This is a genomic window from Chromobacterium piscinae, assembly GCF_021129175.1.
Taxonomy (GTDB): domain Bacteria; phylum Pseudomonadota; class Gammaproteobacteria; order Burkholderiales; family Chromobacteriaceae; genus Chromobacterium; species Chromobacterium piscinae.
Genome location: NZ_JAJOHV010000002.1, coordinates 1 through 56809 on the forward strand (window position 1 = coordinate 1; position 56809 = coordinate 56809).

Annotated in this window: 51 protein-coding genes (1 of these 51 cut by a window edge); 25 read left to right on the top strand and 26 right to left on the bottom strand. The window is 64.7% G+C overall.

Annotation, left to right across the window (positions count from 1 at the left end; all coding sequences use genetic code 11):
• Positions 1-243 precede the first annotated feature (243 nt).
• From vioE to LQR33_RS00170, 9 genes are all read right to left on the bottom strand, one after another.
• Positions 244-819, bottom strand: coding sequence for a violacein biosynthesis enzyme VioE (gene vioE, locus LQR33_RS00130; RefSeq protein ID WP_231466944.1), 576 nt, complete (start codon positions 817-819; stop codon positions 244-246).
• 9 nt (positions 820-828) lie between these two features.
• On the bottom strand, positions 829-1950 hold the full coding sequence (locus LQR33_RS00135; protein WP_166438061.1) for a flavin-dependent violacein biosynthesis monooxygenase VioD: 1122 nt from the start codon (positions 1948-1950) through the stop codon (positions 829-831).
• The gene (locus tag LQR33_RS00140; protein WP_166438060.1) at positions 1950-3239 is read right to left on the bottom strand and encodes an NADP-dependent violacein biosynthesis oxygenase VioC; all 1290 of its coding nucleotides are present in this window, start codon (positions 3237-3239) and stop codon (positions 1950-1952) included. The genes LQR33_RS00135 and LQR33_RS00140 overlap by 1 nt, the downstream gene beginning before the upstream one ends.
• A 1-nt stretch (position 3240) precedes the next feature.
• Positions 3241-6237, bottom strand: a complete 2997-nt coding sequence (vioB, locus tag LQR33_RS00145) for an iminophenyl-pyruvate dimer synthase VioB (protein ID WP_231466946.1) — start codon at positions 6235-6237, stop codon at positions 3241-3243.
• Positions 6238-6320: 83 nt separating this feature from the next.
• A complete protein-coding gene (locus tag LQR33_RS00150) occupies positions 6321-7577 on the bottom strand; it encodes a flavin-dependent violacein biosynthesis tryptophan-2 monooxygenase VioA (RefSeq protein ID WP_166438058.1) in 1257 nt (418 codons plus the stop codon).
• A gap of 308 nt (positions 7578-7885) precedes the next feature.
• Positions 7886-9415, bottom strand: a complete 1530-nt coding sequence (sph, locus tag LQR33_RS00155; protein ID WP_221663574.1) for a sphingomyelin phosphodiesterase — start codon at positions 9413-9415, stop codon at positions 7886-7888.
• A 233-nt stretch (positions 9416-9648) separates the two neighbouring features.
• Positions 9649-10227, bottom strand: coding sequence for a YceI family protein (locus LQR33_RS00160; protein ID WP_231466948.1), 579 nt, complete (start codon positions 10225-10227; stop codon positions 9649-9651).
• A gap of 31 nt (positions 10228-10258) precedes the next feature.
• Positions 10259-10828, bottom strand: a complete 570-nt coding sequence (locus tag LQR33_RS00165) for a YceI family protein (protein WP_221663572.1) — start codon at positions 10826-10828, stop codon at positions 10259-10261.
• A 19-nt stretch (positions 10829-10847) separates the two neighbouring features.
• Complete coding sequence (locus LQR33_RS00170; RefSeq protein WP_166438054.1) at positions 10848-11390, bottom strand: cytochrome b; 543 nt, start codon at positions 11388-11390, stop codon at positions 10848-10850.
• A 331-nt stretch (positions 11391-11721) separates the two neighbouring features.
• On the opposite strand from LQR33_RS00170, the gene LQR33_RS00175 reads away from it, so the two are divergent.
• Positions 11722-11913, top strand: a complete 192-nt coding sequence (locus LQR33_RS00175) for a hypothetical protein (protein WP_081665819.1) — start codon at positions 11722-11724, stop codon at positions 11911-11913.
• Here the strand turns inward: LQR33_RS00175 and LQR33_RS00180 are convergent.
• A complete protein-coding gene (locus tag LQR33_RS00180; RefSeq protein ID WP_231466950.1) occupies positions 11895-12659 on the bottom strand; it encodes a class I SAM-dependent methyltransferase in 765 nt (254 codons plus the stop codon). The genes LQR33_RS00175 and LQR33_RS00180 overlap by 19 nt on opposite strands.
• 262 nt (positions 12660-12921) lie before the next feature.
• Between LQR33_RS00180 and LQR33_RS00185 the strand changes: the two genes are divergently transcribed.
• The 5 genes from LQR33_RS00185 to LQR33_RS00205 all read left to right on the top strand — a co-directional run bounded on the left by LQR33_RS00185 (position 12922) and on the right by LQR33_RS00205 (position 18969).
• Positions 12922-13230, top strand: a complete 309-nt coding sequence (locus tag LQR33_RS00185; RefSeq protein ID WP_021475461.1) for a DUF485 domain-containing protein — start codon at positions 12922-12924, stop codon at positions 13228-13230.
• Positions 13230-14909 (top strand): cation acetate symporter, encoded by a 1680-nt coding sequence (locus LQR33_RS00190; RefSeq protein WP_166438052.1) that lies wholly within the window; start codon positions 13230-13232, stop codon positions 14907-14909. The genes LQR33_RS00185 and LQR33_RS00190 overlap by 1 nt, the downstream gene beginning before the upstream one ends.
• A 74-nt stretch (positions 14910-14983) precedes the next feature.
• Complete coding sequence (gene acs / locus LQR33_RS00195) at positions 14984-16948, top strand: acetate--CoA ligase (RefSeq protein ID WP_021475459.1); 1965 nt, start codon at positions 14984-14986, stop codon at positions 16946-16948.
• A 154-nt stretch (positions 16949-17102) separates the two neighbouring features.
• The gene (locus LQR33_RS00200; protein ID WP_166438051.1) at positions 17103-18050 is read left to right on the top strand and encodes a SphA family protein; all 948 of its coding nucleotides are present in this window, start codon (positions 17103-17105) and stop codon (positions 18048-18050) included.
• A gap of 208 nt (positions 18051-18258) precedes the next feature.
• On the top strand, positions 18259-18969 hold the full coding sequence (locus LQR33_RS00205; RefSeq protein WP_231466952.1) for a class I SAM-dependent methyltransferase: 711 nt from the start codon (positions 18259-18261) through the stop codon (positions 18967-18969).
• A gap of 54 nt (positions 18970-19023) precedes the next feature.
• On the opposite strand, the gene LQR33_RS00210 is transcribed toward LQR33_RS00205, so the two are convergent.
• The 4 genes from LQR33_RS00210 to LQR33_RS00225 form a co-directional block, all read right to left on the bottom strand.
• The gene (locus LQR33_RS00210; RefSeq protein WP_221663569.1) at positions 19024-20913 is read right to left on the bottom strand and encodes a methyl-accepting chemotaxis protein; all 1890 of its coding nucleotides are present in this window, start codon (positions 20911-20913) and stop codon (positions 19024-19026) included.
• A 103-nt stretch (positions 20914-21016) separates the two neighbouring features.
• Complete coding sequence (locus LQR33_RS00215; protein ID WP_166438048.1) at positions 21017-21562, bottom strand: DUF4865 family protein; 546 nt, start codon at positions 21560-21562, stop codon at positions 21017-21019.
• Positions 21559-21963, bottom strand: a complete 405-nt coding sequence (locus LQR33_RS00220; protein ID WP_166438047.1) for a tautomerase family protein — start codon at positions 21961-21963, stop codon at positions 21559-21561. Before LQR33_RS00220 ends, LQR33_RS00215 begins: the two co-directional genes overlap by 4 nt.
• A 10-nt stretch (positions 21964-21973) precedes the next feature.
• Entirely contained in the window at positions 21974-22288 is a 315-nt protein-coding gene (locus LQR33_RS00225) for a carboxymuconolactone decarboxylase family protein (RefSeq protein WP_166438046.1), read from the bottom strand.
• Between the two features lie 105 nt (positions 22289-22393).
• On the opposite strand from LQR33_RS00225, the gene LQR33_RS00230 reads away from it, so the two are divergent.
• The 5 genes from LQR33_RS00230 to LQR33_RS00250 all read left to right on the top strand — a co-directional run bounded on the left by LQR33_RS00230 (position 22394) and on the right by LQR33_RS00250 (position 27091).
• On the top strand, positions 22394-23290 hold the full coding sequence (locus LQR33_RS00230) for a LysR substrate-binding domain-containing protein (RefSeq protein ID WP_166438045.1): 897 nt from the start codon (positions 22394-22396) through the stop codon (positions 23288-23290).
• Between the two features lie 25 nt (positions 23291-23315).
• Positions 23316-24089, top strand: a complete 774-nt coding sequence (gene rsxB, locus LQR33_RS00235; protein WP_221669046.1) for an electron transport complex subunit RsxB — start codon at positions 23316-23318, stop codon at positions 24087-24089.
• On the top strand, positions 24086-24718 hold the full coding sequence (gene nth, locus LQR33_RS00240; RefSeq protein WP_166438043.1) for an endonuclease III: 633 nt from the start codon (positions 24086-24088) through the stop codon (positions 24716-24718). Before rsxB ends, nth begins: the two co-directional genes overlap by 4 nt.
• A gap of 128 nt (positions 24719-24846) precedes the next feature.
• Complete coding sequence (locus tag LQR33_RS00245) at positions 24847-26313, top strand: DegQ family serine endoprotease (protein WP_166438164.1); 1467 nt, start codon at positions 24847-24849, stop codon at positions 26311-26313.
• Positions 26314-26431: 118 nt separating this feature from the next.
• Entirely contained in the window at positions 26432-27091 is a 660-nt protein-coding gene (locus LQR33_RS00250; protein WP_231466954.1) for a dihydrofolate reductase family protein, read from the top strand.
• Between the two features lie 55 nt (positions 27092-27146).
• Here the strand turns inward: LQR33_RS00250 and LQR33_RS00255 are convergent, their stop codons facing one another.
• The 5 genes from LQR33_RS00255 to treP all read right to left on the bottom strand — a co-directional run bounded on the left by LQR33_RS00255 (position 27147) and on the right by treP (position 33847).
• The gene (locus LQR33_RS00255; protein WP_021476537.1) at positions 27147-28544 is read right to left on the bottom strand and encodes an amino acid permease; all 1398 of its coding nucleotides are present in this window, start codon (positions 28542-28544) and stop codon (positions 27147-27149) included.
• A gap of 274 nt (positions 28545-28818) precedes the next feature.
• Positions 28819-29265, bottom strand: a complete 447-nt coding sequence (locus tag LQR33_RS00260) for a hypothetical protein (RefSeq protein ID WP_166438041.1) — start codon at positions 29263-29265, stop codon at positions 28819-28821.
• Positions 29266-29377: 112 nt separating this feature from the next.
• The gene (locus LQR33_RS00265) at positions 29378-30646 is read right to left on the bottom strand and encodes a carbohydrate porin (RefSeq protein ID WP_231466956.1); all 1269 of its coding nucleotides are present in this window, start codon (positions 30644-30646) and stop codon (positions 29378-29380) included.
• 104 nt (positions 30647-30750) lie between these two features.
• Entirely contained in the window at positions 30751-32400 is a 1650-nt protein-coding gene (gene treC, locus LQR33_RS00270; protein ID WP_231466958.1) for an alpha,alpha-phosphotrehalase, read from the bottom strand.
• Entirely contained in the window at positions 32393-33847 is a 1455-nt protein-coding gene (gene treP, locus LQR33_RS00275; RefSeq protein ID WP_231466960.1) for a PTS system trehalose-specific EIIBC component, read from the bottom strand. The genes treC and treP overlap by 8 nt, the downstream gene beginning before the upstream one ends.
• An 895-nt stretch (positions 33848-34742) precedes the next feature.
• On the opposite strand from treP, the gene LQR33_RS00280 reads away from it, so the two are divergent.
• Positions 34743-35369, top strand: a complete 627-nt coding sequence (locus LQR33_RS00280; protein WP_221663561.1) for a hypothetical protein — start codon at positions 34743-34745, stop codon at positions 35367-35369.
• Between the two features lie 221 nt (positions 35370-35590).
• Here the strand turns inward: LQR33_RS00280 and treR are convergent, their stop codons facing one another.
• Positions 35591-36295 (bottom strand): trehalose operon repressor, encoded by a 705-nt coding sequence (gene treR / locus LQR33_RS00285; RefSeq protein WP_076227860.1) that lies wholly within the window; start codon positions 36293-36295, stop codon positions 35591-35593.
• A gap of 87 nt (positions 36296-36382) precedes the next feature.
• Complete coding sequence (locus tag LQR33_RS00290) at positions 36383-37279, bottom strand: LysR family transcriptional regulator (protein WP_231466962.1); 897 nt, start codon at positions 37277-37279, stop codon at positions 36383-36385.
• Between the two features lie 125 nt (positions 37280-37404).
• On the opposite strand from LQR33_RS00290, the gene aceB reads away from it, so the two are divergent.
• The 3 genes from aceB to LQR33_RS00305 all read left to right on the top strand — a co-directional run bounded on the left by aceB (position 37405) and on the right by LQR33_RS00305 (position 40554).
• Positions 37405-39000 carry a malate synthase A gene (gene aceB, locus LQR33_RS00295; RefSeq protein WP_231466964.1) on the top strand — a complete coding sequence of 532 codons (1596 nt, stop codon included), beginning with the start codon at positions 37405-37407 and terminating at the stop codon, positions 38998-39000.
• Positions 39001-39145: 145 nt separating this feature from the next.
• Positions 39146-39841, top strand: a complete 696-nt coding sequence (locus LQR33_RS00300) for an SIMPL domain-containing protein (RefSeq protein WP_221663558.1) — start codon at positions 39146-39148, stop codon at positions 39839-39841.
• A gap of 101 nt (positions 39842-39942) precedes the next feature.
• A complete protein-coding gene (locus LQR33_RS00305; RefSeq protein ID WP_166438032.1) occupies positions 39943-40554 on the top strand; it encodes a glutathione S-transferase in 612 nt (203 codons plus the stop codon).
• Between the two features lie 61 nt (positions 40555-40615).
• Here the strand turns inward: LQR33_RS00305 and LQR33_RS00310 are convergent, their stop codons facing one another.
• On the bottom strand, positions 40616-41293 hold the full coding sequence (locus LQR33_RS00310; RefSeq protein ID WP_231466966.1) for a DUF1345 domain-containing protein: 678 nt from the start codon (positions 41291-41293) through the stop codon (positions 40616-40618).
• Positions 41294-41452: 159 nt separating this feature from the next.
• On the opposite strand from LQR33_RS00310, the gene LQR33_RS00315 reads away from it, so the two are divergent.
• Both LQR33_RS00315 and LQR33_RS00320 read left to right on the top strand, forming a co-directional pair.
• The gene (locus LQR33_RS00315; RefSeq protein WP_166438030.1) at positions 41453-42220 is read left to right on the top strand and encodes a 2OG-Fe dioxygenase family protein; all 768 of its coding nucleotides are present in this window, start codon (positions 41453-41455) and stop codon (positions 42218-42220) included.
• A gap of 143 nt (positions 42221-42363) precedes the next feature.
• Entirely contained in the window at positions 42364-43098 is a 735-nt protein-coding gene (locus LQR33_RS00320; protein WP_231180030.1) for a substrate-binding periplasmic protein, read from the top strand.
• Positions 43099-43160: 62 nt separating this feature from the next.
• On the opposite strand, the gene LQR33_RS00325 is transcribed toward LQR33_RS00320, so the two are convergent.
• Both LQR33_RS00325 and LQR33_RS00330 read right to left on the bottom strand, forming a co-directional pair.
• Entirely contained in the window at positions 43161-43442 is a 282-nt protein-coding gene (locus LQR33_RS00325; RefSeq protein ID WP_021476552.1) for a hypothetical protein, read from the bottom strand.
• A 123-nt stretch (positions 43443-43565) separates the two neighbouring features.
• Positions 43566-43781 (bottom strand): YdcH family protein, encoded by a 216-nt coding sequence (locus LQR33_RS00330; RefSeq protein WP_021476553.1) that lies wholly within the window; start codon positions 43779-43781, stop codon positions 43566-43568.
• Between the two features lie 190 nt (positions 43782-43971).
• On the opposite strand from LQR33_RS00330, the gene hflK reads away from it, so the two are divergent.
• The 5 genes from hflK (at position 43972) to LQR33_RS00355 (ending at position 50983) form a co-directional block, all read left to right on the top strand.
• A complete protein-coding gene (hflK, locus tag LQR33_RS00335; protein WP_221663555.1) occupies positions 43972-44997 on the top strand; it encodes an FtsH protease activity modulator HflK in 1026 nt (341 codons plus the stop codon).
• Complete coding sequence (gene hflC / locus LQR33_RS00340; RefSeq protein WP_166438028.1) at positions 44997-45875, top strand: protease modulator HflC; 879 nt, start codon at positions 44997-44999, stop codon at positions 45873-45875. Before hflK ends, hflC begins: the two co-directional genes overlap by 1 nt.
• Entirely contained in the window at positions 45872-47125 is a 1254-nt protein-coding gene (locus tag LQR33_RS00345; RefSeq protein ID WP_231466968.1) for an NRAMP family divalent metal transporter, read from the top strand. The genes hflC and LQR33_RS00345 overlap by 4 nt, the downstream gene beginning before the upstream one ends.
• 20 nt (positions 47126-47145) lie before the next feature.
• Complete coding sequence (locus LQR33_RS00350) at positions 47146-48219, top strand: YjbE family putative metal transport protein (RefSeq protein WP_231466970.1); 1074 nt, start codon at positions 47146-47148, stop codon at positions 48217-48219.
• Between the two features lie 382 nt (positions 48220-48601).
• On the top strand, positions 48602-50983 hold the full coding sequence (locus LQR33_RS00355) for a chitinase C-terminal domain-containing protein (RefSeq protein ID WP_231466972.1): 2382 nt from the start codon (positions 48602-48604) through the stop codon (positions 50981-50983).
• On the opposite strand, the gene LQR33_RS00360 is transcribed toward LQR33_RS00355, so the two are convergent.
• On the bottom strand, positions 50980-51189 hold the full coding sequence (locus LQR33_RS00360) for a hypothetical protein (protein ID WP_166438026.1): 210 nt from the start codon (positions 51187-51189) through the stop codon (positions 50980-50982). The genes LQR33_RS00355 and LQR33_RS00360 overlap by 4 nt on opposite strands.
• Positions 51190-51275: 86 nt before the next feature.
• On the opposite strand from LQR33_RS00360, the gene sgrR reads away from it, so the two are divergent.
• Complete coding sequence (gene sgrR, locus LQR33_RS00365) at positions 51276-52961, top strand: HTH-type transcriptional regulator SgrR (protein WP_231466975.1); 1686 nt, start codon at positions 51276-51278, stop codon at positions 52959-52961.
• Between the two features lie 21 nt (positions 52962-52982).
• On the opposite strand, the gene LQR33_RS00370 is transcribed toward sgrR, so the two are convergent.
• Complete coding sequence (locus LQR33_RS00370) at positions 52983-53555, bottom strand: hypothetical protein (RefSeq protein ID WP_166438024.1); 573 nt, start codon at positions 53553-53555, stop codon at positions 52983-52985.
• Between the two features lie 544 nt (positions 53556-54099).
• Between LQR33_RS00370 and LQR33_RS00375 the strand changes: the two genes are divergently transcribed.
• Both LQR33_RS00375 and LQR33_RS00380 read left to right on the top strand, forming a co-directional pair.
• Positions 54100-56085 (top strand): methyl-accepting chemotaxis protein, encoded by a 1986-nt coding sequence (locus LQR33_RS00375; RefSeq protein WP_231466977.1) that lies wholly within the window; start codon positions 54100-54102, stop codon positions 56083-56085.
• 7 nt (positions 56086-56092) lie between these two features.
• Positions 56093-56809 carry the 5' end (the start) of a methyl-accepting chemotaxis protein gene (locus LQR33_RS00380; protein ID WP_231466979.1) on the top strand. It continues 1131 nt past the right edge of the window, so 717 of the gene's 1848 nt are visible here — the first part of the coding sequence; the start codon lies at positions 56093-56095; its stop codon lies off the right edge, out of view.

A 56809-nucleotide genomic window follows, 5' to 3' on the forward strand; every position in this document is an offset into this window, starting at 1 on the left:
CGCGATGCTGGACGGCGACCTGGCGCCCGCTCGGGCCTACGCCAAGCGCGCCGACGACTGTTTCCGCCGCTACCTGTCGGAGCGGCGGCGGCATTACCGGCAGGAAAACCGCTGGCCGGAGCGGCCGTTCTGGCAGCGCCGCGCCTTCGCGCCCGCGGCGCTGGCCGTTCCCGCCTGACTCCCATCCAGCAACGACAACGGGGCTGCCCGAAAGCAGCCCCGCTTTTCTGCCCGATCCGAACGTTAGCGGTTAGCGGCGAAGATCGCGTCGGGAATTTCGGCCTGGCTGACATTGGGGAAATCGCGCAGCGACGCGCGCGACGCCTCGTCCCCGGTCACCATCCTCAGCGGCTCGCCGCTGGCGGCGTCCAGATACAGCGTGGACGGCCCCTTGCCCGGACGCTCGTAGCGCCAGCCGTCGGCCTCGCGGCCCAGCACCTCGCGGCGGCCGATGAAGCGAGCGCCCAGCCGGCGCAGCACGTCGCGCGGCAGGAACAGCTCGGCGAACGGGCCGGTCTCGTCGTCCAGCGGATGCTCGCACAGCTGCTCGCCGGCGGCAGTCCGCTCGCGGCCATAGGCCACCTTCTGCTTCCAGGTGCGGCCGCTGGCGGCGTTGCCGACCTCGGACATCCACAGCCGGTAGCCGGTGTCGCGCTCCGACCAAGGATTGAACAGGCCGTCGATGCGGCAAACATCGCGCTCGTAGTCGAACCAGCAGTAGCCGGACGTCAGCTGGTCATCCGGCAGCATCGGACTCCAGTACGACACGTAGGCGCTGCTCCAGCGCGCCGGCAGCAGCGGCGGTTCCCGGTTTTCCATGCGGCCCCCTCAGCGTTGCAGCGCGTAGCGCAGATTCTGCGCCAGCGCTTCCGGCATCGGCGGCAGCGACTTGCGGCGCGCGTCGAAGCTCTGCACGAACTCGGCGCTGGACAGGTGCATGCGCTCGTCCACCGTCTCGAACCAGACCCGGCTGTTGTCGGCGTGGCCGCGGAACAGCTGGACCAGCGGCAGCGCGCGCTCTTCGAAGCTCCTCAGCGCGGCCGGCACGTCGGCTTCGGTGCACAGCGCCTTCACCAGCAGCTGCGCCACCACCACCGCCATCGTGGTGCCATGGCCGATGGAGAAGTGGCCGGACTGCAGCGCGTCGCCCAGCAGCACCAGCTTGCCGTCGTGGCAGCGGTCGTGGCTCAGCGTCATGAAATTGCGCCAGCCGAGTCCGGGCTGGTTCACTAGGCCGTGGCCCCCCAGCTCGGCCTGGAACACCTTGGCCACGAATTCGGCCGACGCTTCGTCGGACATCTCGCCCAAGCGGGCGCGGACGTAGGTTTCCTCGCTGCACTCGACGACGAAGGTGCTCATCGTGTCGGAATACTTGTAGGCATGGGCGATGAAGATGTCCTTGCCGTGGGTGCGGAACACCAGGTTCATCTGGTCGAACAACTGGCTGGTGCCGTACCAGATGTACTTGTTGCGACCATAGTCCACTTGCGGGGCCAGCGCCTCGGTGAAGTGGGAAGTTTTGTGATTGACGCCGTTGGCCAACACCACCAGATCATAGTCGGCCAGCGGCAGCTCGCCGTGCTCCAGCAGCGGCGATTCGAAGCGGATGGAGATGCCCTGCGAGCGGCACTTGTCGCGCAAGGCATGCACCAGGCCGCGGCGCTCCACGCCGCACAGCAGCACGCCGGTGCTCATCAGGCTGGGCTCGTTGTGGTGAACCAGCTTGAAGTCTTCCAGGAACTGCGGATTCAGCTTTTCCGGCGCGTCCAGATAGGACAGCGGATTGGCCGGATGCTGGCCAGGCCGTCCGGGCAGCACCACGCCCCAGCCCAGCACGTCCTGCCCGTCGCTCTTCTCGACGATGTCTATCGCCCACTGCGGACGCGCCTGTTTCAGTTGGCTGGCGAACACCAAGCCGGCCGGACCCGCGCCGATAACCAGAACTTTCATCAGTTGACCCTTCCTATCTTGTACCAAACGTTCTGCTTTCTCTGGATCTGCTGCAGCCTGTCGTACGGTTCCGACGTGAAATACAGCTTCTCCGCCATATCCGGCGGGTAAAGGCCGGGAAACTTGCTATGCATGTAGCGGGTGTAGCGGGCCCGCATGAAAAAGACCGGATTGGAGCAGCTGAGCACGTCGTAGTTAGCGCGCGCCATGTCCTGCATCGCGTCGGCCTGCACCTTGCGCAACTGGGTGAACTCGGGAAAGGCCTTGTCCTGGTCGCCCTGATGCCGGTCCAGCAGCTCGATGAAGGTGCGCGCGTCTTCCAGCGCCATATTCATGCCCTGGCCGAGGAAAGGCGCGGTGGCGTGGGCGGCGTCGCCCAGCAGCAGCACATTGCCTTTGTAGTGGAAGGTGCTGGAGCGGACGTTGATCAGGTCGTTGCTGGGCTTGGCCAGGAACTGGCGCAGCATCTCGTCGCGCGCGTCCTGCGGCAGCCCGCCGAAGTAACGGTCGAAGAAAGCGCGCATCGTCGGCTCGTCGGTGGTGGTCAGGCTGGGGCTGCCGCTGTAGGGCAGGCAGACCGCGATGCTGACGCTGCCGTCCGGGATGGTGGCGGCGCGGCCGGCGAACAGGCCGCCGGAGTCCATGCCGAAGAAGTACAGCGTGTCCTTGCGGTAGCCCAGCGCCTGGGCGTCCGGCAGCACCAGCGTCTTGTAGCCGTGGCGGAAGAAGGTCTGCTGGAATTCGAAACGGCGCAGGCCGCTCTGCATCGCCTGCCGCACCGCCGAATGCGCGCCGTCGGCGCCGACGATCATGTCGCCCTGCAGCCGCTGCGGCTGGCCGTCCCGGCCCTGGATCAGCACCGACTTGCCGTCCAGATCCACATCCAGGCATTTGTGCTCGAAGTAGTAGCGGACGCCGGCCAGATTGGCGTATTTGTTCAGCAGCTTCTGGAACGCCGCGCGGTTGAGCGACAGCGGACGGAAATCCTCCAGCGGCTTCAACGGCCGCATCCGGTGCTGGCCGCCGACCGAGAACGCCATCGCCACGATGGGTTCGCCGCAAGCCTCCAGCTCCGCGCGCGGAATGCCGGCGGCCAGCACCGACTTGATGCCGCGCACCGTCATGCTGACGCCTATCGCCCGCGAGCTGACCACGTCGACATAAGACGACAGGTCCTGCAGCGGATCGCCGCGCTTTTCCACCACATGGACCTCGTAGCCGCGCTTCGCCAGGTAGATGGCGGTCAAACCGCCGGCGAGCCCGCCTCCGACTATGATTGCTTTTTTCATTTCAGGCCTCTCTAGAAAGCTTTCCACAAGCCAAGTCCAGCATCTGCCGGCGGTAGAAATCCAGCAGCTCCAATTGCGCGTCGGGCAGCCAGCCCGGCGCCAGCGCCGACGCGCGCTCCTGCAGCCGCTCGCAGCGCCGCGCCAGCATCCGGCAGCCCAGCGCGTAGTCGTCGTAGCTGCGGGTGTCCACCGGGCCGGGCAACGGCGGGCCGGCGGTGCGCCCGGCGATGCCCGACGGCAGATTCATCAGCGCGCAGGACAGCGGCCGGAGCAGGCCGGTCATCAGGTCGATCGCCGCGTTCATCAGCCGCGAACGCCTGAGGCTGCCCAACGGCTTCACCGCGAAATGCTGCGCCATCATCGCGAACATCAGTTCGTACACGCCTTGGTACAAGCCCATCAGCGCCCGCGCCCGCTCGTCTTCGACGCGCTGGCAGCCCGGCTCCTCGTCCAGCACCGGATTGCGCAGCGCCGGCAGCGCCGGTTCGAACGGCGCGGGCTGCGCCATGATCCGGCCGGCAAGCTCGCGCAGCCGCTGGAAATGGGAATGCTCGTAGTGCGGCGAGTCCAGCGCCCCGCCCTCGCCCTGGTCGGTGACGAAGGCGATGCCGAACAGCGCGCTGTCGCGGTCGAACACCTCCAACTGGTAGCCGGGATTCGCGCGGTTGGTCAGTTCGTTGAGGAAAAGATGGTGTTCGCCGCCGCGCTTGCCCGCCTCGCCGTCGAACAGGTCGGGCAGATCGAGGAAGGCCTGGCGGATCGCGGCGTAGAAATCGGCGATGGACTTGCCCGGCGCCGGGATGAAATGCGGCCATTCCAGCCGGACGAAACGCGCCAGCGCCGACTCGGAGAACGGCTCCAGCGCGAACTCGGTGTCCAGGCCGAACGCCTGCCGCGCCGCCTCGCCCATCAGCGGCGCGCCGGCGTAAAACGGCTCGCCCAGCGCCATCAACAGATTGTTCACCACCAGATAGTGGATCATCTCCTCGTGGGCGATCTCCAGCAGCGCGGCGCGGATGCCGCCGTCGCGGCGCCGGTCTCCGCTTCCGCAGGCCAACAACAGCTGCTCCGGCGTCCATGCGCCGTCAGCCACGCGCTGCTGGCCCTGAGCGTAATTGGGAATGGAATAGGCGGCGTACAGATACTGCAGCATCACCGACAGCTCCAGATCCACTGCCTTGCGCAGCTCGGCCGCCAGCTCCGCCTTGCTCTCGATGCGCGCCGGGCCGGCCGGCGGCGGCGCCTGCAGCCTGGCCTCGCCCTCGACATGGGCCAGATACTTGAGGAACAGCCTGGCCTTGGGCGCCGACAACTCGCGGGTGCTGGGCATGTAGTAGCTCTTGTTCCGGTTCTGCGGATCGCACATCTGCCACATCAGTCTGGCGTAGGTCTCGCACTTGCAGCGGTCGGCCAGGCTGAACACCTTGTCGGACATGAACGGGTAGATCAGCTCGTAGTAGGCCATCACGTGCCGGTACAGGAAGGCGTAATCGACCTCGTCCACCGTCGCGTCATCCAGTTCCCAGTCGTCCGGCAGCACCCGCAGCTGGATCGCCTCCTCGCCGTCGCCGAGCACGATCCGCGCCGGGCCGGGCCGCAGGCCGGTCAGCCGCCACTCGGCGGCGATACCGTCCTGGCGCGCCTCCACGCAGGCCAGACCCATGCCCTCGATCCGGTAGGGAATGGTCGCCCGCTCGCGGGCCTCGCCGCGGAAATAGCTGAGCAGCGCGATGTTTTCCGGAAAGAAACAGCCATGGCGGCGGTCCGGCGCCTCCAGATAAAGATTGGCGGCGTCTGACTGCGTGACCCAGTCCTGCTCGCGCCACTCGGCCAGCTCGCTGAACAGCGTCAGCGAGCCCCTGGGCTCGCGCAGCAGCGGCACGTCGACGATGCCGTGGTTCGTCCAGTAATCCTGGTACAGCGCCTGCGGCACCCGCGCCAACAGCGCGCCGTCCTCGTCGCGCAGCAGCAGGTCGCCCAGCGGCAGCTTGGCGCCCAGCTCGGGCGTGAGCCTGTCCGGCGCGGACGGTTGCGCCGTGCGGGTGGAAAACGGGATCGCGCAGGCCAGATTCAGTGCCGCGCAGCCGCCGCCCACGCGCAGCGTCAGATCGCCCAACCCTGGTTGGCGCGGCCTCAGCAACCGGCCGGCCGGATAGCTGGCCAGCTCGCCGCGCCGCCACAGGCCAACCACGCCGACCATGTCGTGGAATACCGGCGAATTGGGTTGCGGCGGCGTCGACATATTGAACAGCGCGTACTGTACCGTCAGGCCGAGCGCGTCGTCGTCCTCCAGCGCCAGCTGCAGCCTGCGCCAGGCCTCGGAATCGAACTGCCTGGGATGGAACAGGAAATGCGGATGGCTCTTGGGCACGGAAAACTGGAACAGCCGCGCCGTGCCGAACTCCTCGTCCAGGAAATGGCCGCCGCGCTCGGCCACATGGCCGCCGCGCGTCCAGCGCGCGCCGTGGCTATCGTCGATGTCGGCGGTGAACATCCAGGGCGTGCCCGGCCCGGCCCCGGCCGGGCTGATGGTGAATTGGCCGGCGTAGATCTGCACCGCGTCGCGGCGGGTGGGATCGTTGTCCACCCAGCGCGCGCGGTTGAAGGTGGTGCGCAGGTAGTCGTTGTAATGCCCCCACAGCGCCAGCCTGGCGCCGACCAGGCCGTCGCCGCGGTCCGGCTCGCCGCCGTCCAACTGCACATGGCTGACGGTGACGCTTTCCCAGGAAAAATGATTGTTGCCGGCCGCGTTGTAACCTTCCGCCAAGCCGAACGGCCCTTCTGGATCAGGCCGGCCGTCCAGGCCGAAGCGCGGCTGCAGCGACTGCAGGTGATGGTGGAATTCGGTCGGATGGCGCGCCAGGTCGAACGGCTCGCCATTGATCGACACCGCGTTGCGGGCCATGTCGATCTGGCCGTGCGGATCGCGGTTGGCGGTGGGCGCGTTGACTCGCGCCCAGCCGCGGAAATGGATGCGTGGAAAATCCAGAATGCTCATGTGTCTCCCGAGCGGTCATGGCTGACGGCCGCCGCCCGGACATCGGGCAGCGACGCGGGACGGCGGCCTAGCCGCCGCCACGTTCAAGCGGAGAGGCGTTGCAACAGCAGCCTGCTGGCCTCGCGGGCGCTGAGCAGGCCGCCCTCCATCCAGCCGCAGTGCGTGGTGTAGGCATCCGAGCAGGCGATGATGCCGCTGTCGCGATGGCTCAGCGCGGACGGGTGATCGATGCCGCTGTCCCGGCAGAATTCGACGCCGTGCGCCCAGTACTTGTGCACGTGGACGCGAGGCTGGGGAATGCGCTCGCGGGCGATGCCCAGCGCGCTGGCCAGATGGGTGCGGATCTGCTCCAGATAGCCGTCCTCGCCTTCCGCCACGCAGCCGCGCCAGTAATCGGCCATTTCGCTGTCGGTGTAGAAGAACAGGTATTTGTCGCCCTTGAAGTAGATCTTGCGCAGCGGGTTGTCGACGATCAGCACCTGGTCGTCCAGCTTGTAATCCAGCCACCAGGGCTCGCTATAGGTCAGGAAACCCTTGAATAGGGGCAGCGAGCCGTAGCGCGCGCCGCTCCACGCCTCGGGAAAATTGACGTTGAGCCCGGCCATCGCCGACGGCGGGACCGCCAGGATCAAGTGGCGGGCGCGGTGCTCCAGCTTCCAGCCGTCGTCGCCGGCCAGTTGCAGCCGGTAACCATCGCCGTCGGCCTCGACCGAAACCAGGCGATAGCCCAGGCTGAAGCGGGCGCCGGCGGCCTTGACCTTGGTCTTGATCTGCTGGATCAGGCCATCGAAGCCCTGCTCCGCCGAAAACCACTGATTGGCGTCGTTGTCGGTCACGCTCTGGATTTCCGGATGCTTGCCGACGATGTCGTAAGCCATCTCGGCTGAGATGTCGGGCAGGAACAAGGCGTCATAACCCATCGAGCGTATCATGCCGACCGCGCTCTCCTTGCCCTGGTAGCGGCTGACGAACTGGAGAAAGGATTCCTTGCCGTGCTCTTCCAGCCTGGAGGACAACTCGCTCATCGCCCGCTTCAGCTTCTGCTGGGTATGATTTTTGAATTTCAGCTGGGTGAACGGATAGACTTCGCTCTTCTGGCTGTAATGCTGCATCGCGCTCTGGAAGTGCGGGTGCAGCTGCGGCGAGTAGCGCCCGGCGCCCAATTCTATCGCGGCCTTGCCGTCCAGCGTTTTCGAGCGGATGCGGCCTCCCGCCTCCTGCTGCATGTCGAAGACGCGCAGCGACAGGCCGCGACAGGCAGGCGAGTCGAGCAGATGGCTGGCGCAGGTCAGGCCGCTGATGCCGGCGCCGACAATGCAGATATCGGAAGAATGCTTCATCGCGAATGTCCCTTTGACTGTTCGGTTCACGCCCGCCGAGCGGCAACGGCGGACTGGCATGGACGGCGTAATGCTTGGCACTCTCGCCTCGGAATCGGGATGCAGCCTCTTGTATCCTCGTCATGACCGGCTTTCCGGCATGAAATTTATAAAGCATTTACATTTTTAAAATTAAATGCCTTTGTAATTTTAAGCCACGGTAGTTCAATCGAACTAATTCATCAACCGTATTGTCTGACAATACGGTCGATCCTGTTCAAAGGGTCAGGGCATGACGTTGAGAAACGGAGACAAAAGGCCGCCTGGGATCAGCGGCGTTTGGCGTACGACAATTGTCCGCGCCAGTCCAGATACTGGAGCGCCGCGCCTATCCTCACCCGAAAGCGTTCGCCATCCCCAGAGGTCGGCTGCCACAGGTAGAGCTGGTCGGCATGGCTGCCGCCGGCCCAGGCGGTCAGGTAGTAGTCGGCCGCGCGCGCCCAATCCTTGAACGACACCACGTCGCCATCCTGCAGGCAGCCTTCCAGCCGGCTGTGATTGACCAGCCGCAGCTCGGAGGAACGGTTCAGCGGCCCCTGAGCGGTGTAGTAGGCGTACTGGTTGCCACCCGCCGTCCCCCACCAAGTCCAGAACCAGCCGGGACGATCAGCTCGCTCCAGCCTCACGTATTCGCCTGAGCGCACGCAGCCGTTATCGCGCATGGAGAAATTATTGGACAGATTGAAGCGCGCCCGCGCGCCCGCCGCTGCGGCGTCGGTCTTCAGCCAGCCGTCGTTGGCGTCTCCAGCCTGCACATAGCGGCCGCTGGCCAGGTTCTGCAGGGAGACCTGGCGGTAGGCGCCCGGCTGCGCGGTCAGCGAGCGGGTCGGCGTGGCGGCGTCGGCCCAGGCGAAAGCCTGCACCGGGTAGTGATCGCTGAAATCGGTATAGGCGTAGGTCTGCTTCGCCACCGCCGATTGCGCCGTCCACTGCGGCGACGGCGCGTCCAGCGCCTGGTTGTGCCAGACCGAGGGCTGGCGATGGCCTTTCAGCGTCAGGATGTAATCCAGGTATTCCGGCGCGTCGCCGCCGCGCGCGCCGTAGCGCTCCAGCGCGATGCCGTTGCCGGCGGTGTCGAAGCTGTGCGGCATGCCGGCGTAACGCGGCTCGCCGGCCTGCAGGATGTCCAGCATCGCCCGGTATTCGGCGCTCTTGTAGCGGTCGATGTTCATGTCGCCGGCGACGATCACCGTCTCCTCTACCGGCAGATGGCGCGACTGCACCCAGGCGGCGATCTCGCGCAGCTGCGCCTGGCGCACGCCGATGTCGGCGTGATTGGCGCAGCCGCTGTCTTCCGACTGCAGATGGGTGCCGATCACATGATAAAACTGGCCGTTCACGGCTATCCTGGCGTAAGCGAAGCCCTTCAGCGCCTGCCCGTCCCAGCTGCAGCCGGGCGTCTGGAACAGGTACTGCCGCTTCTCGACGATGGGCCAGCGGCTGGCGATGGCGACGCCGCCGTCTTCCGGCTTCATGCCGTTCCAGCCTTCGGTGCCGTCCCACCCCTGCTGCGAACGGCCTATCACCGGCGTCTGATAGGGAAAGCGCGGCTTGAGCAAGGCCTGCAGCCGCTCGGACGCGGCGTTGTCCTGCAATTCCTGGAACACCAGCACGTCCTGCGACTGGAGAATGGGCGAAGCCGCCATCAGCTCGACCCGCCTCATCTGGCCGTAGTTGGGATACAAGGCCTGCGGCAGCAGCATCGCGTTCCAGGTGGCGAGCTTCAAATCGTCGGGATAAGCGGCATGGGAAGCGGCAGGCAACAGCGCCGCGCACAGCAGAAAACGCCAGGCTTTCATCGGACATCCTTTAGTGGGTGAAGGAAGCGGCAAAGGCTGGATCAGTTTTCTTTCACTATGGTTAATTACTCTAAAATTAATATTCCATTTACATTTTCAATGCATGCTCGCCTCGCCAGGACTGTTCATGAAAACGCTGGGCCGCGGCTGCCGTTTTGCCCCCCATCCTGAGAAATGAAAAAAGCCGCCATCCCTGGGGACGGCGGCTTCGCTGCTAATGCGAGCGGCGCGGCTTATTCGTGGATGGCTTCCACGGCGATGTCGATGGTGACCTCGTCGCCCACGTACGGGGCGTATTTGCCGGCGTTGAATTCGGTGCGCTTGATCTTGACGCTGGCGTTGGCGCCGATGGCGTCTTTCTTCAGCATCGGGTGCTCTTTGTTGGTGAAGCTGGACAACGCCAGGGTCACCGGCTTGGTCACGCCCTTGATGGTCAGATTGCCTTCCACCGCGGTCGGCTTGTCGCCGTCGAACAGCACCTTGGTGGACTTGAAGGTGGCGGTCGGGAACTTGGCGGTATCGAAGAAATCGGCGCCCTGGATGTGGCCGTTGAATACCGGGTAGCCGGTATCCACCGACTTCATGTCGATGGTGACGTCGACGGAGCCGGTCTTGGCTTCCTTGTCCAGCACGATCTTGCCGCTGGTCTTGTCGAAGCGGCTCAGCTGGGTGGAGAAGCCCAGGTGGCTGTACGAGAAGCGCGGGAAGGTATGGGTGCCGTCGATCACATAAGTTTCCGGCTTGGCCAGCGCGGCGCTGCTGAAGCCGGCGACGGCCACGGCAGCCAGGGTCAGGCGGGTCAGTTTGTTCATGGCTTCTTCCTCGGTTTGGTTTGGGCGGCGCTTACTTGGCGCGCGCCAGCAGATGGAACTTGATCTGGATTTCATTGGCCACGGTGCCGAAATCCTTCCAGTCGCCTTCGCCGATGGCGAAGTCGGCGCGCTTGATGGCGAACGCGCCGTCGAAAGTCGCGGCATTGCCCTGCGGCGTCATCGTGGCGACCGCGCTGACCGGCTGGGTGCGGCCCTTGATGGTCAGCTTGCCGTCCACCTGGAAGCGGTTGCCGCCCAGCGGCTTGATGGCGCTGGAAACGAAGCGGGCATTCGGATACTGCTTGGTATTGAACCAATCCTTGTCCGCCACCTGCTCGTTGGCCTCGGCCGAGCCGGTATCGATGCTGGCCAGGCTGACGTCCAGCTGCGCCTTGGCGGCGGCCGGCTTGGCCGGGTCGAAACTCAGCTGGGCGGAAAACTTCTTGAAGTGGCCCTGCATGCCCACGCCCATCTGCTTGTAGCCGAAGGCGATATTGCTCTTGTCCTGCTGGATCGCGGTGTATTCCACGGCCTGAGCCGCCAGCGGCGCGGCCAACAGGCCGCCCAGCAGCAGCGGCATGGCGATGCGTTTGATATCCATGGTGAGGTCTCCGGAGGGGTCAGGATTTGATGCGCCAGGGCAGCATGCGCGTCAGCACATCGTCCCTATCGATCAGGTGGTGCTTGAGCGCGGCGGCGACGTGTCCCGCCACCACCGCGGCCAACAGATAGTTGAGCAGGCCATGCAGGCGCTGCAGGCTTTCGCCCAGCGCCTGGTCCGGCGCGATCAGGTCCGGCAGCGGCAACATGCCGAAGTAGACAGTCTGCACGCCCTTGGCCGAGCTCATCAGCCAGCCGGACAGCGGAATGGCGACCATCAGCAGATACAGCATCAGGTGGCCCGCGTGGGCCATCGCCCGCATCGGCTTGCCCATGCCCGACGGCAGCGCCGGCGGCCGATGGCCGAAGCGCCAGACCAGCCTCAGCCACACCAGCAGGAACACGGTGACGCCAGCCCATTTGTGCCAGGAGTAGATCTTCAGCTTCAACGGCGAAAACGGCAGGCCGTGCATGTAGAAGCCCACCCCGAACAGACAGACGAGCATGACCGCCATCAGCCAGTGCAGCAGGATGGCGGTAGAGGTGTAACGCGTTTGCGACATGGACAGCCTCTTGGTGAATTCAACGAAAAGCCGGCTTCCCCCATTCAGCCATGGCCTTGCCGTGACGCGGGGGATGCCGCTTGCTTAAAACTCTAAGCGCTTTTCATTGCGCGAAATAGACGGCGCAGGCAAATTCATCATTTCCTGTCAGGAAACAATCAAAGGGAACCATTTTCCTTCCGTTCGCTCGGCCCTTGCCTGCCCCTGGCTGGGAAATACCGACAGCATCGCAGATCATGCCCCCTCGCGGCAAACATCCCGCAGGCCAGGCAGCTACCGCGTCCCTGGCCCCGCTGCTAAGCTGGACGGTATCGACGCTTTCTTCTCCGCCATGCACCCGAACCCCGCCGAGCGACGCGGCGCCCCGCTTTGCCGACGCTGCCGCCATTACTTCGTCACCCACGACCCGCGCTTCCCTTACGGTTGCCGGGCGATGGGCTTCTCCAGCAAGCGCGCGCCCTGCCTGGACGTGCGGGAGGCCTCAGGCCAGCCGTGCATGCGTTTTCAGCCCAAGACCGGCTGATCGCCGTCCCGGATCAGCGTCAGGATGATCTCCTCGCTGTCCTCGCTGTCCTCGCGCCACTCGCCGCCCCTCCAGTCGCCATGCAGCGCCAGCACGCGCAGCCCTTCCGACTCCAGCTCGGCGCTCAGCGCCGCCAAACCGCAAAAGCGCAGCCGGGCATCCGCCTCCAGCGCCCAGTCCTGATCGATGAAACGGTAGCGGCTGCGGTAAGACACCAAACCGTTCCGTTCCGACAACAAGCTCTGGCTGAGCTCCACCTCGCCCCAGCGCGGATGCGCCGCCCGGCGCGGCGCGGCGTTCTCCCAGCGTAGCCAGGCCCGGGCGGCCGGATTGCGCGTCTCGAACGCGAAACGGCCGCCCCGCGCCAGATGACGCCGAACCTGGCGGAATACCGCCCGCCTGTCGGTTTCGGTCAGAAATGACTGGAAAGCGTGGCCGGCGCAATAAATCAGGTCGAAGCGCCGGCTCAACTCAAAATTCCGCGCGTCGTCCTGCCGCCATTCAACCTGTTCGCCGCCAGGTCTGGCCCGGGCGATGTCCAGCATCGCCCTCGCCGGATCCAGGCCGACCACCTCGGCCCGCTCCGCCATCTTCGCCGCCAGCAGGCCGGTGCCGCAGCCCAGATCCAGCGTGCTTCCCACCGCCGGCGAACACAGGCCCAGATAAAAATCGTTGTCCTCGCCCCAGGCGTTGAACAGGTCATAGACCTCGGCCAGCAAAGGCTCTCCGTACAATGACTCACTCATGCAAATACCTTTTCCATCGTCATAATGCCTCGGCAAATCGATTCTGACAGAATCGAACGCGCCGCGGACGGAAAATCGCGCGCTCGTCAGCGAATACCGAGCAAACATTCCACAGCAAACTATTGATTTTTGTATTGTTTTACAGGCAATCATCGGTCTGGCTAATTCAAAGCATCAGAAAATACGATTAGCATCCCTCCGGCTTCCTCTTTTATTTTTTCAGCAGCGCCACACGAGCGCAGCACCCCCAAAGGAGGATGTCATGAATGAGGAGACTCTGAAGAAGATCCAGTCCAATCCGAAGTATCTGGAACTGGTCCACAAGAAAACCAGCCTCGGCTGGACGCTGGCCATCGTCATGCTGGTCATTTACTACGGCTTCATCCTGGTCCTGGCTTTCGCCCCGTCCTTGCTGGGCACGCCGCTATACCAGGGCGCCACCATGACCGTGGGCATCCCGGTCGGCGTGTTCATCATCCTGTCCGCCTTCGTGCTGACCGGCATTTACGTGCGCCGCGCCAACCAGGAGTTCGACCCGTTGACCCAGCAGATCGTCGAGGAGGCCAAATAATGCGGCAAACCAAACTGAAACTCGCCGCCGGCGCGGCGGCGTTGCTGCCCGCGCTCGCCTGCGCGGCCGGCGCGATTGAAGGCGATGTCAAACAGCAGGCCACCAACTGGCACGCCATCATCATGTTCTTCCTGTTCGTGGCCTTCACGCTGGGCATCACCTACTGGGCGGCGCGCCGCACCAAGTCGGCCAGCGACTTCTACGCCGCCGGCGGCGGCATCACCGGTTTCCAGAACGGTCTGGCGATCGCCGGCGACTACATGTCGGCGGCGTCCTTCCTCGGCATTTCCGCCCTGGTGTTCGACAAGGGCTATGACGGCCTGATCTACTCGATGGGCTTCCTGGTGGGCTGGCCCATCATCCTGTTCCTGGTGGCCGAGCGGCTGCGCAACCTCGGCAAGTACACCTTCGCCGACGTGGCCTCCTACCGGCTGGGCCAGACGCCGGTGCGCAGCTTCGCCGCGCTGTCGACGCTGGTGGTGGTGGCGATCTACCTGATCGCGCAGATGGTCGGCGCCGGCAAGCTGATCCAGCTGTTGTTCGGCATGAGCTACAGCTCGGCGGTGCTGCTGGTTGGCGTGCTAATGGTCTGTTACGTGCTGTTCGGCGGCATGCTGGCCACCACCTGGGTGCAGATCATCAAGGCGGTGCTGCTGCTGTCCGGCGCCACCTTCATGGCCATCATGGTGCTGTCCACCGTCGGTTTCAGTCCGGAAATGATGTTCGAAAAAGCCGTGGCCGCGCACGGCAAGGGCGCCGCCATCATGGCGCCGGGCAAGGCTGACCCGATCGACTCCATCTCGCTGGGTCTGGCGCTAATGTTCGGCACCGCCGGCCTGCCGCACATCCTGATGCGCTTCTTCACCGTGGCGGACGCCAAGGAAGCCCGCAAATCGGTGTTCTTCGCCACCGGCTTCATCGGCTACTTCTACATCCTGACCTTCATCATCGGCTTCGGCGCCATCATGCTGGTGCTGAACCAACCGGGCATGATGGAGACCGTGGTCAAGAACGGCAAATCGGTCACCCAACTGGTCGGCGGCAGCAATATGGCGGCCATCCACTTGGCAGACGCCGTCGGCGGCGACATCTTCCTGGGCTTCATCTCCGCGGTGGCCTTCGCCACCATCCTGGCGGTGGTGGCCGGACTGGCCCTGTCCGGCGCGTCGGCGGTGTCGCACGACCTGTACGCCAGCGTGATCAAGCACGGCAAGGCCAACGAGGCCGACGAGATCCGCGTCTCCAAGATCACCACCGTGGTGCTGGGCGTAGTGGCCATCGTGCTGGGCCTAGTGTTCGAGAAGCAGAACATCGCCTTCATGGTGGGCCTCGCCTTCTCCATCGCCGCCTCGGCAAACTTCCCGGTGCTGTTCCTGTCGATGTTCTGGAAGGGCCTGACCACCCGCGGCGCGGTCATCGGCGGACTGGTGGGCCTGCTGACCGCGGTGGTGCTGATCGTGCTGGGCCCCGCGGTGTGGGTGGAAGTGCTGAAGCACGAGCACGCCGTGTTCCCGTACAAGAACCCCGCCATCTTCTCGATGACGCTGGCCTTCGTGGTCACCTGGCTGGTTTCGACGCTTGACACCTCCCGCCAGGCGGAAGAAGAAAAAGCCAAGTTCGACGCGCAGTACGTGCGGGCGATGACCGGCATCGGGGCCAGTGGCGCCAGCAAGCACTAAATGTCATCATCATTGACATTCCGCGCGCCGGATGACGGCGCGCGGCGATAACACTAAAGACTTTGGAGAAACGCATGTCCACGCTAGATTCCATCCTCAAGGAAACCCGCAGCTTCGCCCCGTCGGAAGAGTTTCGCCGCAAGGCGTCCATCAGCGGCATCGAGGCCTACCACGCGCTGTGCGAGCAGGCGGACGATCATTACCTGTCGTTCTGGGGGGATCTGGCGCGCGAACTGATCACCTGGAAAAAACCGTTTTCCCGCGTGCTGGACGACAGCCAGGCGCCCTTCTTCAAGTGGTTCGACGACGGCGTGCTCAACGCGTCCTACAACTGCCTGGACCGCCACCTGGCCAGCAACGCCAACAAGATCGCCATCATCTTCGAGGCCGACGACGGCGAAGTCACCCGCGTCACCTACTCCGAACTGCACCGCCGCGTCTGCCAGTTCGCCAACGGCCTGAAAAGCCTGGGCGTCAAGAAAGGCGACCGCGTGGTGGTGTACATGCCGATGGGCATCGAGGCGGTGGTGACGATGCAGGCCTGCGCCCGCATCGGCGCCATCCACTCGGTAGTGTTCGGCGGCTTCTCCGCCGGCGCGGTGCGCGACCGCATCCAGGATGCCGGCGCCACCCTGGTTGTCACCGCCAACGAAAGCGTGCGCGGCGGCAAAAGCGTGCCGCTGAAGGCTACCGTCGACGAGGCGCTGAAGCTGGAAGGCGCGGAATCGGTGAAGAACGTGGTGGTCTACCAGCGCACCAACGGCGGCGCCGACTGGACCGACGGCCGCGACGTCTGGTGGCACAAGCTGATCGAAGGCCAGAGCGAGGCCTGCGAGCCGGAATGGATGGGCGCCGAAGACCCGCTGTTCATCCTCTATACCTCCGGCTCCACCGGCAAGCCCAAAGGCATCCAGCACAGCACCGCCGGCTACCTGCTGGGCGCGCTCAACAGCTTCCGCTGGGTGTTCGACTACAAGCCCAACGATGTCTTCTGGTGCACCGCCGACGTCGGCTGGATCACCGGCCACAGCTATGTCTGCTACGGTCCGCTGGCCAACGGCGCCACCCAGGTGATCTTCGAGGGCGTGCCCACTTATCCGGACGCCGGCCGCTTCTGGCGCATGATAGAGCAGCACAAGGTGTCCATCTTCTACACCGCCCCCACCGCGATCCGCTCGCTGATCAAGCTGGGCGCGGATCTGCCCAAGCAGTACGACTTGTCGTCCTTGCGCGTGCTGGGCACCGTCGGCGAGCCGATCAATCCGGAAGCCTGGATCTGGTACCACGAAACCGTCGGCGGCGGCCGTTGCCCCATCGTCGACACCTGGTGGCAGACGGAAACCGGCTCGGCGATGATCGCCCCGCTGCCGGGCGCCGTCGCCACCAAGCCCGGCTCGTGCACGCTGCCGCTGCCGGGCGTGATCGCCGACATCGTCGACGAGTCCGGCGCCCAGGTGGAGCCGGGCCGCGGCGGCTTCCTGGTGATCAAGAAACCGTTCCCCAGCCTGGTTCGCACCATCTGGAACGACCCGGAGCGCTTCAAGAAAACCTATTTCCCCGACGAGTTCGACGGCAAGTACTATCTGGCCGGCGACTCCGCCCACCGCGACGAGAGCGGCTACTTCTGGATCATGGGCCGCATCGACGACGTGCTGAACGTGTCCGGCCACCGCCTGGGCACGATGGAGATCGAATCGGCGCTGGTGGCCAACCCTCTGGTCGCCGAAGCCGCCGTAGTCGGCAAGCCGCACGAGGTCAAGGGCGAGGCGGTGGTGGCCTTCGTGGTGCTGAAGGGCGAGCGTCCTCAGGGCGACGCCGCCAAGGCGGTGGCGGCCGAGCTGAAAAACTGGGTGGCGCACGAGATCGGCAAGATCGCGCAGCCGGACGACATCCGCTTCGGCGAAAACCTGCCCAAGACCCGTTCCGGCAAGATCATGCGCCGCCTGCTGCGCTCCATCGCCAAGGGCGAGGAAATCACTCAGGACGTGTCCACGCTGGAGAATCCGCAAATTCTGGCCCAACTGCAGCAGCCGCTGTAATGCATTTGAAGAGCTTGCTTGGCCGTCGCCCGCGCGACGGCCTTTTTTTCATTCCATCCTCCCCGTCCTTCGCTACTCCGCGCCGCCGTAGTATGCGAAACTGCTTGTCATGAATGACAATCGCGTTGCGCCGCCAGCCGGAAATGCCCTAACGATGAAAAGCCGCCTCCCTCTCGCCGCGCTGGCCGCCGCCAGCCTGTTCGCGACAACCCACGCACGCGCCGACGAAGGCGGAGTCAGCTTCTGGCTCCCGGGCCAAATCGGCACCTTCGCCGCCGTCCGGAACGACCCCGGCTGGTCGTGGACCTTCAGCGGCTACCACGCCTACGCCAATTCTGACACCCGCAAGCGGAACAAAAACGGGCGGGTGCGGGACAGCGCCCTGAGCACGCCCAGCGATACCCTGTTCATCGCGCCCGCCTACACCTTCGCCGCGCCGGTGGCCGGCGCGCAGGCCGCGCTCTCTCTGACCGGGCTGTACGGCCGCACCGACGTCTACGACAATGAGTCCGTCACCTCGGCGCGCGGTCGGACCCGTTCCGCCAGCAGCGACGACAGCCGCTCAGGCATAGGCGACCTGTACCCGATGGCGACGCTGAAATGGACGCTGGGCAGCCACAACTACCTGGCTTACGCGACGATAGGCGTGCCGACAGGCGACTATGACGTCAACCGCGCCGCCAACCTCGGCCTCAACCACTGGTCGTACGACGCCGGCGGCGGCTACACCTATCTCAACGAGAGCAGCGGCACCGAGTTTTCAGCCGTGCTGGGCCTGACCCTCAATCAGAAAAATCCGGACACCGGCTACCGCAATGGCGCCGATGCCCATCTGGACGTGTCGCTGTCGCAGTTTCTGAACGAGGATTTCCACATCGGCTTGGTCGGTTACGCCTACCACCAGCTCAACAACGACTCCGCGCCCGGCATCGCCAACAAGAACCTGAAATCGCAGGTGGCCGCCCTGGGGCCCCAGGCCGGTTATTTCTTCAAGGTGGGCAAGAACAAGTGGTACGCCAATCTGAAGGCCTACGATGAATTCGACGCCAAGAACCGCACCGCCGGCTGGAATGCTTGGCTGTCGCTGTTCGTGCCAATTTGATTGCCCAGCGCATGGGCAAGCGCGAGCCTGTCGGGCTATCACGCTCCCGTCTTCATTCCGCAGGCCCCCGCATAGGGAAGAATGGCTTCCCAGGCTTTCCGCCAATGTTGGCCCAAGCCCTCGGAATGCCAGCTCCGCCCGCAGACTTGTCCCCCTCTGGCAAACACATGGCAAAAACCTGCAACCTCCAAATGAAAGCCTGTAGCCAATGACGCCTTCCCCGCCAGACTTCACTACCCTGAATGAAACAGAACTGGCTCGCCTTGACGCTCTCCTCGACAGCGCTAATGAGAAATGGCCGTCGTTCTACGCGAATCGGCAACGCCCCTGCCCCTTCTTCGTCGACGCGCCGGACGAAAACCTCGCAGGCTGGCTGGATGCTGGCCGCATTGCGCCGGGACTAGCCATAGACCTGGGCTGCGGCCACGGCCGCAACGCCTTGCACCTGGCCGGCAAGGGATTTCGCGTTCGGGCCGTGGACTTCTCCGAATCCGCCATCGCCTGGGCCCGCGAGCGCGTCGCCGCCAGCGGGCAGCGCGTCGAAATCATCCAGGCCTCGGTATTCGAGTTTCCATTCGAGGAAGGTACGGCCGATCTGGTCTACGACGGCGGCTGCTTCCATCACCTCGCTCCGCATCGCCGCCATCAATACATGGCGCGCGTCGCCCGCATGCTGAGACCGGGCGGTCATTTCGGCCTGGTGTGCTTCGCGCCGTCGGGCGGCAGCGGATTCAACGACGCCGAGGTATACGAGAAAAACAGCCTGGGCGGCGGGCTGGGGTACGACGAACGGCGCTTGCGCGAGTTATGGTCGCCATGGCTGGAAATAGAGACCATCGCGCCGATGCGGGAGATGCCCGCATCCAGCCAGCTGTTCGGCAAGGACTTTCTGATGACGATGCTGGCGCGCAAAAAATAGGGCGGAAGCCCGGCGATATCGGGCTTCCGCCGCTGTTTGCAACTACGCCCCGGCTCACTCCAGCCGGAACCGCCCTATCATCTTGTCCTGCTCGGCCACGTCGGCTGCAGTGTCGTTGCAGTGCTGCAGCTGCACCTGGGCCGCGTCGCTGACGCGTTGGCCGATGTGCTGGATATTGCCGGCACTGTCGTTTATTTCCTGCGTCATCCGGCTCTGGCGGTCGACCGCGCCTGCGATCTCGCCGTTCTTGGCGTTGATGTCGGAAATCACGTCCTGGATGCGCAGCAGCATCTCGCTGATCTGCTCGGCGTCCTTCACAGTGCTGCTGGCGCGCTCGCGGCTTTCATCCATCTTCTGCCTCGCCTCCCCGACCCCGCGCTGCAACTGCTCTATCATGGTGCGGATCTCCTGCGTCGCCTGCTGAGTCTGCGACGCCAGCTTGCGCACCTCGTCCGCCACCACCGCGAAGCCGCGCCCCATCTCCCCGGCCCGCGCCGCCTCGATCGCAGCGTTCAAGGCCAGCAGATTGGTTTGCTCGGCCACGCCGGTGATCACCCGGACGATGGACTCGATGTTCTTGCTGAACTCGGCCAGCTCGTTCATCGAGCGGGAGGTTTCATCCAGCGTGTCGGCCAGACGGCGTATCGACTGGCTGGATTGGGTCACCAGCGACACCCGGCTGCCGGTCTCCTCATGCGCCAGCCGCGCGGACTCGGCCACCGCGCCGGCGCTGGACGTCATCTCTCCGGCGGCTTCGGCCATCTGGCGGATGGCCGCCACCAATTGCTCCAGCTCCTGCTGCAGCCGGCTGGCCTCGCCGCTGCTCTGACGCGCCTCTCCGGCGCTTTGTTCGGCACCCTGGGAAACCCGGGTCGCGATCTGGCGGATATCGCCGATCAGCCGCTGCAGATAGGCGATGAAACGGTTCAGCTCCCGCGCCACTTCGCCGAACTCGTCATTGGACGATTCGTCTACGCGGCGGGTCAGGTCGCCGTTGCCGCTGTTGAGCTCGGCCAGCGACAACTTCAGCTGCTGCAACGGGCGGCGCAGTATTTGCTGCATCAGCGTGCTCAATATCGCCATGCTCAGCACCACGCCGATCACCGCGCCCCAGAAGCCGCGCCAGCCTATCTGCCTGGCTTCGGCCATCACCTTGTCCTCGTCCAGCACCACCCCCACCAGCCACTTGGCCGGCTGCAGACGGTCCAGCGGGTGGAAGGCCACCATTAGCCGCTTGCCCCCGACCTCGAGCTCCTGCACTTTGTCATCCAGCGTAGGCGCGGTGCCGCCGAACAGCTCGGCGACGCTCTTACCGTTCAGCTTGGCGTCGGGATGGCTGATGATCTTGCCGTCGGACGACAGCAGAAAGGCGTAGCCCGCGCCGTTGAACGTAGCGGTATTCAGCGCGTCCGACACCGACTTCAGGCTCAAATCGCCGCCGAAAGCGCCTTTGAACGCGCCCTTGTCGGTCAGCTTGGCCACCACCGAAATCAGGATCTCGCCGGACGCGGCGTCAGGGTAGGGGTCGGTCAGGCCGACCCCGGCGGCGGCCTTGGCCACCGGGTACCACGGCCGCTTACGGGCGTCCCAGGTCGGCGGCGGATTCCACGACGAATCGTTGGAGATCTTCTTGCCGTCGGTATCCAGCCCGCCGAAGATCAGCTTGAATTCCTTCTTCAGCATCGGGCGCTGGAACACTTCCAAGATGCGCTCGCCGCTGAAATTGGAATCTATGGTCTCCGACATCAGCTGGATTTGCGCCAACTTGCCGTTCAGCCAGTTGGCGATCTGCTCGGCCAGCACCTGGCTGGTCTGGACCACCTCCTGCTCCTTGCCGCTGCGTATGCTGTCGGCGACGCTCAGGTATTGCAGCCACGACAGCGTGGACAAGGTGGCGGCCAGCACCAGCGCGGAAATCAGGCCGGCTTTGTGAGCGATTTTCATGACAGGCTGCCTGGGGAAAGTGAGTATTTTCACCATAGCGCACCTGTACATACGTCCAAGCCATCTTGTTCATTTTTTTACAAAAACCGCCCGACCAGCCCTGCTAGCCAAGCGACACCCGGCCCACCCGGTAAAGCTCGCGCGCGCCGCCTCCATCGGGCTCGAACGGGCGTCGCGACAAGCTCAGGCGGACCAAGGTCCAGCTCGCGGGATCGAAGGCTGCGGCGACAGCCAGCACATCCTCACCGCCGCGCCAGCCTTCCTGAACGTCTATCAGCGCACCCATGCCCGTCGAAGCCGCCATCGGCAGCTTCTCCACCATCGCATAGCGAGCCTCAGCCACGTCGCCGCTCCATTGGCCGAACCAGGCAAACGCGCTCTCCACCGCCGGCCTGCCAAACGACGCGCACAGCGCGGCAAAACCCGGGCCGGATAGGAAGTCGCGCATACCTTCGGAAGTTCGCCACAGGTAGAACGGCGCGTAGGCGTTCGCCGCCGCGCCATCCTCGCCCGCGCGGCTGTACAAATAGGCTTTGAGGCCCAGCCCCGGCAGACCGTCGGTCAGATGGCCGCGCTCGGCGATGCGGCGCTCGATGATTTCCATCGGATAATCGGCCGGCAGCGCGATCCGGTAGCGCATGGCTATCATGGCCGCAGTGCCTCCGGCGGCAATTGCGACGCCTGGCGGCCATGGCTGAACGACCAGTTGTCCATCTCGCCATCAATCAACACCACCATCAGATCGGCGGGCGCCAGGCCCGGCGACGCGCTCAAGCGTTCGGCCATCCTGGCATAGAGCGCCGCCTTGGCCTCTTTAGTCCGCGGCCGCCCCAGATGCAGCGTCACCAGCACGAAGTCGTCGGAACGCGGGCCGCCGCCGTAATCCGGATCGATGATCATCTCTTCGGCCTCATGCTGATGGATCACTTGGAAACGATCCTTGGGCGGCACGGCGATGCACTCCACCATGGCTTGATGAATGCCGTCGGCCAGCGCGCGCAGGTATTGCGGCGGCTTGCCTTTGCGCAGGGAAATGCGGGCATAGGGCATGGCGTTCTCCTTATTCAGCTTGCGGGGTCAAAACCGCGTCCAATTGCTCAAGCGCGGCGGTGGCGGATGGCCAGCCGACATAGAAGGCCAGGTGGGTCAGCAGCTCGCCCAGTTCTTCAGCGCTCAAGCCGTTCTCCAAGCCGCGGCGCAAGTGGAAGTCCAGCGCATGCGGCCGGGCTTGGCCGATCAGGGCGGCAATGGTGGCCAGGCTGCGTTCGCGCGGACTCAAGCCCGGCCGCCGCCAGACATCGTCGAACAAGACCTGGCTGGTCAATTCCGCCAGTTTGGGGGCCAGCCGGGGCATGGCATTTCTGTGGGTAAACATTCCTGGCTCCTTGGATTGGGATGGCCATTGCACTGTAAACCAATCACACAATCCTTAAAATCAGATATATTTTTACAAATAGTTCCAAATTTCAGGATTATCATCATGAGACGAACTTTATTGGATCTGGACGTGCTGGCCAGCCTGGCCAGCGGCGTAGAGCTGGGCAGCTTCGCCCGCGCCGCCGACAGGCTGGGCCGCTCCACCTCTGCCGTCAGCGCCCAGATGAAAAAGCTGGAGGAGCAGGCCGGCGTGGCCATCCTGCGCAAGAGCGGCCGCGGCCTGGAGCTGACGCCCGCCGGCGAAGTGCTGCTGTCCTACGCCCGCCGGCTGCTGGAACTGAACGACGAGGCGGTGGAAGCGACGCGCGGCGCTTCGCTGGCCGGCTGCGTGCGCCTGGGCCTGGCCGAGGACTTCGGCGAGGGCCTGCTGCCGCAGGCGCTGGGGCGCTTCGCCCGCGCCTGTTCCGACGTCCGGGTGGAGATGCGGGTGGCCCGCAGCCAGGAATTGCAGCAGTTGGTGATGGCCGGGGAGCTGGATCTGGCGCTGGCTTGGGATTCAGGTCCACGCGCCCCGCACAGCGCCGCCATCGGCCGCTACGCCGTGCACTGGATTGGTCCGGCCAGCGGCCAGCTCGCGCCCGGCCCGCTTCCGCTGGCGCTGTTCGATCCGCCCTGCGTCATCCGCGCCCAGGCATGCGGCGCTCTGGACCGGGCTGGCCGCCCCTGGCGCATGGCGGCCAGCGGCAGCAGCTTGGCCGGACTGTGGTCGGCGGTGCGCGCCGGGCTGGGCGTCACCGCCCGCACCGCCATCCAGCTGCCGTCCGGCCTGCGGATACTGGACCCGGCCCTGCACGACCTGCCGCCTCTGCCCGCCATCGACCTGCTGCTGTGCCGCGCCGAATCCCGTCCCGCAGCCCCGGCGCAGCGGCTGCACGACATTCTGCTGGCGCAATTGACCGCCCCGGGTGTTGAAGCGGAGGCGCTTAACATCGATAATTAACGGTTTTTGAAGCGGAATTCGAAGCATGCCCGTGATCAGTCTCGTCGAACGGATCGACGCCCTGCTGCCCCAGACCCAGTGCGGACAATGCAGCCACGCCGGCTGCCGCCCGTACGCGGAAGCGCTGGCGGAAGGCCGCGACCCGATCAACCGCTGCCCGCCGGGCGGCGAGGACGGCATCCGGGCGCTGGCGGAGCTGCTGGGCCAGCCGGCCATCCCCTTCGACCCCGCCGGCCCGCAGCCCAAGCCGCGCGCGCTGGCCGTGATCCGCGAAGACAGCTGCATCGGCTGTACGCTGTGCATCCAGGCCTGTCCGGTGGACGCCATCGTCGGCGCGGCCAAGCAGATGCACACCGTGATCGCCGACGAATGCACCGGCTGCGAACTGTGCCTGGCGCCCTGTCCGGTCGATTGCATCGACCTCGTCCCGGTAGCCGATCCGGCCGACGGCGAACGCGAACGGGTGATGGCGCGCGCCGCCCTGGCTCGCAAGCGCTACGACGCCCGCCAGGCGCGCAAGGACCGCGACGCCGCCGACAAAGCCAAGCGCCTGGCCGAGCGCGCTGCGGTGGCCGCGCCCGCATCGTCTACCGCGCCTGCAGCCAGCCAGGCCCCCACAGCCGCCGCGAGCGCCGCCGACAAGAACGAGCTGATCCGCAAGGCGATGGAGCGCGCCAAGCAACAGGCGCCGGTGGCCGCCACCGCGTCCGCCGACAAGATGGCGGTGATACGCGCCGCGATGGAGCGCGCCGCCGCCATGAAGGCCGCCCAGCAAGAAGCAGACAAGGACAAAGAGTGAACGCCGCCACACGCCAAGAAATCTTCCGCCGCCTGCGCGACGACAACCCGCACCCGACCACCGAACTGGAATATACGACGCCGTTCGAGCTGCTGATCTCGGTGCTGCTGTCGGCCCAGGCGACCGACGTCGGCGTCAACAAGGCGACGCGCCGGCTGTACCCGGTGGCCAACACTCCAACCGCGATGCTGGCGCTGGGCGAGGAAGGCCTGACCGAATACATCAAGACCATAGGCCTGTACAAGACCAAGGCCAGGAACGTGATCGCCACCTGCAGGCTGCTGCTGGAAAAACACGGCGGCGAGGTGCCGCAGACGCGCGAGGCGCTGGAGGCCCTGCCCGGGGTCGGCCGCAAGACCGCCAACGTGGTGCTCAACACCGCCTTCGGCCAGCCCACCATCGCGGTGGACACCCATATCTTCCGCGTGTCCAACCGCACCCGCATCGCGCCGGGCAAGGACGTGCGCGAGGTGGAGGACAAGCTGGAGCGTTTCGTGCCCGCCGAATTCAAGCTGGACGCGCATCACTGGCTGATCCTGCTGGGGCGCTACGTATGCAAGGCCAGGAAGCCGGAATGCCACCGCTGCGTGATCGCGGACCTCTGCGAATACCCGGCAAAACCGTTATGATAAAAATAGAGTCGAAATTCGATATCGATGACAGAAAACGGCTTGTATATTCCACAGTTCGCCCCAATATGCCTTTTCGAATCAGCCAGCTACCAAGAGGATTGCCTGTGACAACGAGTCTTCGCATCATGGCCGGCGCCCTGCTCGCGGCGTCGTTACTGTCCGGCTGCGACAGGATCGAGCAGTTTGTCAAAGGCAGCAGCCAGCCAGCCCCCGTCGCCATTCCTGCCCAGCAGGACGGCCGCGTAGCCATGCTGCTGCCCGACTTCACTCAGCTGGTCAGCCGCGACGGCCCGGCCGTGGTCAACATCCAGGCCACCCGCGAAGGCGGCGGAGCCGCTCCGCAGCAAAGCGGCAACATGCCCTTCCCAGTGCCGGAAGACGACCCGCTGTACGACTTCTTCCGCCGCTTCATGCCCAATCAGCCGCCCCAGCAGGAGCAAGGACCGGAGGAAAGCGTGTCCTACGGCTCCGGCTTCATCATCAGCAGCGACGGCTTCATCCTGACCAATGCCCACGTGGTGGCCGACGGCGGCCAGATTCGCGTCACGCTGACCGACAAGCGCGAACTGCGCGCCAAGCTGATGGGCCTGGACAAGCGCAGCGACGTCGCGCTGCTGAAGGTGGCCGCGGCCGACCTGCCGGTGGCCAAGATAGGCAACCCGGCCGATCTCAAGGTAGGCGAATGGGTGGCCGCCATCGGCGCGCCGTTCGGCTTCGACAACACCGTCACCGCCGGCATCGTCTCCGCCAAAGGCCGCAGCCTGCCGGACGAGACGCTGGTGCCCTTCATCCAGACCGACGTGGCGATCAACCCCGGCAACTCCGGCGGCCCGCTGTTCAACTTGCGCGGCGAAGTGGTCGGCATCAACTCGCAGATCTACAGCCGCTCCGGCGGCTTCATGGGCATTTCCTTCGCCATTCCCATCGATTTGGCGATGCAGGTGGCCGACCAGCTGAAGACCAAGGGCAAGGTCAGCCGCGGCCAGTTGGGCGTCAACATTCAGGAAGTGACCCAGGAGCTGGCGCAATCGTTCGGCCTGCAGCGCCCGTCCGGCGCGCTGGTGGTGCGCGTCGATCCCAAGGGTCCTGCCGCCAAGGCCGGCCTGCAAGCCGGCGACATCATCCTGAAGCTCAACAACCAGTCCATCGACAGCTCCAAGGACCTGCCGATGCTGGTGGGCTCGCTGGGCCCCGGCACCAAGATCAAGCTGGTGGTGTGGCGCAAGGGCTTCGAGAAGACGATGGAAGCCACGCTGGTGGAACAGGCGCCGGAGCCGGGCAACACCACGAAGCCGGCCAGCGACAACTCGCCGCAGGGCTACCAATTCGGCAAGCTGGGCCTGACGCTGAGCGAGCTGACGACCGACCAGCGCGCCGACCTCGGCATCCGTGGCGGCCTGCTGATCCAGAAATCGCAAGGCCCGGCCGCGCGCTCCGGCCTGATGCCCGGCGACATCATCCTGGGGCTGAACCAGAACGACATCACCAGCATCAACGCCTTCGAAAAAGCGCTGGCCGGCGCCGGCGGCCACGCCGCGCTGCTGGTGCGCCGCGGCGAGGCGGTGCTCTACATCGCGCTGCGCACCGACTGAGCCTTGCCCCGCTCCGACGGAAAACGCCGCCTTCCGGGCGGCGTTTTTTTGTCCATCGCAAACCGTCTATAAATCCGGCATGACAAACGCTTTCCGCCGAGCGCGGAGGGAGGATGCGATGGGCAAGCTGCGCGTAGCCTGCTTTTCCCTGTCCATAGACGGTTTCGGCGCGGGACCGGCGCAAAGCCTCGACCACCCGCTGGGCATCGGCGGCATGGCGCTGCACCAGTGGGCGTTCGCCACCGCCGCCTTCCAGCGCCTGCACGGCGGCGGCATAGGCGGCGAGACTGGAGTGGACAATGGCTTCATCGAACGGGGTTTCGACAATGTCGGCGCATGGATATTGGGACGCAATATGTTCGGCCCGCTGCGCGGGCCATGGCCGGATCTGGAATGGAAGGGGTGGTGGGGCGAGGAGCCGCCCTACCACACGCAAGTGTTCGTGCTGACCCATCATCCACGCCCCACTCTCGTCATGAAGGGTGGAACGACTTTCCACTTCGTATCCGATGGCGTCCTCTCGGCCCTGGAGCGGGCCCGCAAAGCGGCCGGCGGCCGGGACGTGAGGCTGGGCGGCGGCGTCGACGCGGTGCGGCAATACCTGCGCGCCGGCCTGATCGACGAGCTGCACCTGGCCATCGCGCCCACGCTGCTGGGAAGCGGCGAAGCCTTGTTCGCCGGGCTGGATCTTCCCGCGCTCGGCTACCAGTGCGAGGAGCTAGTGCCGGGCGAGCGGGCCTCCCACCTGCTGCTGCGCCGACTCTGCGAGCCAGCCTGAGGCGGAAACAAAAAGCGGAGCCCATGGGCTCCGCTTTATCCGAACACTGCCCGGATCAGGCCGGATTGTGCAACAACGAGTTGCGCCGCGAGTACCCGAAGTACACCACCAGGCCGATGATCAGCCAGGCGGCGAAGCAGGTCCAGGTCAACAGCGACAGCTGGGTCATCAGGAAGCCGCAGCACAGGATGGCCAGCGCCGGGATGGTAGGCACCGCCGGGCAGACGAACTTGCGCGGCAGGTCCGGCTCGCGCTTGCGCAGCACGATCACCGACAGCGCGATCAGCGCGAACGCCGCCAGCGTGCCGATGTTCACCAGCTCGGCCAGCGTGTGCAGAGGCACAAAGCCCGCCAGCAGCGCGATGATGGTGCCGATCAGCCAGGTGGCCTTGTATGGGGTGCCATACTTCGGGTTCACCTCGGAGAAGATCTTGGGCAGCAGGCCGTCGCGGCTCATCGCGAACAGGATGCGGGTCTGGCCGTAGGTCATCACCAGGATCACCGTCATCATGCCCAGGATGGCGCCCAGATCGACGAAGCCCGCGAACCAGTCCAGCTTGGCCACTTGCAGCGCCAGCGACACCGGGTGGTCGACGCCGGCGAACTGCATATAGGGCACGATGCCGGTCATGATGGCGGCCACCACCACGTACAGGATAGAGCACACCGCCAGCGACCAGATCACGCCGCGCGGAATGTCCTTGGCCGGGTTCTTCACTTCTTCAGCCGCGCAGGTGACCGCGTCGAAGCCGATGAAGCTGAAGAACACGATGGCCGCGCCGTGGAACACGCCGGAGAAGCCGAACGGCAGCGCCGGCTCCCAGTTGGCAGGCTTCACGTGCCACACCCCGATGGCGATGAACAGCACCACCACCGCCACCTTGATCAGCACCACGATGTTGTTGACGCGCTTGGATTCCTTGATGCCGAAGGCCAGCAGCGCGGTGATGATCATCGCGATGCAAAAGGCCGGCAGATTGAACAAGGTTTCCTTGCCCGGCACCGAGCCGGCGGCGGCGGTGAGCGCCTGCGGCAGCGTGACGCCGAAACCGGACAGCAGGCTCTGGAAGTAGCCGGACCAGCCGACCGACACCGCCGACGAGGCCAGCAGGTATTCCAGCAGCAGGTCCCAGCCTATGATCCAGGCGATCAGTTCGCCCAGCGTGGCGTAAGCGTAGGTGTAGGTGGAGCCGGAAATCGGCAGCATGGAAGCGAATTCGGCATAGCACATCGCCGCGAAGCCGCAGGCGAAGGCGCTGATGACGAAGGAAAGCACCAGGCCGGGGCCGGCGATGGTGGCGCCGGTGCCGGTGAGCACGAAAATCCCGGTGCCGATGATGGCGCCGATGCCCAGCATGGTAAGGTCGAACGCGGAGAGCTCTTTTCTCAATCCGCGCGAAGTCTGAGCGGCGGCCAACATGCCTTGCACGCTCTTCTTGCGCATCAAACTCATTGTCTACTATCCCGTATCTTGCCCGCACCGGCCCGCGCCGCCGTACATGGCGGCGGCGCTGAAACGACAAGACGCCCGCGGTCCAGGCGGGCGCCTCATACTCGGATTCGGCTGTTGTGATCTGATTTGTCCCTCTGCGGCTGCCCTGTCTTGTCTGCCATGTGCAGGCCATGCTCGCGGAGGCCATCGATACTACCGCAGGAGGCTGCGGTCACAATACGGGAAAACACCAATAGCTTACAAGAAAATAATCAATAGTCATAATAAAAACCAATCACGGCAGCGGCATCCTGTCCACCAGCCTGCGGACGGCCTGCTCCAGCTTGGCGCGGCGGTTGTCGCCATCGCCCAGCCGCTCCCGGCCGCTCCACAATACCGCGCCATCCTCGCCCTTCACCGTCAGGCTGAGCTCGGCCCACTGCTCCAGCCGGTACGGCGGCTGCCGCCAGTAACCGTCGTAACGCCAATCCATCGGTTGATCCACCCACTGCTGCCGCTGCTCCTCGGCGAAACACAGCCGCCAGCCCGGCGGCGGCCCCTCCTCCAGCCCGCGCAGCGCCAGCCTGGCGGCCAGCCAGCCATGCCAGTCGGCGCCGTCGCCGTCGGGCAGACACTCCAGCCGGACGCGAGGCGCCGATGCCGCGGAGTCGCCGATATCCGCCCAGGCCAAGCCGGAAACCAACAGCAAGGCGGCCAAACCGCCCGTCAGCAAACCGCTCATCGCCCTCTCCCGATATTTCGTCATGCCAGACAGACTCCCCCCAAACGACAAAGTGCCGCGACTCTCGCCGCGGCACCGTAAACAATCGTTTGCAAAACCGCTCAAGCCGCGCTTACCACCACGCCTCCAGCTGCACGCCGAAGGTATTGGCGTGGGTGCGGCCATTGGCGGCGAAGGTGGTCAGATTGGCCTGCGCCGCCGCGTTGTTCCAGTTGTAATGGCTGGCGTAAACCCGCAGTTCCGGCCGAGTCCAGAAGTCGGTATTGGGCGAGAACGCCACCGCTAGCGTCGCCTTGTTCAGCTGCTGCGCCGGCTGATCGTCGGCATTGCGCCGGGTCAGGCCGATCTCGGTCAGCAATTTGACGTTGGCCGCCACGCCGTAGGACAAGCGGCCGCCAAGGGTTGAATCGCGGTACTTGGCGGCGTTGTCCGGCGCCGTCGTCTGCCAGCCCAGCACCGCCTGGCCGCCAAAGCGTCCGCGCTGCCAGTCCACCACTTCGGCGACGCGGTTCTGCCGCGCGCCGGCCTGCGCCGCGCCGCTGCTGTCCAGATTGTAGAACTGGCCGGACAGCGAGGCGTGGCCGGTGGACGTTTGCAGAAACAGCGAATTGTTGACGCCCTGAGCCAGGAAATCCTTTTGATTGTGCAGCAGGCCCAGCGCCGCGCCGGGCTTGCCGATGGCGAAATCGCCTCCTATCGCCGCGCCAGTCAAGGTCAGCTTGCCGCCGGGGTTGGTCTCTATGCCGGTCAGCTGGAAGTTGGCGCGGCGCGCGTTGTTGGGGGTGGCATTGTTGTTGGCGTAGCTGCCGGACGAGGACACCGACAGGTTCAGCTTGGCCTTGCCGACAGCGATACCGTCCACGCCGGCGCCGTAGTTGTCGCCATCCTGCATCAGCCAGTTGTCCAGGATGTGGATGTCCTGGACGCGGTGGTAGCGCTGGCCGGCCCACAGCGTCAGGTTGGGCGCGAATTCCAGCCCGCTGATGTAGCCATAGACCTGCGAGGCGCTGGTCTTGCCGTTGTAGATGGTGGGCATAACATAAGCGCCCCAGCTGACGCCGTTGCCCAGCGTCCATTTCTTGCCGACGCCGAACTCGATATAGGTGTCGCCTTCGTTGCCCAGACGGTAGTGCTGCAGATCGCCGCCCAGCTGGTACTGGCCCTTGGGCAGATTGTCGCCGGCGCTGCCGTAGAAGCCGCTGCGCAGATAGCCGTCAAACTGGAAGCCCATGTCGTCCAGCGCCTTCTTCACCGCGCCGCTCAGTTGCTCGGCGCCAATCTGCGGCGCCGGCGCGGCGGCGGGCGCATCCTCCGCCCAGGCCGGCAGGCCATGCCCCAGCGGCAGCAGCACGCACAGCCAGCTTATCGTTTTCGTCCTCATTCTTGTCTCCTTATCCTTGTAGATGGTCGCGCGCCAGGCGCGGACAAAGCTCCGCCCTGCCGGCCTGGCGGCCGGCATGAAAGCGGTATTGGGTGCGGGGGCGGTTAAGAGACGCTTGGCGGCGCGGCCCGGTACAGCAGCGAATGCCAGGGCCTCAGCTGGCCGTCGACATGCGGCGGGTAGTTGGACAGCAGCAGTTCCAGCGTCCAGCCCTCCGGCACGGCGTCCGGCAGAGGCCGGTAATGGATGTTGTCGGCGCCGAAGTGGTTGATCACCAGCAGCATTTCGTCATCGCAACGGCGGGTGTAGACCCACAGGCTGGAGTGGTCCGGCGTCAGACAGCGGTAATCGCCGTCGGCGAACACCCGGTACTGCTTGCGCAGCTGGATCAAGCGCCGGTAGTGATGCAGCGCGGAATGCTTGTCGCCGATGGCGGCGGCGACATTGATCTCGGCCGCGGCCGCCGCCACGGCCAGCCACGGCTCGACCGCGCTGAAGCCGGCGTGCGGACCGTCGTCCCACTGCATCGGGGTGCGGGCGTTGTCGCGCGAGCGCTGGCGTATCACCGCCATCGCGTCGTCATCGGAGAAGCCCTCTTCCAGCAACTGCCGATAGGCGTTCAGGCTTTCCACGTCGCGCAGCTGGCCGATGTCGCCGAAGCCGGGATCAGCCATGGCTATCTCCTCGCCCTGGTAGATATAGGGCGTGCCCTGCAGCCCGTGCAGCGCGGTGGCCAGCATCTTGGCGGACTCGGTCCGATAGCGGCCATCGTCGCCGAAGCGCGACAAGGCGCGCGGCTGGTCGTGGTTGCACCAGAACAAGGCGTTCCAGCCACCGCCGGCGTGCATGCCGCTTTGCCAATCGGACAGGATGCGCTTGAGCGCGATGAAATCCACCGTCCCCGGCCGCCACTTCTCGCCGTCCGGGTAGTCCACCTTCAGATGGTGGAAGTTGAAGGTCATGCTCAGCTCGCCCCGCTCCGGCCGGCTGTAGGCGATGCAATGCTCCAGCGAGGTGGACGACATCTCGCCCACGGTCAGCAAGTCGTGGCCATCGAACACCTCGCGGTGCATCTGCTGCAGGTATTCATGCACGCGCGGGCCGTCGGTGTAGAAATGGCGGCCGTCGCTGTCGTCCTCGGAAAACGCCGGGTCCTTGGAGATCAGGTTGATCACATCCAGCCGGAAGCCGGCCACGCCCTTGTCGCGCCAGAAACGCATCATCTCGAACACCGCCTGGCGCAATGCCGGGCTTTCCCAGTTCAGATCGGCCTGGGTCTTGTCGAACAGATGCAGGTAATACTGGCCGCTGGCATCATCCTTCTCCCAAGCGTTGCCGCCGAATTTGGACTGCCAGTTATTGGGCGCGTCGCGCCAGATGTAGAAGTCGCGGTAGGGGTTGTCCCTGCCCTTCAAGGCCTCGCGGAACCAGGCGTGTTCAGTGGAGGTGTGGTTGACCACGATGTCCAGCATCACGCCGATGCCGCGCCGCTTGGCCTCCGCCAGCAGCAGCTCGAAATCCGCCATGCTGCCGTAGGCCGGATCGATGCTGTAATAGTCGCTGACGTCGTAGCCGTTGTCGTGCTGCGGCGAGCGATAGAACGGCGTCAGCCACAGGTAGTCCACCCCCAGCCAGGCCAGGTAATCCAGCCGGTCCACCACGCCCAACAGGTCGCCGGTGGCTTGGTTGCGATGGCTGCTGAAGCTCTTGGGGTAGATCTGGTACACCACCGCCTGTTTCATGTCCTTAAGCATGCTGCGCGGCCTCGTCTTGGGAAACCGCGGCCAGTTGGCGGCGCGCCAGCAGCCAGGTCAGGCCGAAGGGCAGGATCAAGGCCACCAGCGTGCCCACGAGGAACAGCGGGATGTGCTGCGGAATGATGGAGATGAAGGCCGGCAGGCCGCCCACGCCGATCGCCGACGCCTTGACGTGGCCCAGGCTGATCAGCACCGCAGCCGAGGCCGAGCCGGCCAGCGCCGCGTAAAACGGCAGCTTGTAGCGCAGATTGACGCCGAACATCGCCGGCTCGGTGATGCCGAAGAAGGCCGACACCGCCGAAGTGGACGCCATATTCTTGTCGTTGGCGTTCCTGGCCAGCCAGAACATCGCCAGCGCGGCGCTGCCCTGGGCGATATTGGACAGCGCGATCATCGGCCAGATGAAGGTGCCGCCCTGGCTGGCGATCAGCTGCAGGTCCACCGCGATGAACATGTGGTGCATGCCGGTCAGCACCAGCGGCGCGTACAGCGCGCCGAACAGCGCCGCGCCCAGCCACGGCGCCATGTTGAACACGTAAACCAGCGCGTCGGTGACGGCGATGCCCAGGTGGCGGGCCAGCGGGCCGATCACCGCCAGCGCCAGGAAGCCGCTGACCGCGATGGTGACGATGGGCACCACCAAGAGCTGCACCGCGTTGGGCACCCTGGGCTTCAGCCACAGCTCGACCCGGCACATCACCCAGGCAGCGGCCAGGATGGGCAGGATCTGGCCCTGGTAGCCCACCTTCTCGATATGCAGGCCGAACAGGTCGAAGTACGGCACTGACGCGCCATCCAGCCCGGCCGCGGCCTTGCCGTAGCTCCAGGCGTTGAGCAAGTCCGGATGCACCAGCAGCAGGCCCAGCACGATGCCGAGAATCTCGCTGCCGCCAAAGCGCTTGGCGGCCGACCAGCCCACCAGCGCCGGCAAAAACACGAAAGAGGTGTTGGCCATCATATTGATCAGCCCCCACAAGCCCGACAGGCCTGGATAGGCGTCCAGCAGGCTCTTGCCTTCGATGAACATGCCCTTGGCGCCCAACAGATTGTTGGCTCCCATCAGCAAGCCGGCGATGACGATGGCCGGCAGGATGGGCATGAACACGTCCGAGAACACCTTGACCAGCTGCTGCAGCCGACTCTGCTTGGCGTCGCCGCTGGCCTTGACGTCGGCGATGGTGGCACGCGCCACGCCGCCCTGCTTCACCATCTCGGCGTAGACGCGGTCCACGTCGCCGGCGCCGATGACGATCTGGAACACTCCGGCATTGCTGAAATGGCCCTTCACCAGCGCCACCTGGCGCAGCGCGTCCCCGTTCACCTTGGATTCGTCGAGCAATGAAATGCGCAGCCGGGTGAGGCAGTGCGCCGCCTGGCGGATATTGGCCGCGCCGCCGATGCTTTCCAGTATCTGCGCGGCGATCGCTTGGTAGTCGTGACTCATCGTCTCTCCCCTGTCCCTTGTCGCGGCGGTGGATTCGCTTCCGGCACAATGCCGGAAATCCGCCTGTTCGTGGCGATTGTCTGCATGACAATCAAGGGCAAATTAACTCGTACATACAAGATGGTCAACGCTCGTATGTACGAGTTTGCGAAAAGTCAAACCGACTGCCGCCATTTCGCAACAGAGGGAAAAGCAAAGGCCCAGGCGGATCACTCCGCGCCGGGCCGGTCTCATTCATCTGTTCTGCAATCAACGGTGGATCGTCCCTGCGGGGCATCCCCCTACAAAAGACCATCTGCGGTAAGCGCGGAATCTCGGCAAAGCCGGGGGTTCCGCCGAGTTGCAATTTCATGACTATATCAAGGGTACGTGGTAACCTTTTGGTCAAGAGGGATGCTACGCCGGCAAGCAGGCTTCACGCCCCTTACCTCCAACATTAGGCTGCACTCCCATGAGCATGTTTGCACATCAAGTAGAGCTCATTGAATCATCCGAAAACAGAGCGCTCTATCGATTTTCCCCTGATCTTCTACATGCACCAAATGCACGCGGGGTCGTAGAGGTTACACACCTTGATTGGACATATATGCTGATTGAAGCATCAAACGGAGAAGAGCTTGGGGCTGTATCATCAGACACCGGCTGTTTAAGACGCTTGGTCCCAAGAATCAAAGAATCCTACAACAGGGAAAAGAGTTGGCCTTTGAAATGTTGGTTCACCGCTTAGATAAGTTCTATGCAACTCTCACATTGCAATAAACCATACCGGCCTAACAATTTGCTTAAACCGACGACCAAAATTTACGCCTTTGGTTTCTCTCAGTCGCTACGTTCCTTCAGCGCAGCTTAGCTTAGTTCAAAAAATTAACCATACAAAATAACCACAGAGATTGCCATGCAATTAAAAATCTTTATTGCTCTCACGTTTTCGCTATTTACTCAGACAACGGTCGCAGGGGAAACAAGAGAGAAATTGATATTAGATCAATACCCAAGTGATACGCCATGGCAAGAGGTAACAAACAAATTCAATGGCGATCAATGGCTTCGTGAGCAAATACCCTCTGATCAAAAAATTGAAACGCATAAGGATATACTCACTGCGCAGTCCTTCCCCCAGCAAAAGACTACTGAACCTTCATCTTTCTTAAAGGGAATGTTTTCACGCGTGAGCGAAGCATGTGACCATGTAAGAGTTAATGGACCAAAGGAACAACAAGAAGGTGGGTACACAGTTGCTTACGCTCAAATCTATTGCGGCAAACAAAAAGGCGCAGACTTTGGCGTAAATATGTTTTTCAAAGCAATAAAGGGGAGTGACGCTCTTTACGTCGTCCAAAGAGAATTTCGTGTACCCCAATCAGAGATAAGTGGAGTGACAAGCTTCACTAAAGATCAAATGGAACAAATGCTGTCGCTAATAAAGGGACAGTCGGTTGCCAACGGCTACCTAGTCAAATCTGTCTATTTGTGCGGTGAATTATCAACCGACAAACGTTGCGAGACACATCAAGTTCATTGAGCTACCGCGCCACCCTGAATATCACAAAGCCCGTAGGATGGATGCCTCAGAGAGGCGATCCACCACTTTGTTGGTTGAAAGGTAGGTCGGCAGGTCCGCAAAATAGGGGGTAGACCACAATTTCCATCAATTCAGCCAGATGAAATTAAACGTGGCCTGCCCCTTCCCCACCCAAAGTCCGGTTACACAAACTCTGCACACCCTCGCCCTGAGGGAAAATGCTAGCGCCTCGCAATATCCGTAAAATAAAACTTGTCCAGCCGATGCCGCGACTCGGTGTATTCGAACAGCCGTCCGTCGTAAAGGTGGGTCAGGTTTTTGACCACGATCACGTGGTCCATGCCGTTCAGGTCCAGGTAGCGGCGGTCGTCGTCGCTGCAGGGCTGGGCTTCGATGATGCGCTGGGCGTAGCTGATGGTCAGCCCCAGATCCTGCTCGATGTAGCGGTAGATGGAGCCGGCGGCGATGTCCGCGTTCAGGCCCGGCACCAGGCCGGCGACGAAGTGGTTGATGTCCAGGATCACGTTCTCGCCGTCGATATTGCGCACCCGCTTGATCTTGACCATGGCGGTGCCCTCGGCCAGGCCGGTGGCCTGGGCCAGCGCCGCGTCGGCCGGCAGCTGCGCCAGCTCCGCCACCCGCGACACCACCTTGCGCCCCATGCGCTCGTTCATTTCCTGGAAGCTGACGATGCCGCTGAGCTGGAATTCGATATTGCCCGGCTTGAGCACGAACATGCCCTTGCCGTGGATTTTCTGCACATAGCCGCGCTCCTGCAGCATGTCCACCGCCTTGCGCACGGTGCCGCGGCTGGCGTCGTAGTGGTGCATCAGCTCGGACTCTGACGGGATGCGCTCGCCCTGGGCGTAGCGCCGGTTGTCGATGTCGGCGACGATGTCGGAATAGATTTGATGGTATTTGTTCACGTTGTTTGTCTTCTTGTGCTCGCGGCCCCTGCGCGGCGAGGCCCTACCTTAGCAAGCCGCGGCCGGCGCGGCAAACCGGCGCCGCGCTCAATCCCAATAGCCCGGCGCGGCGTAGGCGGCCTTCAAATGCTCGATGAAATGCCGCACCCTGGCCGGCAGCAGCTTGCGCTGCGGCACCACCGCGTACACCGGGTAATCCGGCGACGAGAAATCGTCGAGCACCGTCGCCAGCCGGCCTTCGGACAAATCGTCCTTCACCTCCCACAGCGAGCGCCAGGCCAGGCCCAGACCCTGCAGCGCCCAGTCGTGCAACACCGCGCCGTCGTTGCACTCCAGCGCGCCCGACACCTTCAGGTTCACCGGCTTGCCGTCCACCACGAAGCTCCAGCCGCGGCTCTGGCTTTCGCCCAGCGACAGGCACTGGTGATGCTGCAGATCCTCCAGCGTGCGCGGCGCGCCTTGAGCTGCCAGATAGGCCGGGGACGCCACCACCACCCGATGGTTTTCCGCCAGCCGGATCGCCACCAGGCCGGAGTCGGACAGATCGGAGATCCGGATCGCGCAGTCGACGCGGTCGCGCTGCAGGTCCACCAGCCGATCGGACAGGTCCAGCGTCACCTTCACTTCCGGGTGCAGGCGCTGAAAGGCGGCAAGATGGGGCGCCACGTGGCGGCGGCCGAAACCAGCCGGCGCGGACAAGCGCAGATGGCCGCGGGCCTTGCCGCTGCCGGACGCCGCCGCGGCCTCCGCCTCTGTCAGATCGGCCAGTATCCGCTGGCAGTCTTCATAAAACGCTTCGCCCTCCTGCGTCGGCGTGACGCTGCGGGTGGTGCGCGCCAACAGGCGCACGCCCAACCGCTCTTCCAACGCGTCCAGACGCCGCCCCACCATGGCCGGCACCACGCCCAATTGCCGCGCCGCGGCCGACAAGCTGCCCAGCCCCACCACGGCGACAAAGGTCTCCAGTTGCTTCAGCTCGCTCATTAGCTACCTAAAAGTAAAAAATGTTGTGCAATTCATGCCATTTCTTTTTACTTGGATGGCGAATAGACTGTCAAACATTGCATTGCAGCATCATCATGTCATCTTCTCTACACAGGAGCGCGCGCATGGCAGTCACCCTTCCGCAGGGCGTGGAAATCCTCGCCGACATCACCCCGGCCTACGCCGAAATCCTCACTCCCGAGGCGCTGGCCTTCGTCGCCAAGCTGCACCGCCGCTTCGAGCCGAGGCGACGCGAGCGCATCGCCGCCCGCGCGGCGCGCCAGGCGGAGCTGGACGCCGGCAAGCTGCCGGACTTCCTGCCGGAAACCGCCGCCGTGCGCGCCGGCGGCTGGAAAATCGCCCCGCTGCCGCAGGACCTGCTCGACCGCCGCGTGGAGATCACCGGCCCGGTGGAGCGCAAGATGATGATCAACGCGCTGAACTCCGGTGCCAAAAGCTTCATGGCCGACTTCGAGGACTCCAACTGCCCGAGCTGGGACAACCAGATCGCCGGCCAAATCAACGTCCGCGACGCCTACCGCAAGACCATTTCCTACGCGAGCCCCGAGGGCAAGCAGTACAAACTGAACGACACCATCGCCACCCTGCTGCTGCGCCCGCGCGGCTGGCACCTGATGGAAAAGCACGTCAAGGTGGACGGCGAGATCGTGTCCGGCAGCCTGTTCGACTTCGGCTTGTCGTTCTTCCACAACATCCGCTATCTGCGCGAAAACGGCAGCGCCACCTATTACTACCTGCCCAAGATGGAAAGCCATCTGGAAGCGCGCTTGTGGAATGATGTGTTCGTGTTCGCCCAAAACGAGCTGAGCATTCCGCAAGGCAGCATCAAGGCAACGGTGCTGATCGAAACCATCCTCGCCGCCTTCGAGATGGACGAAATCCTCTATGAGCTGCGCGAGCACTCCGCCGGCCTCAACGCCGGCCGCTGGGACTACATCTTCAGCTGCATCAAGAAGTTCAAGCAGAACCGCGACTTCTGTCTGGCCAACCGCGCGCTGATCACGATGACCGTGCCCTTCATGCGCGCCTACGCGTTGCTGCTGCTGAAAACCTGCCACCACCGCGACGCGCCGGCCATCGGCGGCATGGCGGCGCTGATTCCGATCAAGAACGACGCGGCCGCCAATGAAAAGGCGCTTGCCGGCGTCAAGGCCGACAAGGACCGCGACGCCACCGACGGCTACGACGGCGGCTGGGTGGCCCACCCGGGCCTGGTGCCGATCGCCGACGCGGCCTTCACCGCTGCGCTGGGAGACAGGCCGAACCAGATCGCCAAGCAGCGCCCGGACGTGCAGGTTTCCGCCGCCGACCTGCTGAACTTCCAGCCGGAAGCGCCGATCACCGAAGCGGGTCTCGCCATGAACATCAACGTCGGCATCCAGTACCTGGGTTCCTGGATTTCCGGCAATGGCTGCGTGCCCATCCACAATCTGATGGAAGACGCCGCCACCGCCGAAATCTCTCGCTCGCAGATCTGGCAGTGGATACGCTCGCCCAAGGGCGTGCTGGACGACGGCCGCAAGGTGACGGTTGAGCTGTTCCGCGAGCTGCAGGCCCGCGAAGTGGCCAAGCTGCAAGCCGAATACGGCGCGCGCTGGACCCGCCAGTATGAAGACGCGGCCAAGATGTTCGACCTCCTCACCACGTCGGACGACTTCGTCGAGTTCCTGACGCTGCCAGGCTACGAGTACATCGCCTGATTGGCTCTCCGGCGATCCGAACGGCCCCCTCCGGGGCCGTTTGGCATTTTTCCCCACGCTTGAGGCGTTCGCCGGCACGGAACCCGCGCTTGCCAAGCCGATCGAAGCGGAGTCTACTTCCATCACATTCAGCCAAGGAGCCGAAATGAGAAAAAACCGAATCAAGCCCATGCTGTTGTGTTTCATGCTGGCAGGCGCCGCGCCGCTGGCCTCAGCCGCCGACGGCGTGCAGCTCAATTTGTCGGCCAGCGCCCAGCGCGACGTGGCCAACGACCAGATCAGCGCCACCCTGTATGTGCAACAAAGCAACAACCAGGCCGCGGTGCTGGCCGATAGACTGAACAAGGCCACCGCCAACGGCATGGCCATCGGCCGCGGCTACAAGGACGTGCAGCTATCCAGCGGCAGCTACAGCACCTGGCCCAGCTACGACAAGAACGGCAAGATCACTGGCTGGCAAGGCCGTTCCGAGATCCAGCTGAAGAGCAAGGACTTCGCCCAGGCCGCCGAGCTGATCTCCAAGCTGCAGCAGACCATGCTGCTGGAGGGCGTGCAATTCGGCGTCTCCGACGAGGCCCGCCGCAAGGCCGAGCAAAGCATGATTCCCGAGGCCATCTCCAATCTGAAGAACCAAGCGGAAGTGGCTGCGCGCGCGCTGGGCAAGAACACGGTCAACATCCAGCAGCTGGACATCGGCCAGCAAAACCACGGTTTCCGGCCGCCTGTCATGATGATGAAGGCGGCGATGGCGGGGGCAGAGTCCAGCGTCAGCCAGCCCGACCTGCAGCCGGGCCAGACCCAGCTGCAACTGCAAGTCAGCGGCAAGGTTGAACTCAAGTAAGGCTTTCAGCCCCCGCCCGCTTGCGCTAAAGTAAGCACTGCGCTCGCCGGCCCCGTCTCGGGGCCGGCGTCATCTTCCGATCCCTCGCCATCGCTCCTAACATGAAACTGATCGCCTCTTTGACCAGCCCCTATGCCCGCAAGGTGCGCATCGTGCTGGCTGAAAAGAAAATCGACTGCCCGCTGGAGGAGGACGTGCCCTGGAACGCGGACACTCGCGTCACCGAGTACAACCCTCTGGGCAAGGTGCCGGTGCTTGAGCTGGACGACGGCTCCACCTTGTACGACTCCCGCGTGATCGTCGAATACCTGGAAAACAGCTCGCCGGTGTCGCGGCTGCTGCCGCAGGACAACCGACAAATCATTCTCACCCGCCGCTGGGAGGCGCTGGCCGACGGCATCATCGACGCGATGGTGGCCATCGTGCTGGAGCGCCGCCGCCCGCCGGAGAAGCAGATGGAGGAAGTGGTGGAGCGCCAGCGCGGCAAGATCCTGCGCGGGCTGGCGACGCTGTCGGAGGATCTGGGCGAAAAACCATGGTGCACCAGCCACGGCTACAGCTTGGCCGACATCGCCGTCGGCTGCTGCCTGGGTTACCTGGATTTCCGCGCGCCGGAAATCGACTGGCGCGCCGCCCACCCCAATCTGGACGGGCTGCTGCAGCGCCTGCATACCCGCCAGTCCTTCCAGGACACCGAGCCGCCGGCAGCCTGAACCTGGCCTGCGAAACGGAAAAACGCCACCGCCCGCGGTGGCGTTTCGCATTGTCGGCCGCTCAGATCAAGCCGGCGGCGATGTTGATCATCAAGGCCAGCACGGTGGCGTTGAAGAAAAAGGCCAGCACGCAGTGCACGGTGCCGGTGCGGCGCTGGCTGCCGTCGGTGAAGCTGACGTCGGCGGTCTGGCCCGAGGTGCCGATGATGAAGGCGAAATACAGGAAGTCCTCATAATCCGGCTGCCGGGTGCCGGGAAACTCCAACCCTCCCGGCAGGCCATGCGCCTCCCTGGCGTAGAAGCCGCGCGCGTAGTGCAGCGCGAACATCACATGGGTGAACGCCCACGACGACAGCAGCGTCAACACCGCCAGCGCGATATGAGCGGCGCGCGGCCAGCCATGCATGTCCTTCACCACCGCCAGCTCCATCACGATGGCCGAGAGACTGGCCGCCGCCGCCAGACACACCAGCAGCAACACCAGCCACTGCCCCTCGTCCTCCACCCTAGCCCAGTGCCGTATCGGCTTGCGCCCGGACCCAAACATCATCCAACCGACCAGCGCCAGGTACAGCCAGGCGCCGGCGTTCCAACCGACGATATAGCGCGTGATGTCGTGCATCGCCACGACATGCGACAAGACCGCGATCGCCAGCAGGCCGAACAACGCCGACCAGGCCAGCCTGGGCCGCGCCAGCACCATGCGCGCCAGAATGAAACGGCGAAGCAAGCTCGTCATCACTGAATACCCTCCCGTGTCGAATGCGCGCAACACGCGCGCCCCAGACTATTGGGCGGGCGCTGCCGCAGATTAAATTCATATTGCATAAAATATTTCTCTTTTCGATTCAGTTACAGCAGAATTCAGATTACAAGCACAAGAACCATTGGAGAGATCATGAGCTCGGCACTCGCCGCCCACCACCCACAGACCCCGCCCCATCCCGAACCGCAGCTGGAGCAGATCTGCCGGCGCCTGGCGCTGCACGACTTCTGCCTGCTGCCGGCGGAGCAAAGCCGTCCCCTACTGCAACGCTTCCCGGGCGCATTGGCTGACTGGACGGCCTTTCAGGACAGTTGGAACCATCTGCAGCAAGACAAGTTCATGGCGGATGGCGGGCGCTACCGCAAACGGCTGCACGCGACGCTCAGCGCCGAGCCGTCCGCGCGCCAGGCGCGCGCCGAAGCCCACCGTCCGCACTACCAAAGCAAACTGTACAACCCGCTCAACGGCGGCGTGCCTCGCCATTTCGAGCCGATACGCAACGAGATCCTGAACGGCCCCACCATGCAGGCCGCGCTGGGCCTGGGCTGCGCCGTCTTCGGCCAATTATCGCCGTACACGCCGTGGCACATCGAAGCGCACCAATTCCGCATCGAAACGCGGAACCGCCAGCCCGGCTGGCCCACGCCGGAAGGCGTCCACCGCGACGGCGTGCACTTCCTGATGATGATGATGGTCAAGCGCCACAATCTGGTGAACGGCGCCACCGAGTTATTCAACCAGGAAAAGCAGCCGCTCACCTCGTTCACTCTGACCAATCCGCTGGACATCGCGCTGGTCAACGACGAGCGCGTGCTGCACGGCGTCACCCCGATCAGCCAGCTGGACCCCTCCCGCGACGGCAGCCGCGACGTGCTGCTGATCAGCTTCCGCCGCCGCTGACCTTCTCCGGCCATCCAATCCTCGCCGGGAGCTAGGCGCGCCGGCGCGGCATCGGGATATTTGCCAGTCACGCCAAATGGTAATCTTCTTGGCCTATGCTGATGTAAACAATGGCGACGACAAGCCGGATGGAGTGGACCGTGATGAGAAGCATGCTGGCGCTGATGGCGGCCTGCTGGTTCGGCTGCGCGCCGGCGGCGGAGCTCCATGCCTATACCGAAGACGTTCCGCCGCTGAACTACCTGGACAACGGCAGCGTGAAGGGTTACTCCACCGAGGTGCTGCAGCTGGTGGCGCGCGAGGCAGGGCTGAATCTGACGATAGAGGTGCTGCCCTGGCTGCGCGCCTACGCCAAGGCTAGGGATACCCCGGGAGGCCTGCTCTATACCGTGGTGCGCACGCCGGAGCGCGAGGCCCAGTTCCAGTGGGTGGGCCCCATCGGCTCGCGCCGCATCTACATGTACCGCCTGGACAAGCGCGGCGACATCCGCGTCGACACCGCCAGCGACCTAGTGCGCTACCGCAACGGCGTGCTGGCCGGCTCCGCCTCCGCCAACCAGCTGCAAGCGCTGGGTCTGCAAAACGGCCAGAACCTGGACCTGGGCCAGAGCGACGCCATCAATCTAAAAAAACTGCTGTTGAAGCGGGTGGATCTGGTGGCCATGCTGGACTGGGCCATGGCCTGGCAGATGCGCCAGCAACGGCTGCCGGAAAAGAACGTTTCCCCCGCCTGGCTGCTGGACGGCAAGCTGCAGTACTGGTTCGCCCTGAATCCGCAGACGCCGCCGGAACAGACGGCCCGGCTGCAAGCCGCGCTGGAACGGGTGCGCGCCGACGGACGGCTGCAAGCCATCCGCCGCCGTTATCGCGACGACTGAGCTTCCAAAGCAAAACGCCCCGGCGGCCATCCGCTCGGGGCGTTGCTATCACGAAGCAGGACTTACTCGGCGCCCAGCGCCTTCAACAGCGCATCCGGCGACTCCGCCCCAGCCATCGCCTCCCGCAAGCGGTTGAACGCCTCGGCGGCTTTTTCAGGATGCTTGGCGAACGGCACCAGACCGTCATGGCTCCAGCCGGCGGCGGCCAGCGCCTGCTTGCGGAAATTCATGCCATCGTTCCCGCCTCCGCCCATCGCGACCAGCGCCTGCTCGATCAGCGTATGCGGCAGCGGCGTGCGGCTGAGGGTAACGAAATGCTTGCTTTGGATCTCATCGAAATGCATGGAAACCTTCCCCGGGGCATAGAGTTGTTTTATTAGTATTAGTCTCAACTCTGCCGATTTGCAGGCCGGAAATCGCAAAACCGGCGCAAACGCCGGCTTTCGGATCGCCGCTTCGCCTGCGAATCAGGAGGCGCGGGCCTTCAGCAACGTGTAAAGCTCGTCCTTCAGCTTCAGTTTTTCCTTCTTCAGCGTTTCTATCTCTTCATGCGTCGCCGACAGGATGCGCTCTTCCATATTCTTGATCTGCTGGTCCAGCTGATTATGCTTGTCGAACAGACGGGCGAAATGCGTGTCCTCGGTTTTCAGGCGGGTGATCAGTTCGCGGTATTCGGGAAACATCGGCATCTCCTTCACGGTGGGTGGGGCCGGCGCCGCCGGCCATGACTTCATGCTAACGCCCGTGCGCCCGGCTTCATTTGATCTGTCTCAGGCATTGCCGCATCGCTAAATCTGCGCTCCTTGTCATCCTTCCGGCATTTGCCGCGTTAAACCCGACAGCAAGCATGGTTAAAATCAGGACAAGCCCGACATGCCCGATACCCGTCTCCCGACACCGCCTCTCCCCTCCCCGCTGGCCGCGCTGCGGAAGCGGCTGGACTACACGCTGGAACTGCTGGGCATGCGCGGCAAGGGCTTGGCGCTGCTCGCCAGCATCGTCGCCATCCTCTGGCTGGCCTCCGGCGTCTACCGCGTGGAGCCGGACGAGCAGGGCGTGGTGCAGCGCTTCGGCCGCTGGACCGACACCACCTCCGCCGGCCTGCACTACCACCTGCCCTGGCCGGTGGAAACCATCCAGCTGCCCAAGGTCACCCAGATCAAGCAGCTGAAACTGGCCAATCTATATGAAAGCGGCCCGCCCGACGCCGCCGACCCGCGCGAAAAACAGATGCTCACCGGCGACGAGAACATCGTCGAGGCCGACTGCGCCGTATTCTGGCGCATCAAGGACGCCGGCCAATTCCTGTTCCGCGCCAACAAGCCGGAAGAAGCGCTGCGCATCACCGCCGAGGGCGCGCTGCGCGAGGTGGTCTCCCGCACGCCCATCCAGGCGGCGATGTCCAACCGCCGCCAACAAGTGGCCGAAGAAGCCCTCAGCCTGATCCAGCAACGGCTGGACGCCCAGCAGGCCGGCATCCTGATCACTCAGGTGCAGCTTCAGCGGGTGGACCCGCCGGCGGCGGTGATCGACGCCTTCAACGACGTGCAGCGCGCCCGCGCCGACCAGGAGCGCGCCCGCAACGAAGCCCAGGCCTACAGCAACGACATCCTGCCCAAGGCGCGCGGCGAGGCCGAGCGCATCCGCCAGGAGGCCGAGGCCTACCGCAGCCAGGTGGTGAACCTGGCCCAGGGCGAGGCTAAGCGCTTCGACTCGGTGTACCAGACCTACGCCCAGGCCAAGGATGTCACCGCATGGCGGCTGTATCTGGAAAGCATGGACGACATGCTGAAGAAAGCCAGCAAGGTGGTGATAGACGGCTCAGGCAAGAGCGGCGCCGGCGTGCTGCCGCTATTGCAACTGCAAGACAAGCCCAAGGCCGGCAAGGAGAACCGCTGATGGACAAGCAATGGCGCGGAATCGGCTGGGCGGCGGGCCTGGCGGCGCTCTGGCTGGCGCTGTCGGCCCAATATACGTTGAACGAGGGACAGAAGGCGCTGGTGGTGCGCCTGGGCGCGCCGGTCAACGTGGACGGCGAGCCGGGGCTGAAATTCAAGCTGCCGCTGGTGGACAGCGTGCAGTACTACGATACGCGGCTGCAGATGCTGGCCCCGCCGCCGGAGCAAGTGATCCTGGGCGACGAGAAGCGGCTGGAGGTGGAAACCTACACCCGCTACCGCATCGCCGACACCCTGCGCTTCTATCAGGCGCTGCGCACCGAGGAACAGGCCCGCGCCCAGCTGACGCAACTGGTCAGCACCTCGCTGCGGCGCGAGCTGGGCAAGGCGCCGCTGACCGATCTGCTGTCTCCCGGCCGCCGCGCCATCGTCGCCCGCATCCAGCAGGAGGTGGCGGAGCGCGCCCGTCCGCTGGGCCTGGAGGTGACCGAGGTGCAGCTGCACCGCGCCGACCTGCCGCTGGAGACCAGCCAGGCCATCTACGACCGGATGAAATCGGCCCGCCAGCAGGAGGCCAAGGAATTGCGCGCCCAGGGCGCGGAATGGGCGCAGCAGATCCAGGCCAAGGCCGAGCGAGACCGCACCGTGATCCTGTCCGAGGCGCAGCGGCAAAGCGCCATCATCCACGGCGAGGCCGACGCCGACGCCGGCCGCACCCTGGCCCAGGCCTTCAGCAAGGACCCGAAGTTCTACAAGTTCTACCGCTCGCTGCAGACCTATCGCCAGTCGCTGGCCGACTCCGCGCCGACCCTGGTGCTGTCGCCCGACTCCGCGCTGCTGCATGACCTGAAAACCGGCCCCGCGGGCGGCAAACCGTGAGCGGGGCCAATATGTCGCTGCAAGCCTCCACGCTGCGCCGGCTGCGCCACCTGCTGGCCGCGCTCGGCCCCGGCCTGGTTGTGATGCTGGCCGACACCGAAACCGGCAGCGTGATCGCCGCCGCCCAGAGCGGCGCGCACTGGGGCTACCGCATGCTGCCGTTGCTGTTCGTGCTGATCCCCTTCCTGTATCTGGCGCAGGAGCTGACGATACGGCTGGCGCTGGGCACCGGGCTCAGCTATGGCGAGCTGGTGCGCCGGCGCTGGGGCCGCCGCGCCGAGCTGGCCTCCGCCGCCGTGCTGCTGCTGAGCTGCCTGGGCGCGCTGGCGACCCAGCTGGCGGGTCTGGCCGGCATCGGCCAGCTGTTCGGCATCCCGGCCTGGCAGACAATAACCCTGCTGTGCGCGCTGATCCTGGCCATGGTGTGCAGCGGCAGCTACCGCTCGGTGGAGCGCATCGCCATCTGCCTGGGCGTATTCGAACTGGCCTTCCTAGCCGAAGCCTGGCTGGCCCACCCCGATCCGGGCCAGATCGCGGCGCAGCTGTCCAGCCTGCCGCTGGGCAGCCACGATTTCCTGCTGCTGGCCGCCGCCAATATCGGCACCTGCGTGATGCCGTGGACGCTCAGCTATCAGCAGTCGGCGATGCTGGACAAGGGGCTGACGCTGGACGACCTGAAGCCGGCGCGGATAGACACGCTGCTGGGCGCCGTGCTGTGCCAGATCATCACCGCCGGCATCCTGATCGCCGCCGCCGCGGCCTTCGGCAACGGCGCGGGCGGCCAGAGCCTGGACACCATCCCCGAGATCGCCGGCGGCTTCACCCGCCTGCTCGGCCCCACCGGCGGCCGCCTGCTGTTCGCGCTCGCGCTGGGCGGCGGCGCGCTGGTCGCCGCCATCGTGGTCTGCCTGACCAGCGCGTGGACGCTGGGCGAACTGGCCGGCCAGCGCGACTCGCTGGAAAAGCATCCGCTGGACGCGCCCTGGTTCTACGGCGGCTTCGCCGCGATGCTGGCCGGCGCCGGCGCGCTGGTGGCCTCCGGCGTCAATCTGGTCAAACTGTCCATCGCCACCTCGGTCGCCAACGCGCTCTTGCTGCCCGTGATGCTAGCCGGGTTGTACTGGCTGGCCTGCCGCGAGCTGCCCGCGCCGCTGGCGCCCAGCCGCCGCTACCGGATGGCGCTGGCGCCGCTGTTGCTGCTGCTCGCCGGCTTCAGCCTCTACGCCGGCATCGTCGGCAGCCTGGGCTGACGCTCCTCAAGGAATACGATATGGAACCCGACAGCCTCGCCCACTCGCTGAGCCTGACCTTCCAGGTCTCCTTTCTGGATCTGATCCTCAGCGGCGACAACGCGCTGGTGATCGCGCTGGCCTGCCGCGCGCTGCCGGACGCGCTGCGCCGCCGCGCCGTGCTGTGGGGCACCGGCCTCGCCATCATCTTGCGCGCGTTGCTGGCCGCAGCCGCCGGCGCGCTGCTACAGGTGCCGATGCTGAAGCTGGCGGGCGCGGTCGCCCTGCTGGTCATCGCCATCCAGCTGCTGCTGGGCGGCGATGAAGACGGCGGCGGCGGTGCGCTATCCGAAAAGGCCGGCCACAGCCAACAGTTGTGGAACGCGGTGATGCTGGTGGTGGGGGCCGATCTGGCGCTGAGCCTGGACAATGTGGTGGCGCTGGCCGCCGCGGCCCAGGGCAGCGTGTTGTTCCTGCTGCTGGGGCTGGCGCTCAGCGTGCCCTTGCTGATGTACGGCAGCCTGCTGCTGTCGCGCTTGATGGACGACTACCCGCTGCTGATCCCGGCCGGCGCCGCCGTGCTGGGCTGGCTGGCCGGCGGCCTGGCCGCCGGCGACGCGCTGTGGGGCGACTGGGTGGCCAGCCAGGCGCCGGCCCTGCTGGTCGTGGCGCCGCTTATGGGCGCGGGCTTCGTGCTGCTGCAAAGCCGCATCGTCCGTGAACAGCGGGCCAAGCTGCCCGCCGCGCCGCCCCCCCTGCCGCTGTTCGCTCCCCTGGCCCGCAAGCTGGCCAGCCTGGGCGATGCCGGCGCACGCGCCGCTCCGGAGGAAGCCACTCCGGCTTCGGTGCCTGTCGAGACGCTGGCCGCCCGCACCTTTGCCGCGCCCGCAGAAACCGCCATCGCGTCTGAAACGCTTTCACCCCCGATCCCTGGCCCGGCCGAGCCGCTACAAAACGGCGAACGGAACGACGCCCGCCTCAGCCTCGCGCTCAAGCTGCTGGTCGGCCTCGCCGCGGCGCTAGGCGCGCTGGTGCTGCTGTGGTTGGCCTGGCATCTGCTCAGCCAGGGCCTGCTGCCCGCGCCTCACCATCGCGCGCCGTCTCCCCACCCCTGATATCTGGTATGTATCTGGTATGCAACAGTTTCAGGACAGACTCACTGACCTGATGACCAGCTGGCCTTGAAACCAAGGTCGGCGCCAATACGCCCGGCCTCTCCCCTTCCCTATCCCCGGCCAGCGCCTCAAGGCTTGCAGAATCTTGCCCCACAAGCCTTTATCCATCCCAACCAAAGACAATGTCATTTAGTGCTTTTCCTCTAACCATCAAGATTGATTAATAAATCAAATTCAATCTGAAAGTTATTAATTACAAGATTGACCTGTAAAAAAGTACAGGGTCATTTTTTATCCTAGTCGCTACATTCCAATTTGCAATACCACTTCAATACAACTCACAACGCTTGTTTCGCACCCAATCACAATAGGGAGATATCGAGTGAGCAAGACCCTGATGCTTGTGAAAAGCGGCCTCGCGGCCGGTGCCATAGGCGGCGTCGCGCTGGTGGCCGGCACCGTGCCGTCCGGCGCCCCGTTCCCCGCGGCGCATTCCTCCTATCTGCTCAAGACCGCAGACAGCAGCTGCGCCGACCCTGCCTGGAACGCCACCGCCGTCTACACCGGCGGCCAGCGCGTCAGCTACCAGAACCAGACCTGGCAAGCCAAGTGGTGGACCCAGGGCAATACGCCGTCAGCCGGCGACGCCAGCCCCTGGCAACTGATCGGCCAATGCGGCGGCGGCAATCCCAACCCGCCGCCCGACCCGCCGCTGGTTCAGGTTCCGCCGCCGACCGGCAACGCGCTGTGCCGGCCCGAGGCGCTGGCTCAGACCCAGGGCGTGGACGTCCCCTACTGCGCGGTTTACAAGCAGGGCGGCGCGGAACAGCTGGCCAACGGCAGCCGCCGCCGCATCATCGGCTACTTCACCAGCTGGCGTACCGGCAAGGATGGCAGCCCGGCCTACCTAGCCAGCGACATCCCCTGGAACAAGCTCACCCACATCAACTACGCCTTCGCCCACGTCGACGGCGGCAACAAGCTGTCGGTCAACGAAACCGCGCCGGGCAACCCGGCCACCGACATGAGCTGGTCGGGCGTGGCCGGCGCAGAGATGGACGCCAGCCTGCCGTACAAGGGCCACTTCAACCTGCTGACCCAGTACAAGCGCAAGTATCCCGGCGTGAAGACGCTGATTTCGGTGGGCGGCTGGGCCGAAACCGGCGGCTACTTCGACGCCAGCGGCAAACGCGTCGCCAGCGGCGGCTTCTACAGCATGACCGTCAACGCCGACGGCACCGTCAACCAGGCCGGCATCAACGCCTTCTCCGACTCCGCCGTCGCCTTCCTGCGCAAGTACGGCTTCGACGGCGTTGACATCGACTTCGAATACCCGACCTCGATGAACAATGCCGGCAACCCGCTGGACTGGAGCTTCTCCAACGCCCGGCTGGGCTCGCTGACCAAGGGCTATGTGGCGCTGCTGCAGACGCTGCGCGACCGCTTGGACCGCGCCGCCGCCCAGGACGGCCGCTACTACCAGATCACCGCTGCGGTGCCGGCCTCCGGCTACCTGCTGCGCGGCATGGAAACCTTCCAGGGCCTGAAGTATCTCGACTTCGTCAACGTGATGTCCTACGACCTGCACGGCGCGTGGAACCGCTTCGTCGGCCCCAACGCCGCGCTGTACGACGACGGCAAGGACGCGGAACTGGCGTTCTGGAACGTGTACAGCACGCCGCAGTACGGCAATATCGGCTACCTGAACACCGACTGGGCTTACCACTACTACCGCGGCGGCCTGCCCGCCTCGCGCGTCAACATGGGCGTGCCCTACTACACCCGCGGCTGGAAAAACGTCAGCGGCGGCAGCAACGGCCTGTGGGGCAGCTCGGTGGGCAGCAACTGCCCGGCCGGCTTGACCGAATGCGGCGACGGCGCGGTGGGCATAGACAACATCTGGCACGATCTGGACGACAGCGGCAAGGAGATCCCGGGCGGCTCCAACCCGATGTGGCACGCCAAGAACCTGGAGAAAGGCCTGGCCGGCAGCTACCTCGCCGCCTACGGCATCGACCCGACGCTGCCGATCAACCAGCTCACCGGCAGCTACCAGCGCAACTACAACGGCGCGCTGGCCGCGCCGTGGCTGTGGAACGCCGGCAAGAAGGTGTTCCTGTCCACCGAGGACGAGCAGTCGATCGCGCAGAAGGCCGCCTGGATAGACGCCAACAACGTCGGCGGCGTGATGTTCTGGGAACTGGCCGGCGACTATGACTGGAAAGCCCAGCGCAACAACGGCCAGGGCGAGTACTTCATCGGCACCACGCTGACCTCGCTGCTGTACAACACCTTCAGCCAGCCGCCCAAAGTCAGCGCCCGCCGCGCCGACGCCGCGCCGGCGCCGACCGCGGCGATAGACGTCGGCTTCAGCCTGGGCGGCTTCAAGCTGGGCGATCAGAATTATCCGATCAACCCCAAGCTGACCATCGTCAACCGCTCGCAAACCGCGCTGCCCGGCGGCACCGAGTTCCAGTTCGACGTGCCGACCTCGGCGCCGGCCAATATCGCCGACCAATCCGGCTTCGGGCTCAAGGTGATCAGCGCCGGCCACAGCGGCAGCAACGTCGGCGGCTTGAAGGGCGATTTCAACCGCGTGTCGGTGAAGCTGCCCAGCTGGCAGAGCCTGGGAGCAGGACAAAGCGTGACGCTGGACGTGGTGTATTACCTGCCGATCTCCGGCCCCAGCCACTACACGGTGGGGCTGAACGGCAAGACCTACGCCATCCGCGACGAAGCGCCCTACCTGCCTTACCTGCGCTAAGCGCTCCGGACCCGCGCGCGCCGCGGGTCCAAACTAATCCCTTGTTCCTCCGCTTGCGGCCGGCTCATCCCGGCCGTCTTTTTTTCGTCATCCCATTGCATCACCTCGTTCAGGCGGCTCAAGGCCTCCTGAGGATCGATGCCGAACAAGCGGGGCTGGCGGCCCAGATAGTCCTGCAAAAAACGCGACAGCTCATCGTGCTCCATCTTGAACTCCTCATGCTGGATGCCGTATTGTCGCCCTGATAACATGAACAAAAAATTGCTGACTTTTTCCTACAAATTTCCCCTTTATGAGCCAAAGCCGCCTGTTGCAACAATACAGCCGCCTGCGCCAGGGCTTTGCCGGCCAGGATGGCGAAGCCTCGCTGCAGCAGCTGGCCGACCTGCTGTGCTGCACCCGCCGCCACATGCGCAGCCTGCTGATCCAGATGCAGGGGCTGGGCTGGCTGGAATGGAATGCCCGCGCCGGACGCGGCAGCCGTTCCGGCCTGCGCTTCCTGCGCGGCATCGCCGAACTGCAGCGCCAGCAAGCGGAACAGCTGCTGGAACAAGGGAAAGTGGAACAAGCGGTGGCGTTGCTGGACGATGACCCCAGGCAACTGGCGCCGCTGCTGCTGTCCCGCCTGGGCCACCGCTGGAGCCAGGAGCGCCAGGTGCTGGGCGTACCCTATTACCGGCCAATGCCCAATTTGATGCCCGGCACGCCGCTCAGACGCTCCGAACGCCATTTGGTGGCGCAAATCTTCAACGGTCTGACCCGGCTAAACGAGGAAAAAGGGGAAGTAGAAGGCGATCTCGCCCATCACTGGGAACAGCATTCGGAGCGGGAGTGGCATTTCCACCTGCGGCCGCGGGTACGCTGGCACGATGGCCGCGAGCTGAGCCTGGACGACATTGCCGCCACCCTGGAACGCTTGCGTACCCAGCCCCTGTTTTCCCATCTAACCGGCATGCGCCGGCTATCGCCGCGCAGCATCGCCATCCAGCTTTCCGAGCCCGATCCCCGGCTGCCGCGGCTACTGGCCGACCCCGCCGCGCTGGCGCTGCCGGCCGATCACGGCGACCGTCCCGGCTTCGCCTCGCATCCCGTCGGCACCGGCCCCTATCGCGTGGCGATCAACGATGCGCACCGGCTGTCGCTGCAAGCCTTCGACGACTACTTCGGCCACCGCGCGCTGCTGGACCAGGTGGACATCTGGATGGTGCCCAAACTGGGAGACCAGCTGGAGCTGGACGTTCAGGGCATCTGCGATCTGACTGTGGAAATCAATCCTCGGCCGGCGCAGGAGCAAACCGAAATGTCGCTGGAAACCGGCGTCTATTTCCTGCTGTGCGACGGCCGCTCGCCCCTGATGCGGGACGACGCCGTCCGGCGATGGCTGGCCCAGGCGCTGACGCCGCTGGCCATCATGCAGCAGACTCCGCCCGCCGCCCGCCAGTTCTGGGTGGCCGCGGCCGGCCTGCTGCCGCGCTGGCACCACTGCCGGCCGGAGACGCCATCGCCGGCGCCGCGCCTCCCGGCGCTGCGGCTGGCTTATTACGAGCAGCACCCCGAATACCGGCAGATCGCCGCCGCCATCGCCGAATGCCTGGCGCCGCACGGCATCGCCGTTCAGCACCAGACCTGCAGCTATCAGGATTGGGAATGCGGAGAAAGAGAAGCGGATATGTGGTTGGGCACAGTCAACTTCAGCTGCGACATAGACTACGCGGTGCCGGCCTGGCTGCTGGGCACGCCGCTGCTGCGCCATTGCTTGGAGCCGGCGCTGCCGCTGGAGCAATGGCTGCGCGGCTGGCGCCGCGGCGAGGAGCAAGCCCACAGCCTTGCCGCCGAGACAGTGAGGCGGCACTGGATGCTGCCGCTGTTCCACAATTGGCTGCGCTTAAAGGGGCCGGGCCAGATCGAGGATTTCCGCCTCAACAGCATGGGCTGGTTCGACTTCAAATCGGTCTGGCTGCGCCCAGGAGAAACCTAGGCCGCGCGGATGGCGGCCGGCTCAGTTGTACGGCAGCTCGTACACGTGCAGCGTCTGCAGGGCCAGCGGATTGACCGACTCCACCTTGCCGCTGCGGTAGTCGACGATCAGCGGATGTTTGGCCGGATCGCAGGTGGTCGCGACGCCGCCCGCCCTGTCGCCTCCCGAGATGTTCACCGAAGTCGGCCCGACGCCGGCCGGCTTGCGGCCCAGGTTGTTCAGTTCCAGCGCATTGGCCAGATCGCCGGACAGAAACAGCGAGCGCACGCCCTGAGGATGGTTGCGCACGCACAAGAAAGACTGGAAATAACGCACCTTGCGGTTGTTGATCAGGTAGAAGTCTTTGTCATAGATGGCTTCGTTGACCACGTAGGCCATGTCCTGCACCGCGCCCTCGGCCCCAGCGGCGTTGACGATGAACCGGCTGCCGGACTTCAGGCAGCCCAGGCGCTGGTCCAGCCACATGTCCTCCATTTCCGACGCCGCGCACTTGAGCGGCCCCTGATATGGCCTCACCGCCTCCGCGGCGAACGCCGGCACAGCCAAACAGGCCGCCAACGGCAGCCACGACAGTATTTGCAATATCTTGTGCATTCGCCCACCACCCAAACAGAATACATGCGCCGCCCGGCCCGCATCTCTCTCAACGCTTCACCGGCCCCATATACCCCGCCAGGCCCACCCTCTTTATATGTTCCCTGGAAACAGGCAGCCGCCTCTTCCTCATATTCGCATTCGCGCAAACGCCCTCCCCAGAACGTCCGCCATGCAAAAACCAGCAATAAACCTTTTAGCATATTCCTGAGGCAACTTTATGTCATCAAAAATTTACAAACCAATCGACGTGCATACGTCGCCATAACCTGCTGGAAACCCTTCTTCCGGAGCCCGCGGCAAGCCTCCTTCCAAGTACGGCTTGCGCTCCGCGCTTGCACAACCGGCCGGCGGCGAAACAAGGCCGGCCAATCGCAACGCGCTGAAATCGAAATAACGGCTTCTCCACTTCGGATTGAGCCGGGCAAGCGGCGTAATGCGACCACCATCTCCCAAAAACCGCCACCGCAACTTTGCCTATAGTGAAATCCGACGCCCATATTCAAGGCACCCCGATTCTGCCATCCCCAAAAGGGAGAAACCCATGCTGTCCAGGCTATCGATCGCCAGCAAGCTGCTATTGCTGCTGCTGCCCTTTTCCCTGGCCTTGGTAGGCCTCGCCGGCATTCTCTCGCTCGACCGCCTGCAAACCCTGAACGAGTTGCAACGTTCGGACCGACTGATCGCCATCGCCGGCGTCTCCAGCCAACTGATACACGACCTCCAAACCGAACGCGGCCTCAGCAACGGCTTCCTGAGCGGACAAGCCGCCGCGCCGCCCCCTCCCTTGCAGGCGGCTCGCGCCAACGGCGACAAGTCGCTGGCCGGCTTCGCCTCTGCCAGCGGCGAGCTGCGCGACAGCCGGCTGAAAGAACCGCTGGACGCGCTGAACAGCCAGCTGCAGGGCCTGGCTCAGTTGCGCGCGGACATCGAAAAGCGCGGCATTCCGGCGCCTGACGCCTTCGCCGCCTACTCCAAGGACATCGACAGCCTGATCGGGCTGATCGCCCGGCTGGCGCAAGCCAACAACGACGGCGACCTGCTGCGCAGCACCATGGCTCTGCTCAACCTGCAGTGCGAAAAGGAGTTCGCCGGCCGGGAGCGAGGCTACGTCAACGGCCTGCTGCAAGGCGGCGTGCTCAACCAGCAAAGCCACGCGCAGGCGGCCAGCCTGATCGCCAAGCAGGACGCCTGCGCCAGCCAGTTCAAGCTGATAGCGGACGATGCCCTTCGCGCCCAGAAGGAAGCGCTGGACGGCGGCGACGAAAGCCGCGCGGTGCAGGCGCTGCGCGCCAAGGTGATGGGCCAGGTTCTGGGCCAACCGGTGGGCGTGGCGCCGGCAGCGTGGTTCCAGGCCACCACCAAGCGCATCGACGCGCTGAAGGGCGGGCAGGACCAACTGCTGCTGCAGATGGCGCAGATGGTGGCGGTCAAGGTGGCTCGGGCGCGCTCGGACCTGGCGCTGACGCTGGGCGGATCGGCGCTGGTGATCCTGCTGCTGTGCGGCCTGGGTTTCGCCATCTACCGCGGCATCCACGTGCCGGTGCAGCGGCTGGAAGTGCTGATGACGTCGATGAGCCAGGATTTCGACTTGCGCCCGCGGGCGGCAATCCGGGGTCATGACGAAATCGCCCGCATGGGACACGCCTTCGACCATCTGGTGGATGCTTTCGCCCACACGCTGAACGAAGTCAACCGTAACGCCCACACCCTGGTGGACGCCGCCAACAGCATGCTGGACATCGCGGAGCGCGCGGCCAAAGCATCGGAAACCCAAAGCCAGTCGGCGACTGAAATCGCCGCCGCCGTCGAGCAGATGTCCGCCGGCATCGAGTCGGTCACCAACAACACCCAGCAATCGCTAACCCTGGCTCAGCAGATGCAGCGCAGCGTCCACGACGGGCGCGAACGCATGAGCGACACCACTTCGGCCATGCACCAGACTTCGTCGGTGCTAGGCGACGCCGGCAGCCGCATCGAATCGCTGCAGCGCAAATCGGAGGACATCCGCTCCATCATCACCGCCATCCGCGAGATCGCCGACCAGACCAATCTGCTGGCGCTGAACGCCGCCATCGAGGCGGCGCGCGCCGGCGAGATGGGCCGGGGCTTCGCGGTAGTGGCCGACGAGGTGCGCAAACTGGCCGAGCGCACCGGCAAAGAGACACTAGACATCACCGCGCTGATCGAGGACATCCGCGGCGAAACGCAGACCGCCGCCCATCACATGCAGGAGGCCCAGGACAGAATGGAATCCGGCCTGCAGCTGGTCAGCCGGACTGTCGACGACCTGGAGCAGATACACTCCGAAGCCGGCCACGCCGCCAACAAGAGTCAGGACACCGCCACAGCGATGGCCGAGCAGACCTCAGCCAGCAATGAGGTCGCCACCAATATCAGCGTGATCGCCTCGCTGGCCGAGGACAACGCCTCGTTGGTGCAGGAGGTGGCCAAACTGTCCGACCGGCTGAATGCGTCCGCCGGGGAACTGGTCCGGCTGGTGGACCGCTTCAAGCATCTCGCGGAATGACTCAGCCATGCCCTATCGTTTGAAATTAGTCCATCGACTGGTGCTGCTCACCGCGCCGCTGGCCATGCTGCTGCTGGCCGGCGGCGCCGCCTATACCGTTGATCGGCGGCATGCGGCCAGCCAGTTGCAACAGGATGTGACGCTGGCGGACAACGTGGTGCTGATTGGGGGCTTGATCCATGCGCTGCAAAGCGAGCGCGGCCTCAGCAACGGTTATCTGAAAACCTCGGCGTCCATGCCGGAAGCGCTGCGCCAGCGGCGCGCGGAAGCCTCGGCGCTGCTGGACCAGCTGCGCCGACAGCCCGGCGATGGACTGAAGCCCCGACTGCGCGGCTTCATCGATAATAGCGTGCCCGCTGCGGACCACCTGGAGCGCCTGCGCGCGAGCGTCAATATCCGCCGCATCGCGCCGCTGGAAATGTTCGCCGCGTATTCGACGATGATAGAGCAGCTGTCGGGCGTGGTGGCGCTGTTCGACGCGCAAAGCGAGGACATCCGCGCCAGCGTGCAGCAATGGTCGGCGCTGCAGTGCCAAAGCGAATACACCGGCCGGACTCGCGGCCTGGTCAACGGCGTGCTGTCGTCGGGCCGCATGACGGTGGCGGACCTTCGCCGAGTCAGCGGAGTGGTGTCGCAGGAAGCCTTGTGCGAACAGCTGTATCTGCAGCATGGCGGCAATCCATCCGCCCTGGCCCAGGCATTGCAGTCCACGCACGGCTTCGAA

What these genes read in the sequence shown, in the direction of transcription:
- vioE (WP_231466944.1), bottom strand. Translation starts at nt 819, where the DNA reads ATGGAAAACCGGGAACCGCCGCTGCTGCCGGCGCGCTGGAGCAGCGCC.
- LQR33_RS00135 (WP_166438061.1), bottom strand. Translation starts at nt 1,950, where the DNA reads ATGAAAGTTCTGGTTATCGGCGCGGGTCCGGCCGGCTTGGTGTTCGCC.
- LQR33_RS00140 (WP_166438060.1), bottom strand. Translation starts at nt 3,239, where the DNA reads ATGAAAAAAGCAATCATAGTCGGAGGCGGGCTCGCCGGCGGTTTGACC.
- vioB (WP_231466946.1), bottom strand. Translation starts at nt 6,237, where the DNA reads ATGAGCATTCTGGATTTTCCACGCATCCATTTCCGCGGCTGGGCGCGA.
- LQR33_RS00150 (WP_166438058.1), bottom strand. Translation starts at nt 7,577, where the DNA reads ATGAAGCATTCTTCCGATATCTGCATTGTCGGCGCCGGCATCAGCGGC.
- sph (WP_221663574.1), bottom strand. Translation starts at nt 9,415, where the DNA reads ATGAAAGCCTGGCGTTTTCTGCTGTGCGCGGCGCTGTTGCCTGCCGCT.
- LQR33_RS00160 (WP_231466948.1), bottom strand. Translation starts at nt 10,227, where the DNA reads ATGAACAAACTGACCCGCCTGACCCTGGCTGCCGTGGCCGTCGCCGGC.
- LQR33_RS00165 (WP_221663572.1), bottom strand. Translation starts at nt 10,828, where the DNA reads ATGGATATCAAACGCATCGCCATGCCGCTGCTGCTGGGCGGCCTGTTG.
- LQR33_RS00170 (WP_166438054.1), bottom strand. Translation starts at nt 11,390, where the DNA reads ATGTCGCAAACGCGTTACACCTCTACCGCCATCCTGCTGCACTGGCTG.
- LQR33_RS00175 (WP_081665819.1), top strand. Translation starts at nt 11,722, where the DNA reads ATGCACCCGAACCCCGCCGAGCGACGCGGCGCCCCGCTTTGCCGACGC.
- LQR33_RS00180 (WP_231466950.1), bottom strand. Translation starts at nt 12,659, where the DNA reads ATGAGTGAGTCATTGTACGGAGAGCCTTTGCTGGCCGAGGTCTATGAC.
- LQR33_RS00185 (WP_021475461.1), top strand. Translation starts at nt 12,922, where the DNA reads ATGAATGAGGAGACTCTGAAGAAGATCCAGTCCAATCCGAAGTATCTG.
- LQR33_RS00190 (WP_166438052.1), top strand. Translation starts at nt 13,230, where the DNA reads ATGCGGCAAACCAAACTGAAACTCGCCGCCGGCGCGGCGGCGTTGCTG.
- acs (WP_021475459.1), top strand. Translation starts at nt 14,984, where the DNA reads ATGTCCACGCTAGATTCCATCCTCAAGGAAACCCGCAGCTTCGCCCCG.
- LQR33_RS00200 (WP_166438051.1), top strand. Translation starts at nt 17,103, where the DNA reads ATGAAAAGCCGCCTCCCTCTCGCCGCGCTGGCCGCCGCCAGCCTGTTC.
- LQR33_RS00205 (WP_231466952.1), top strand. Translation starts at nt 18,259, where the DNA reads ATGACGCCTTCCCCGCCAGACTTCACTACCCTGAATGAAACAGAACTG.
- LQR33_RS00210 (WP_221663569.1), bottom strand. Translation starts at nt 20,913, where the DNA reads ATGAAAATCGCTCACAAAGCCGGCCTGATTTCCGCGCTGGTGCTGGCC.
- LQR33_RS00215 (WP_166438048.1), bottom strand. Translation starts at nt 21,562, where the DNA reads ATGATAGCCATGCGCTACCGGATCGCGCTGCCGGCCGATTATCCGATG.
- LQR33_RS00220 (WP_166438047.1), bottom strand. Translation starts at nt 21,963, where the DNA reads ATGCCCTATGCCCGCATTTCCCTGCGCAAAGGCAAGCCGCCGCAATAC.
- LQR33_RS00225 (WP_166438046.1), bottom strand. Translation starts at nt 22,288, where the DNA reads ATGTTTACCCACAGAAATGCCATGCCCCGGCTGGCCCCCAAACTGGCG.
- LQR33_RS00230 (WP_166438045.1), top strand. Translation starts at nt 22,394, where the DNA reads ATGAGACGAACTTTATTGGATCTGGACGTGCTGGCCAGCCTGGCCAGC.
- rsxB (WP_221669046.1), top strand. Translation starts at nt 23,316, where the DNA reads ATGCCCGTGATCAGTCTCGTCGAACGGATCGACGCCCTGCTGCCCCAG.
- LQR33_RS00245 (WP_166438164.1), top strand. Translation starts at nt 24,847, where the DNA reads ATGGCCGGCGCCCTGCTCGCGGCGTCGTTACTGTCCGGCTGCGACAGG.
- LQR33_RS00250 (WP_231466954.1), top strand. Translation starts at nt 26,432, where the DNA reads ATGGGCAAGCTGCGCGTAGCCTGCTTTTCCCTGTCCATAGACGGTTTC.
- LQR33_RS00255 (WP_021476537.1), bottom strand. Translation starts at nt 28,544, where the DNA reads ATGAGTTTGATGCGCAAGAAGAGCGTGCAAGGCATGTTGGCCGCCGCT.
- LQR33_RS00260 (WP_166438041.1), bottom strand. Translation starts at nt 29,265, where the DNA reads ATGAGCGGTTTGCTGACGGGCGGTTTGGCCGCCTTGCTGTTGGTTTCC.
- LQR33_RS00265 (WP_231466956.1), bottom strand. Translation starts at nt 30,646, where the DNA reads ATGAGGACGAAAACGATAAGCTGGCTGTGCGTGCTGCTGCCGCTGGGG.
- treC (WP_231466958.1), bottom strand. Translation starts at nt 32,400, where the DNA reads ATGCTTAAGGACATGAAACAGGCGGTGGTGTACCAGATCTACCCCAAG.
- treP (WP_231466960.1), bottom strand. Translation starts at nt 33,847, where the DNA reads ATGAGTCACGACTACCAAGCGATCGCCGCGCAGATACTGGAAAGCATC.
- LQR33_RS00280 (WP_221663561.1), top strand. Translation starts at nt 34,743, where the DNA reads ATGCAATTAAAAATCTTTATTGCTCTCACGTTTTCGCTATTTACTCAG.
- LQR33_RS00290 (WP_231466962.1), bottom strand. Translation starts at nt 37,279, where the DNA reads ATGAGCGAGCTGAAGCAACTGGAGACCTTTGTCGCCGTGGTGGGGCTG.
- aceB (WP_231466964.1), top strand. Translation starts at nt 37,405, where the DNA reads ATGGCAGTCACCCTTCCGCAGGGCGTGGAAATCCTCGCCGACATCACC.
- LQR33_RS00300 (WP_221663558.1), top strand. Translation starts at nt 39,146, where the DNA reads ATGAGAAAAAACCGAATCAAGCCCATGCTGTTGTGTTTCATGCTGGCA.
- LQR33_RS00305 (WP_166438032.1), top strand. Translation starts at nt 39,943, where the DNA reads ATGAAACTGATCGCCTCTTTGACCAGCCCCTATGCCCGCAAGGTGCGC.
- LQR33_RS00310 (WP_231466966.1), bottom strand. Translation starts at nt 41,293, where the DNA reads ATGACGAGCTTGCTTCGCCGTTTCATTCTGGCGCGCATGGTGCTGGCG.
- LQR33_RS00315 (WP_166438030.1), top strand. Translation starts at nt 41,453, where the DNA reads ATGAGCTCGGCACTCGCCGCCCACCACCCACAGACCCCGCCCCATCCC.
- LQR33_RS00320 (WP_231180030.1), top strand. Translation starts at nt 42,364, where the DNA reads ATGAGAAGCATGCTGGCGCTGATGGCGGCCTGCTGGTTCGGCTGCGCG.
- LQR33_RS00325 (WP_021476552.1), bottom strand. Translation starts at nt 43,442, where the DNA reads ATGCATTTCGATGAGATCCAAAGCAAGCATTTCGTTACCCTCAGCCGC.
- LQR33_RS00330 (WP_021476553.1), bottom strand. Translation starts at nt 43,781, where the DNA reads ATGTTTCCCGAATACCGCGAACTGATCACCCGCCTGAAAACCGAGGAC.
- hflK (WP_221663555.1), top strand. Translation starts at nt 43,972, where the DNA reads ATGCCCGATACCCGTCTCCCGACACCGCCTCTCCCCTCCCCGCTGGCC.
- hflC (WP_166438028.1), top strand. Translation starts at nt 44,997, where the DNA reads ATGGACAAGCAATGGCGCGGAATCGGCTGGGCGGCGGGCCTGGCGGCG.
- LQR33_RS00350 (WP_231466970.1), top strand. Translation starts at nt 47,146, where the DNA reads ATGGAACCCGACAGCCTCGCCCACTCGCTGAGCCTGACCTTCCAGGTC.
- LQR33_RS00360 (WP_166438026.1), bottom strand. Translation starts at nt 51,189, where the DNA reads ATGGAGCACGATGAGCTGTCGCGTTTTTTGCAGGACTATCTGGGCCGC.
- sgrR (WP_231466975.1), top strand. Translation starts at nt 51,276, where the DNA reads ATGAGCCAAAGCCGCCTGTTGCAACAATACAGCCGCCTGCGCCAGGGC.
- LQR33_RS00370 (WP_166438024.1), bottom strand. Translation starts at nt 53,555, where the DNA reads ATGCACAAGATATTGCAAATACTGTCGTGGCTGCCGTTGGCGGCCTGT.
- LQR33_RS00375 (WP_231466977.1), top strand. Translation starts at nt 54,100, where the DNA reads ATGCTGTCCAGGCTATCGATCGCCAGCAAGCTGCTATTGCTGCTGCTG.